51 protein-coding genes (1 of these 51 running past the window's edge) are annotated in these 57,671 nt (G+C 60.0%); 28 read left to right on the top strand and 23 right to left on the bottom strand.

Features of this window, described 5'->3' with window-relative positions:
• Positions 1-428, top strand: the end of a protein-coding gene (locus FH08_RS0125835; RefSeq protein WP_031361141.1) for an AEC family transporter. It extends 520 nt beyond the left edge of the window; the window shows 428 of its 948 coding nt (coding positions 521-948); its start codon lies off the left edge, out of view; its stop codon occupies positions 426-428.
• A 131-nt stretch (positions 429-559) separates the two neighbouring features.
• On the top strand, positions 560-2,266 hold the full coding sequence (locus FH08_RS0125830) for an NAD-dependent malic enzyme (RefSeq protein WP_031361140.1): 1,707 nt from the start codon (positions 560-562) through the stop codon (positions 2,264-2,266).
• 249 nt (positions 2,267-2,515) lie between these two features.
• Here the strand turns inward: FH08_RS0125830 and FH08_RS0125825 are convergent, their stop codons facing one another.
• Together FH08_RS0125825 and FH08_RS0125820 are read right to left on the bottom strand one after the other, a co-directional pair.
• A complete protein-coding gene (locus tag FH08_RS0125825) occupies positions 2,516-3,037 on the bottom strand; it encodes a lipocalin-like domain-containing protein (RefSeq protein WP_031361139.1) in 522 nt (173 codons plus the stop codon).
• 36 nt (positions 3,038-3,073) lie between these two features.
• Positions 3,074-4,363, bottom strand: a complete 1,290-nt coding sequence (locus tag FH08_RS0125820; protein WP_031361138.1) for an MFS transporter — start codon at positions 4,361-4,363, stop codon at positions 3,074-3,076.
• 101 nt (positions 4,364-4,464) lie between these two features.
• On the opposite strand from FH08_RS0125820, the gene FH08_RS0125815 reads away from it, so the two are divergent.
• Positions 4,465-5,367 (top strand): LysR substrate-binding domain-containing protein, encoded by a 903-nt coding sequence (locus tag FH08_RS0125815; protein WP_031361137.1) that lies wholly within the window; start codon positions 4,465-4,467, stop codon positions 5,365-5,367.
• Between the two features lie 192 nt (positions 5,368-5,559).
• Here the strand turns inward: FH08_RS0125815 and FH08_RS0125810 are convergent, their stop codons facing one another.
• From FH08_RS0125810 to FH08_RS54165, 3 genes are all read right to left on the bottom strand, one after another.
• Positions 5,560-6,624 (bottom strand): serine hydrolase domain-containing protein, encoded by a 1,065-nt coding sequence (locus FH08_RS0125810; protein WP_235210495.1) that lies wholly within the window; start codon positions 6,622-6,624, stop codon positions 5,560-5,562.
• Positions 6,625-6,809: 185 nt separating this feature from the next.
• Positions 6,810-6,992, bottom strand: a complete 183-nt coding sequence (locus FH08_RS0125805) for a hypothetical protein (RefSeq protein ID WP_031361135.1) — start codon at positions 6,990-6,992, stop codon at positions 6,810-6,812.
• A 10-nt stretch (positions 6,993-7,002) separates the two neighbouring features.
• Positions 7,003-7,518: a hypothetical protein gene (locus tag FH08_RS54165; protein WP_326928981.1), complete on the bottom strand. Its 516-nt coding sequence runs from the start codon at positions 7,516-7,518 to the stop codon at positions 7,003-7,005.
• A 6-nt stretch (positions 7,519-7,524) separates the two neighbouring features.
• On the opposite strand from FH08_RS54165, the gene FH08_RS0125795 reads away from it, so the two are divergent.
• The 9 genes from FH08_RS0125795 to tdh all read left to right on the top strand — a co-directional run bounded on the left by FH08_RS0125795 (position 7,525) and on the right by tdh (position 16,803).
• Positions 7,525-8,031 (top strand): metal-dependent hydrolase, encoded by a 507-nt coding sequence (locus FH08_RS0125795; RefSeq protein ID WP_031361133.1) that lies wholly within the window; start codon positions 7,525-7,527, stop codon positions 8,029-8,031.
• A 456-nt stretch (positions 8,032-8,487) separates the two neighbouring features.
• Positions 8,488-9,177 (top strand): ABC transporter permease, encoded by a 690-nt coding sequence (locus FH08_RS0125785; RefSeq protein WP_031361131.1) that lies wholly within the window; start codon positions 8,488-8,490, stop codon positions 9,175-9,177.
• Between the two features lie 46 nt (positions 9,178-9,223).
• Positions 9,224-9,937, top strand: a complete 714-nt coding sequence (locus FH08_RS0125780; protein WP_031361130.1) for an ABC transporter permease — start codon at positions 9,224-9,226, stop codon at positions 9,935-9,937.
• A gap of 80 nt (positions 9,938-10,017) precedes the next feature.
• A complete protein-coding gene (locus tag FH08_RS0125775) occupies positions 10,018-10,809 on the top strand; it encodes an ABC transporter ATP-binding protein (protein WP_031361129.1) in 792 nt (263 codons plus the stop codon).
• A 91-nt stretch (positions 10,810-10,900) separates the two neighbouring features.
• Entirely contained in the window at positions 10,901-11,875 is a 975-nt protein-coding gene (locus FH08_RS0125770; protein WP_035567155.1) for a GlxA family transcriptional regulator, read from the top strand.
• A gap of 128 nt (positions 11,876-12,003) precedes the next feature.
• Positions 12,004-12,801, top strand: a complete 798-nt coding sequence (locus FH08_RS0125765; protein ID WP_031361127.1) for an ABC transporter substrate-binding protein — start codon at positions 12,004-12,006, stop codon at positions 12,799-12,801.
• 316 nt (positions 12,802-13,117) lie between these two features.
• Entirely contained in the window at positions 13,118-14,389 is a 1,272-nt protein-coding gene (locus FH08_RS0125755; protein ID WP_035567153.1) for an MFS transporter, read from the top strand.
• 160 nt (positions 14,390-14,549) lie between these two features.
• Entirely contained in the window at positions 14,550-15,749 is a 1,200-nt protein-coding gene (locus FH08_RS0125750; protein WP_031361125.1) for a glycine C-acetyltransferase, read from the top strand.
• Positions 15,750-15,774: 25 nt separating this feature from the next.
• Entirely contained in the window at positions 15,775-16,803 is a 1,029-nt protein-coding gene (gene tdh, locus FH08_RS0125745; protein WP_031361124.1) for an L-threonine 3-dehydrogenase, read from the top strand.
• Positions 16,804-16,852: 49 nt separating this feature from the next.
• On the opposite strand, the gene FH08_RS0125740 is transcribed toward tdh, so the two are convergent.
• From FH08_RS0125740 to xylA, 5 genes are all read right to left on the bottom strand, one after another.
• Positions 16,853-21,727: an NAD-glutamate dehydrogenase gene (locus FH08_RS0125740; RefSeq protein ID WP_031361123.1), complete on the bottom strand. Its 4,875-nt coding sequence runs from the start codon at positions 21,725-21,727 to the stop codon at positions 16,853-16,855.
• Positions 21,728-21,834: 107 nt separating this feature from the next.
• The gene (locus FH08_RS0125735; RefSeq protein ID WP_031361122.1) at positions 21,835-23,034 is read right to left on the bottom strand and encodes a sugar ABC transporter permease; all 1,200 of its coding nucleotides are present in this window, start codon (positions 23,032-23,034) and stop codon (positions 21,835-21,837) included.
• A complete protein-coding gene (gene xylG, locus FH08_RS0125730; RefSeq protein WP_031361121.1) occupies positions 23,031-24,587 on the bottom strand; it encodes a D-xylose ABC transporter ATP-binding protein in 1,557 nt (518 codons plus the stop codon). The genes FH08_RS0125735 and xylG overlap by 4 nt, the downstream gene beginning before the upstream one ends.
• Positions 24,588-24,672: 85 nt before the next feature.
• Positions 24,673-25,701 carry a D-xylose ABC transporter substrate-binding protein gene (gene xylF, locus FH08_RS0125725; protein WP_031361120.1) on the bottom strand — a complete coding sequence of 343 codons (1,029 nt, stop codon included), beginning with the start codon at positions 25,699-25,701 and terminating at the stop codon, positions 24,673-24,675.
• Positions 25,702-25,965: 264 nt separating this feature from the next.
• Positions 25,966-27,282, bottom strand: a complete 1,317-nt coding sequence (xylA, locus tag FH08_RS0125720; RefSeq protein WP_031361119.1) for a xylose isomerase — start codon at positions 27,280-27,282, stop codon at positions 25,966-25,968.
• A 245-nt stretch (positions 27,283-27,527) separates the two neighbouring features.
• Between xylA and FH08_RS0125715 the strand changes: the two genes are divergently transcribed.
• Together FH08_RS0125715 and FH08_RS0125710 are read left to right on the top strand one after the other, a co-directional pair.
• Entirely contained in the window at positions 27,528-28,736 is a 1,209-nt protein-coding gene (locus FH08_RS0125715; RefSeq protein ID WP_031361118.1) for a XylR family transcriptional regulator, read from the top strand.
• A 12-nt stretch (positions 28,737-28,748) separates the two neighbouring features.
• Positions 28,749-29,834, top strand: a complete 1,086-nt coding sequence (locus tag FH08_RS0125710) for an aldose epimerase family protein (RefSeq protein WP_035567151.1) — start codon at positions 28,749-28,751, stop codon at positions 29,832-29,834.
• A 5-nt stretch (positions 29,835-29,839) separates the two neighbouring features.
• On the opposite strand, the gene FH08_RS0125705 is transcribed toward FH08_RS0125710, so the two are convergent.
• Positions 29,840-30,211: a cupredoxin domain-containing protein gene (locus FH08_RS0125705; RefSeq protein WP_235210494.1), complete on the bottom strand. Its 372-nt coding sequence runs from the start codon at positions 30,209-30,211 to the stop codon at positions 29,840-29,842.
• Between the two features lie 30 nt (positions 30,212-30,241).
• Entirely contained in the window at positions 30,242-31,207 is a 966-nt protein-coding gene (locus tag FH08_RS0125700; protein ID WP_035567149.1) for a metallophosphoesterase family protein, read from the bottom strand.
• A gap of 296 nt (positions 31,208-31,503) precedes the next feature.
• Here FH08_RS0125700 and FH08_RS0125695 point away from each other — a divergent pair, with 296 nt between their 5' ends.
• From FH08_RS0125695 to FH08_RS0125675, 4 genes are all read left to right on the top strand, one after another.
• Complete coding sequence (locus FH08_RS0125695) at positions 31,504-32,112, top strand: RNA polymerase sigma factor (protein ID WP_051888528.1); 609 nt, start codon at positions 31,504-31,506, stop codon at positions 32,110-32,112.
• Positions 32,102-32,824, top strand: coding sequence for an anti-sigma factor family protein (locus FH08_RS0125690; protein WP_031361113.1), 723 nt, complete (start codon positions 32,102-32,104; stop codon positions 32,822-32,824). The genes FH08_RS0125695 and FH08_RS0125690 overlap by 11 nt, the downstream gene beginning before the upstream one ends.
• Before the next feature lie 678 nt (positions 32,825-33,502).
• Positions 33,503-33,874, top strand: a complete 372-nt coding sequence (locus tag FH08_RS0125680; RefSeq protein WP_419178025.1) for a hypothetical protein — start codon at positions 33,503-33,505, stop codon at positions 33,872-33,874.
• Between the two features lie 25 nt (positions 33,875-33,899).
• The gene (locus FH08_RS0125675) at positions 33,900-34,436 is read left to right on the top strand and encodes a YMGG-like glycine zipper-containing protein (RefSeq protein ID WP_031361110.1); all 537 of its coding nucleotides are present in this window, start codon (positions 33,900-33,902) and stop codon (positions 34,434-34,436) included.
• Positions 34,437-34,510: 74 nt separating this feature from the next.
• Here the strand turns inward: FH08_RS0125675 and FH08_RS0125670 are convergent, their stop codons facing one another.
• Positions 34,511-35,302, bottom strand: coding sequence for an IclR family transcriptional regulator (locus FH08_RS0125670; RefSeq protein WP_031361109.1), 792 nt, complete (start codon positions 35,300-35,302; stop codon positions 34,511-34,513).
• Between the two features lie 208 nt (positions 35,303-35,510).
• On the opposite strand from FH08_RS0125670, the gene FH08_RS0125665 reads away from it, so the two are divergent.
• From FH08_RS0125665 to FH08_RS0125645, 5 genes are all read left to right on the top strand, one after another.
• Positions 35,511-36,278: an ABC transporter substrate-binding protein gene (locus FH08_RS0125665; protein ID WP_031361108.1), complete on the top strand. Its 768-nt coding sequence runs from the start codon at positions 35,511-35,513 to the stop codon at positions 36,276-36,278.
• Between the two features lie 31 nt (positions 36,279-36,309).
• Positions 36,310-36,966 (top strand): amino acid ABC transporter permease, encoded by a 657-nt coding sequence (locus FH08_RS0125660; RefSeq protein ID WP_031361107.1) that lies wholly within the window; start codon positions 36,310-36,312, stop codon positions 36,964-36,966.
• Positions 36,963-37,709, top strand: coding sequence for an amino acid ABC transporter ATP-binding protein (locus tag FH08_RS0125655; RefSeq protein ID WP_031361106.1), 747 nt, complete (start codon positions 36,963-36,965; stop codon positions 37,707-37,709). Before FH08_RS0125660 ends, FH08_RS0125655 begins: the two co-directional genes overlap by 4 nt.
• A 9-nt stretch (positions 37,710-37,718) precedes the next feature.
• The gene (locus tag FH08_RS0125650) at positions 37,719-39,011 is read left to right on the top strand and encodes an NAD(P)/FAD-dependent oxidoreductase (protein ID WP_031361105.1); all 1,293 of its coding nucleotides are present in this window, start codon (positions 37,719-37,721) and stop codon (positions 39,009-39,011) included.
• 165 nt (positions 39,012-39,176) lie between these two features.
• Positions 39,177-39,647 (top strand): hypothetical protein, encoded by a 471-nt coding sequence (locus FH08_RS0125645; protein WP_035567146.1) that lies wholly within the window; start codon positions 39,177-39,179, stop codon positions 39,645-39,647.
• Between the two features lie 217 nt (positions 39,648-39,864).
• Here FH08_RS0125645 and FH08_RS0125640 read toward each other — a convergent pair whose 3' ends face one another.
• A complete protein-coding gene (locus FH08_RS0125640) occupies positions 39,865-41,397 on the bottom strand; it encodes a sensor domain-containing diguanylate cyclase (RefSeq protein ID WP_081889570.1) in 1,533 nt (510 codons plus the stop codon).
• Between the two features lie 554 nt (positions 41,398-41,951).
• Entirely contained in the window at positions 41,952-42,092 is a 141-nt protein-coding gene (locus FH08_RS52990; RefSeq protein ID WP_200878786.1) for a hypothetical protein, read from the bottom strand.
• 1,084 nt (positions 42,093-43,176) lie between these two features.
• Between FH08_RS52990 and FH08_RS0125630 the strand changes: the two genes are divergently transcribed.
• On the top strand, positions 43,177-44,544 hold the full coding sequence (locus tag FH08_RS0125630) for an endo-1,3-alpha-glucanase family glycosylhydrolase (RefSeq protein WP_035567144.1): 1,368 nt from the start codon (positions 43,177-43,179) through the stop codon (positions 44,542-44,544).
• 22 nt (positions 44,545-44,566) lie between these two features.
• Here FH08_RS0125630 and FH08_RS0125625 read toward each other — a convergent pair whose 3' ends face one another.
• On the bottom strand, positions 44,567-44,962 hold the full coding sequence (locus tag FH08_RS0125625) for a VOC family protein (RefSeq protein ID WP_031361101.1): 396 nt from the start codon (positions 44,960-44,962) through the stop codon (positions 44,567-44,569).
• Positions 44,963-45,039: 77 nt separating this feature from the next.
• Entirely contained in the window at positions 45,040-45,555 is a 516-nt protein-coding gene (gene pyrE, locus FH08_RS0125620) for an orotate phosphoribosyltransferase (RefSeq protein ID WP_031361100.1), read from the bottom strand.
• 275 nt (positions 45,556-45,830) lie between these two features.
• Between pyrE and FH08_RS0125615 the strand changes: the two genes are divergently transcribed.
• Positions 45,831-46,355 carry a hypothetical protein gene (locus FH08_RS0125615; RefSeq protein ID WP_031361099.1) on the top strand — a complete coding sequence of 175 codons (525 nt, stop codon included), beginning with the start codon at positions 45,831-45,833 and terminating at the stop codon, positions 46,353-46,355.
• A gap of 127 nt (positions 46,356-46,482) precedes the next feature.
• Here the strand turns inward: FH08_RS0125615 and FH08_RS0125610 are convergent, their stop codons facing one another.
• Together FH08_RS0125610 and FH08_RS0125605 are read right to left on the bottom strand one after the other, a co-directional pair.
• Positions 46,483-48,114: an NAD-dependent malic enzyme gene (locus FH08_RS0125610; protein ID WP_031361098.1), complete on the bottom strand. Its 1,632-nt coding sequence runs from the start codon at positions 48,112-48,114 to the stop codon at positions 46,483-46,485.
• 132 nt (positions 48,115-48,246) lie between these two features.
• On the bottom strand, positions 48,247-49,413 hold the full coding sequence (locus FH08_RS0125605) for a mandelate racemase/muconate lactonizing enzyme family protein (protein WP_031361097.1): 1,167 nt from the start codon (positions 49,411-49,413) through the stop codon (positions 48,247-48,249).
• 116 nt (positions 49,414-49,529) lie between these two features.
• On the opposite strand from FH08_RS0125605, the gene FH08_RS0125600 reads away from it, so the two are divergent.
• The 3 genes from FH08_RS0125600 to FH08_RS0125590 all read left to right on the top strand — a co-directional run bounded on the left by FH08_RS0125600 (position 49,530) and on the right by FH08_RS0125590 (position 51,872).
• On the top strand, positions 49,530-50,429 hold the full coding sequence (locus FH08_RS0125600; RefSeq protein WP_031361096.1) for a LysR substrate-binding domain-containing protein: 900 nt from the start codon (positions 49,530-49,532) through the stop codon (positions 50,427-50,429).
• A gap of 30 nt (positions 50,430-50,459) precedes the next feature.
• Entirely contained in the window at positions 50,460-51,239 is a 780-nt protein-coding gene (locus FH08_RS0125595) for a carbon-nitrogen hydrolase family protein (RefSeq protein ID WP_031361095.1), read from the top strand.
• A gap of 285 nt (positions 51,240-51,524) precedes the next feature.
• On the top strand, positions 51,525-51,872 hold the full coding sequence (locus tag FH08_RS0125590) for a DUF4148 domain-containing protein (protein ID WP_235210493.1): 348 nt from the start codon (positions 51,525-51,527) through the stop codon (positions 51,870-51,872).
• Between the two features lie 165 nt (positions 51,873-52,037).
• On the opposite strand, the gene FH08_RS0125585 is transcribed toward FH08_RS0125590, so the two are convergent.
• The 4 genes from FH08_RS0125585 to frc all read right to left on the bottom strand — a co-directional run bounded on the left by FH08_RS0125585 (position 52,038) and on the right by frc (position 56,420).
• Entirely contained in the window at positions 52,038-53,285 is a 1,248-nt protein-coding gene (locus FH08_RS0125585; RefSeq protein WP_031361093.1) for a YbfB/YjiJ family MFS transporter, read from the bottom strand.
• A gap of 272 nt (positions 53,286-53,557) precedes the next feature.
• A complete protein-coding gene (locus FH08_RS49630; RefSeq protein ID WP_051888525.1) occupies positions 53,558-54,286 on the bottom strand; it encodes a hypothetical protein in 729 nt (242 codons plus the stop codon).
• Positions 54,287-54,299: 13 nt separating this feature from the next.
• Positions 54,300-55,076 carry a fumarylacetoacetate hydrolase family protein gene (locus FH08_RS0125575; RefSeq protein WP_031361091.1) on the bottom strand — a complete coding sequence of 259 codons (777 nt, stop codon included), beginning with the start codon at positions 55,074-55,076 and terminating at the stop codon, positions 54,300-54,302.
• A gap of 96 nt (positions 55,077-55,172) precedes the next feature.
• Entirely contained in the window at positions 55,173-56,420 is a 1,248-nt protein-coding gene (gene frc / locus FH08_RS0125570) for a formyl-CoA transferase (protein ID WP_031361090.1), read from the bottom strand.
• Between the last annotated feature and the right edge of the window lie 1,251 nt (positions 56,421-57,671).

The following is a 57,671-nucleotide window of genomic DNA, read 5'->3' as shown; positions in this document are numbered from 1 at the left end:
CTACCAATCCCATTGTCTTTCTGCCGATCCTCGGTGTCGTCTTGAGTTTTTGCCGCGTGACACTCCCGACACCGATACTTACATCAGTGGATTTGATCGGCAAGTCATCGGGTGGCGTCTCGCTGTTCGCCCTTGGCTTGATGCTCTACGGAGAGAAATTCCAGCTCAACCTCAATGTCTTTACCAACATTGGCATAAAGAATTTCTTTATGCCGGCTTTGATGCTGCTAGGCGTTTACCTTTTCAAGGTAACGGGAAATTCCGCCCACCAGGCCATCATCACCGGAGCGGTTCCGACCGCGACTGCAGCCGCCATGTTCGCCCTAAAGAACAAGACCTACACGGCTGACGCAACATCAACAATTTTGTTAAGCACAATTCTTGGGATCGGGACAGAAGCAATACTCATCGGTTTGTTCTCTGTCTAGCGGGAGCTGAGCTCCGGCTGATCGCCACGAAGATATCGCGAAATCTATATAGACAATCCAGCCACTTGGTATCGGCATTTCTCGCACCAGGATTTAAAGCGATCTGCTCTGACCTTATATAGGAAATCGTCATGGAAAAAATAGTTGATGTAGCCAATCCAATTGCGACGGAACTGATGAGCTACGACCTGATCAACCAGCCTGGGCTTAACAAGGGAACTGCCTTTACGGAAGAGGAACGCGATCTGTTCCACCTGCATGGACTCCTGCCGCCCCACATCGGCACACTTGAAGACCAAGCCGCGCGAAGGATGAAGATACTACGCGGCTTCGAAACCGACTTCGAACGCTACGCATTTCTCCGGGACTTGCAGGATACCAACGAGACGCTCTTCTATTCGGTGCTCGTCAACAACCTGGAAGAGCTGCTGCCGATTGTCTATACGCCGACCGTCGGCGAGGGATGCCAGCGCTTTAGCGAAATCTGGCGTAAGCCCCGCGGATTATTTCTAAGCTACGCCAATAAGCACCGCATCCGCGAAATTTTTGCCGACAAAAGCTTCGATCGAGTTCGCGCCATCGTGGTGACCGATGGCGAAAGGATTCTTGGGCTGGGTGATCAAGGTGCTGGCGGCATGGGAATCTCGATCGGCAAACTGGCCCTGTATGTTGGTTGCGCCGGCATTCATCCGGACGAGACACTGCCAATATTGCTCGATGTCGGCACCAATAATCAGGAACGTCTTAACGACCCGCTTTATGTGGGATGGCGCAACGAGCGCGTCACCGGGGCCGAGTACGACGAATTCGTCGAGGAGTTTGTCACCGCCGTGGTGGAGCGTTGGCCGGACGTGCTCCTCCAGTGGGAAGACTTTGCCGGAGGCCATGCCGGGCAGTTGCTCGAACGCTATCGCGACCGGCTCTGCACGTTCAATGACGATATTCAAAGTACCGCTTCGGTCGCGCTGGCGACCCTACTCGCTGCCATCAATGTCACGGGAATACCGCTGACCGAGCAGCGCGTCGCCCTGCTGGGCGCCGGTTCTGCTGGCTGTGGCATCGTCTCGCTCGTGCTCCGGGCCATGATCGAAGCCGGCGCCAGCGAAGCAGAGGCGCGAAGCCGCTTCTATGCGATTGATCGCGACGGGCTTCTGGTTGACGGGATGCCAGGGATCACTCCCTGGCAGAGACCGTTCGTGCAGAGCCAGGCCGCCGTTGCCAACTGGAAGACGCAGTCGCCAGGCAAGATCGGGCTGTTCGATGTGGTTGCGAATGCGCACCCGACGGTGCTGATCGGCGTGTCGGGTCAATTTGGCGCGTTCACGGAACAAGCAATCCGTTTGATGGCGCAGCATGTCGAGAAGCCGGTCATTTTCCCGCTCTCGAACCCGACATCGCGCAGCGAGGCTACGCTTGAGCAACTCGTCACCTGGACGGACGGCCGCGCGCTGGTTGGTACAGGCAGCCCGTTCAAACCCGTTGTCTGGAACGGTGTGGAAATAGCCAACAACCAGACTAACAACTCATACATCTTCCCAGGCATGGGCCTCGGTATCCTGGCCGTGGGGGCAAACCGTGTAACAGATGCCATGTTCATGGTGGCGGGCAAAGCGGTCGCTGCCATGTCGCCGACAGTAACCGACCCGAAAGGAAGGCTCTTGCCGCGAGTTAGCCAGTTACGCGATGTGGCAATTGCCGTCGCGAAGGTGGTCGCCCGACAGGCGCAACTGGATGGCGTTGCCACGATTCGCGACGAGTCGGCTATCGATGCGCGCATCGCGGACTATATGTGGGAGCCGCAGTATCGCCGCTATATCAAGCGCACCTCGGCAGGCTGATGCGGATCACACTATGCGGTTGCGCTTCGCACATGATGTGCGAAGCGCGCTAATCTGCTCCGGCAACGACGGAACTGATGGCGGAGCTCGCACGCCATTGCTGAAACTGCCGTCTCGCTCCCCTGCCCTGGGGTGGCGAAACGACACTGCCGTCGTTGCCGCTACGACGACGCGCGGCGGCGTTCATCCGATAATCAACCCGATGTTCGACAAGCCGGCCCAAGTCTCCCCTCTCGATCGAAACAACCTCTAGCGCATCCGCTTCCAGACCGAGATCGGGACGTTACCGTCCGGCCGGGCAGCCACGCGATAGCTGAGTTCATCCCCCTTCAATTCGTAACGTCGTGTCTGGCGCTCTCCTTCCCAGTTGGGAAACGAAGCCCCCTGCACAGAAAACGTAATCGTCTTTTCAGCCTGATCGACACTGACCGTACCGAAATGCGTGCTGGAGCCGAGCACTGCCGCTTCGAATTCGGCCGGTGTGCCGGTGGGCTTGTTGCCGGATGCAAAGCGCGGCCGCTCCGCCTTGAATATCTGCAGCGAGTAGCGGCCTTGACTATCGATCATCAGCGATCCGGTTGGAGCGGCGCCGTAGTCCCGGGCTCGCGAGCCATCGGGTCGGATGACGTCGGCCGCCACAAGAGACCAAGTCCCCGCCAGCATGCTGTCGCCGGTAGCTTGGTCGGCCGGTTTCGCAGGCGCGGCCAATAACGCGCCAGTCAAGCACAATGCGCCGATCAAGGCGGCTCTTAGCGTGGTGTTTGATTTCATTTTTTATAGCCTGGTTCGAACTACGAATTAAATTGATCAGGTGCTGCTGATCGCGCGCTCGCAGGCCGGCGCCTGAGTCGGTCGGCAATCTTGTGAAGGCGCCGGTTCCTCCCGTGCGAGGAACCGGTTAATCCGATATCGCCGGCTCGCAATGACAACGATCGGAATGAGGATCAGCATCGTCGCTGCCTGGCAGACGTAAAGCTGGCGATACAGATGATGTCCGGCACTGATTGCAACAACGCCATAAATCAGCAGGCCGGCAGCGCCGTTGAGCGCGTTGAAGCTCGCGGTCACACGCCCCTGATAGTGCGGATCGGTGGCGCGCTGCGCCGCGCTGAGCGCGATGACGCTGCTCTGGAAACTCACGCCCAGTCCGACATAAGCCACGAACGCAGCGAGAAATCCCCCGCATTGCGCAAAGGCGAACAGACTGGACGCGGCGACGAGAAAGCCCAGGACAAGGATGGTGCGCCGACCGAATCGGTCCGCAAGCCGAACAACAAACAGGCCGCTGATGATCGCGCCCAGCGCATAGCCCGCATCGATCTTGCCGAAAGCGTCGGCGCCAAGACGAAGCTCTTCGCGCACAAACGGCGCCAGCATGGCGTTGATGCCGAAGATCATCGTCATGTTTGCGAGCATGAGCCCGTAGAAAAATGCGATCTCCGGGCGCTCGCTTATATGGCGCATGCCCGCACGCAAATCGCTCAAATGTTTTTTGGCACCGCTCACGGCCGCGCGCGGGCCGAACTCCACCACCCGCATTCGCCGCGCAACGACAAACCCGCAGAGCGCGGCGAGCAGATACGTCGTGCTGGCGACGCAGACCGTGGCGGCCGCACCGATGGCCGCAAGCACGATACCGGACGCGGCAGCCCCCAGTATCTGCCCCGTCTGTCCCGTGACAACGGTCAACGCGTTCAGACGGAACAATTGTTCGGGCGAGGCCTCGCGAGCGACCGCGGTCCGCCACGACAGGACCTGGATTTCATTTCCTAGCGCGATAAGAAAGCTGACCGCGTAAGCGGCCGGAGCCGTCGCCCAGCCTGTGGCATACAGCAGGCCGTAGCCTACCAATACGATCCAGCGAAGAAGGTCAGCCTGACATGCTAGCCGCGCCGGCTGGCACCGGTCCAATGCCAGACCGATGATGGGGGACAGCAACAAGCCCGGAAGGACCGTCATCACAAGCGAGATCGCGGCACTCGACGGCCGGCCCGTGATGCCGATGACAAGCCAGGTGTTAATCAGGAAGAAGAAGCCCGTGCCGATTTTGGCAGTGGCGATTGACACGCCATAGAGGCGTACGGTTTGTGGTGTCACGCGGGCCGTCCCTGCAGAAATCTCGATGTGCAGACACTAAGCGCTCTAGAATAATAAGAAAATTCGATAATTCTTATTCGATACTTTCGCAAAACTGAACTATGGGTCGCGTAAATCTTGATATGGACGTGCTTCGCACGTTGGTGACCGCTCACGAATTGGGCAGCTTCAATCGGGCGGCGGATCGGCTCGGCCGCTCGCAGTCGGCCATCAGCCAGCAGATTCGCAAGATTGAAGCGCAGGTTGGCGAGCCGCTTTTCCAGAAGCAAGGCCGTGGTCTCGCGCTCACTACGGCGGGTGAATTGGTGCTTGCCTATGCCCGTCGAATTCTGGATCTCAACGACGAAGCGGTGTCAGCAGTTCGCGGGTTCGCCATCGATGGAGTCGTGCGTGTGGGTCTTCCCGCCGATTTCGCGGAGACCTGGTTGCCAGAGGTTCTTGGCCGCTTCAAACGCGCGCATCCGGCGGTCCGGATCGAGGCGGTTGTCGATCGGAACCGGCGCCTGCTGGAGAGTATCGATAAGGACGAACTGGATCTTGTCGTTGCGCTTGGCAATGAAACACGCGGCGATGCCGAGCAGGTGGGCGTGTTGCCGTTGGCCTGGATCGGACCCGTGTCCTTCGAGAGGCTGTGGACACGCGGCGAGCCCCTCTCCCTCGTGATGTACCAGACCCCGTGCTTTTTTCGTCAACGGGCGCTTGCCGCGCTGGACGCGGCCGGCCTACCTTGGCGTATCGCATTCACGAGTCCAAGCCTTCACGGGCTATGGGCTGCTGTAGAAGCTGGACTGGGCGTGACGCTGCGCACGACAGTCGGCTTGCCGAGTTGTTTAAGGACAGTTGGAGAGGCGATGGGATTGCCGGAGGTCGTGCCCCCTACATTGAGCGTCTCGCTGCATGACGGTGGACGATCATTGCAGCCGGCCGCAGCGCGGTTACGGGAAGTCATCATTGAGACGTTGACGGCAAGTCTTCGTGAAATCGCTGCGCCGATCAGCACCTGATTGTCCTTCGCCAAGGACGCAGAAGCCGCGAGTTCACTGGCAGCGGCCACGCGCATCGGCCGCCGAACGACGCACGCGGCGGGGTCACGTGAGGCGCCCGAGACGCAGCGTCTGCGCCGAAGGTCGCGACACCGCCGTGAGCAGGACTCAACGCATCGATGCTCATCGGCATGTTGTCCCGCCCTTCTAAACTTAGCCGTCGGCCCCTTCCCCAGCCGCCCCCATCGCGCCCTCCAAAAGCGCGACCAGCGCGGGCCGCCCGGCACGGTGGGTGGTAAAGCCTGCAATCGATACTCCTGCATCCGGTGAGTAATAAACCGCGGTTCCCCAGTACCCCGTGTGCGAGAAACACTCCCGTCCACCGATGCGCTTCGCCGACATACCCAGCCGATATTCTTCAGCGCCCTCATGGTCACCTTGGCGCAGCATCTCGGCGAGCGTGGCGGGATTGTCGAATACGCGGTGCTCGAAGAGGTCTTGCTGGAACGTAGCAAGATCGCGGACCGACATGACCAGCCCTCCGCCGCCATAAAGATCGAGTGTCGCGCTGACATCGGTGACATCGGTTACGGCCGCATCGTCGAGGAATTGGCGCGCGCGTGCCTGCGTCCCCGCGGGTTGAGACTCGACCATCTCCCACCATGTCGATGAGAGCCCACGTTCGTCGAAACGCAACTGATGCCTGACGCTCTGCGCCAGCGGCGCCTGCGTCACGCGCTCGACGACGTCGCCCAGCAGAACGTATCCGGTATCGGAGTAGATGTACTCTCGGCCAGGCTCGTTGGTCGGCCCGTCGTAGAGGCAGGAAAGGCCAACTTGCTCCTCGCGGGTCCAGTGATGCGTCGGGTTAGCGAGCACCGCCTTGAAATAACGCGGATCGTCGGCGTGATCGAATACGCCAGCGCTATGGCTCAGGAGATGGCGGACCGTGATCTTGTCGGTGAGGTATCCGCGGGACGTCAGCAAGCGCTCAAGCGCTGGCGTGAGCAGCGGCGCAATGGGCGCATCGAGGACGATCGCTCCCTGCTCCCACAAGCGCAGCACCGTCGCGGCTACAAAGGTCTTGGTATTGCTGGCGACCCGCAGCGGGGTATCGATGGTCAGTGGCCTGCCAGTGGACGCATCCGCCATCCCGGTCGCAATACCCCAAGGGGACGCCACGTTTTTGCCCGTGACGAACACGGCCATTGCGACGGCCATTGCGACGCTCTGCTCCTGCAACGCTGCAGTCAAGACTTCCCGTTGTAGAAAATCCAAACCCTTCTCCCGGTGATCGATGAAAATCGAGCGCTGCTCGTGTCGGCGCAGTCAGCGCAGTCAGCGCAGTCAGCGCACCTCGAAGGTTACCGGGAAACGTCCGGCAAACGGAGGCCCGTGCCGGGTGCATCGTACAGGCAATGTCAAACGAACCTCTCGGTCCTTGACCCGCAACCAGTCAGCTTTTAAAGCCTTTCGAACTGCTTGCGGGTCGTCATCGCCATGCCTAACGGAATCGCGATGCCGACCAAAATCCCCAGTATCGATCCAAACCCGTGCGCGACACTTACGGGTGTCAGCGCCGACAGGTGAATAAAGACCGGCGATAACAACGCAAGAACCGTTTCGAACGTCTGCGTCAGCATCATTGCTCCTTCTTCATGCGGGTTTGAGCACCTTCTTGTGTTTGCGTGCCGCAGGTTGCTTGAACATTGCCTTGCATTCAGGGCTGAGTTGCTGAACATGCGCCTTCATGCAGACGGTGATTTTTTGCTCGTTCGGAATCTCCGCTGCGCAGTAGCGAAGCGCGTCGCCTTTGCAGGCTGCGGTCTGCTCATCGCGGGTCGCGGCAAACGCCGCACTGTTCAGCAGAATTCCAAGTAAAGAAACGGCGGTAAGGACAAAACGGGACATGGGCTTGGTAGAAGGTGGCGATATCGTCATACAGCAAATCGCGCGCCTGCCCCCGCGCCTGCCCCGTTGTCTTGCGACCGAGCGTGGACGCGAGCGGCGAACGATAACGACTTGCCGGCGCTGCTCGCTCCGCCCTCCTTCCGGCGCGTCATCAACCCATACACGAACACTGGAGCGTGCCTGCAGCCTCCGATCAATGCGCACAATACGCAGCGATTGTGTCAACATGCGCGACTTCATTTCATTCGTCAGACGCGGCATATCTTCATGGCTTCGAGCAACGCGCATCACGCGACCGGGTGGGCAGCAGGTCTTATTGCAGCTGCGGTCGTCAGCAAAGCCGGCGCAGCCGGTCCGTATCACGTCTGGGGGATCCTGAGCTTTTGTGCGGGCGTGTTTGGCGGCACCGCGCCGGACTGGCTCGAAGTGGCGTGGTGGACGCGGGCGCGAAGGTTATGGATCACGCACCGCACGCTTACGCATTGGGGTGTTGGCTGGGTTGCACTACTCGCGGTTTCTTACCACTTCCTCGGCGTCCACCCATGGGCCGCCGTCAGTTTCGGCTTCGCCTGCGGCGGCATGATGCATCTCTTCGCCGACTGGCCCAACCCGCTCGGCGTACCCTGGCTCGTCTCGCGACACTCGCTGAACTGGTGGAACAGCGGTCGATGCGATGCGTTGATCGTCGGCGCAGCATGGATCGCGGCGGCCTTTGCTGTAGACCATGTCTGGTTTCATAGCGTGTACGGCCTCAGGCTGCTGCATGTGCTCTGAACGGAACGCTTTGATTTTTCGGCCCTTCTTCACCGGCGATGCATGGCCGAACGCACACGCGCCTTGATCCATTCGATTGAGGGACGCACCGGCGCCATCGAGCTTTCATCCGCGCACGATCGAACCAGCGGATTTTCACGCCCCAGCTCCTGCCAATGCGCTTTTCCAGTCGCTTTGTTTCTATCGGAAAAGCGACGCAAAACCTGTGGATTCCGCTCGTCGGCCGACGTCGCGCGACAGGTCATATGGAAGCCACAACGCAACCGAAGCCCATGCGCCGGGGATCATTGCTTGCAACCCGCATCGATCGGAGCGTTTGTTGCGGCGCAATAAAACACCCTCACCGCGTTTGAGCAATTAATTTTCTGCTGTGACTATCCGCGTCAGTCGTCCGGGCAACGACGCCGCCATAAGGCGCGTGTCCACACGATCCCTTCAACAGACGGAGACATGCACTTGTTCCTATACGGCTACGGTCCACTGCTGCTGGCGGGCGCGAAACAGACGATTGCACTCGCTGTCCTGTCGCTCGCGGTATCCATCCTGCTTGGGCTCGCCGGCGCAAGCGCCAAGCTATCGGGCAACCGCGTCACGCGCGGCGTCGCCACCGCCTACACCACGCTGATTCGCGCGGTGCCCGACCTGGTCCTGATGCTGCTGCTTTTCTACAGCATCCAGATCGCGGTCAACAATCTGACCGATGCGTTCGGCCTGGAGCAATTCGACATCGATCCCTTCACGGCCGGCGTGCTTACGCTCGGCTTCATCTACGGCGCTTACTTCACCGAAACTTTTCGCGGCGCGTTTCTCGCGGTGCCGCGCGGCCAGCTGGAAGCCGGCAGCGCCTATGGCATGAGCGGCGTGCGGGTGTTCGTGCGCATCCTGTTTCCGCAGATGATGCGCTTCGCGTTGCCGGGGATCGGCAACAACTGGCAAGTGATGATCAAGGCGACGGCGCTGGTGTCGATCATCGGTCTCGCCGATATCGTCAAGGCCGCGCAAGACGCCGGCAAAAGCACCTACAAGATGTTTTTCTTCATCCTGGTCGCAGCCGCGGCCTATCTCGCCATCACGACCGTCTCGAACATCGTTCTGCTGTATCTCGAACGACGCTATTCCACGGGCGTGCGGCACGCCGACCTCTGAGCTACGTCTCAGCTAGCTCTCAGCAAAAAAGGGAAAAGCGACCATCATGATCCAGATACTTGCCGATTACTGGCGCCCGTTTCTTTACTCCGATGGCATGCGCGCCTCGGGTCTTGTGGTGACCTTGTGGCTGCTGGTGAGCGCGCTTGCGCTTGGGTTTATCGCGGCGGTTCCGCTTGCCTGGGCCCGTGTGTCGAACAACCGCTGGCTCTCTACGCCAGTGCGCCTCTACACTTACGTGTTTCGCGGCACGCCGCTCTACGTGCAGTTGCTGCTGCTCTACACCGGCGTGTACGGTCTCGAGTTCGTACGCTCGCAGTCGCTGCTCGAAGCCTTCTTTCGCAGCGGGTTCAACTGCGCGATCCTGGCCTTCGCGCTTAACACCTGCGCGTACACGACCGAGATTTTCGCCGGTGCGATCCGCTCGACTCCGTATGGCGAAGTGGAAGCGGCGCGCGCGTATGGCATGAGCACCTTCACGGTGTACCGGCGCGTGATCCTGCCTTCGGCGCTGCGTCGAGCGCTGCCGCTGTACAGTAACGAAGTGATCCTCATGCTGCACGCCACCACGGTTGCGTTCACCGCAACCGTACCGGATATTCTGAAGGTCGCACGCGACGCCAACTCGGCCACTTATCAATCGTTCGAGTCGTTCGGGCTCGCGGCGCTGATTTACCTGGCGGTGTCGTTCGTGTTGATCGGCGCATTCCGGCGCGCGGAAAAACGCTGGCTTGGGTATCTGGGCACGAGCCGTCGTTGAAGGTCGTCGCTTAGAATCTGGCAGCTAGAGCATCACCCTGGTTTAAACCGCAGTTCAGTCAACCACCCCGGGAGTATGAGTTGGAGCCAACCGCCAAAGATGCCGCGACAAAACTGGTCGCGCAAGACATTCACAAGCGCTACGGCGACAATGAGGTGCTCAAGGGCGTGTCGCTTTCCGCGCGCGCGGGCGACGTCATCAGCATCATCGGCGCGAGTGGATCGGGCAAGAGCACGTTCTTGCGCTGCATCAACTTCCTCGAGCGGCCGAACGCGGGGCAGATCGAGGTGGATGGCGAGACGGTGCTCGTCAAGGCCGACCGGGCGGGTAACTACGAGGTGGCCGACCGCAAGCAGTTGCAGCGTGTGCGCACGAAGCTCGCGATGGTGTTCCAGCACTTCAACTTGTGGTCGCATATGACCGCTATCGAAAACGTGATGGAAGCGCCGCGACACGTGCTCGGTCTCTCGAAGAAAGAGGCGGAAGAGCGTGCACGGATGTACCTCGAGAAAGTGGGGCTCGCGCCTCGCATTGAGAAGCAATATCCTTCGCATATGTCTGGCGGGCAGCAGCAGCGCGTGGCCATTGCGCGCGCACTGGCGATGCATCCCGACGTGATGCTGTTCGACGAACCGACTTCGGCGCTAGACCCGGAACTGGTCGGCGAAGTGCTGAAGGTGATGCAGAAGCTTGCTGAAGAGGGCCGTACGATGATCGTGGTCACGCATGAGATGGGCTTTGCGCGCAATGTATCGAATCATGTGATGTTCCTGCATCAGGGCCGCACTGAGGAAGAAGGTGCACCGGCGGATGTGCTGACGGCACCGAAGAGTGAGCGGCTGCGCCAGTTCCTCTCCGGCAGTCTCAAGTAGGGTCGTGAGCTTAAGCATCAACCCCGGCTCAGGACCAAGCCCGGGAGCCAAACCACTCAAGGTCGCAGTCGTGGTCCTGCCACCCTGCTCCATGAGCGGCGTGGGGATGATCGTCGACAGCCTGCGTCTCGCGAACGAGATCGACGGTCACGCGCTCTACGACTGGCAAATCTGCTCATGGGACGGACGCCCCGTGACATTCCCGGGCGGCGCGCAGCTTCACGCCGACACCACGTTCGGCGACGCCGTCAGTTGCGACTGGCTGATCGTAGTCAGCGAGCGGTATCAGCAATTCGCCGATTACCGGCTGTTCCTGCAAAGCCTCGCGCGCGTGGGCAGCCGCACGCCGCGCGTGACGGGCATTCACCACGGCGTCTGGTGGCTTGCGATGGCGGGCCAGTTGAGCGCATACCGCGTAGCGGTGAACTGGGAAACCTACCAGCAGTTCGCCGAGGAGTTCGAACGTTCGATCGTCACGCAGCAGATATTCGAAATCGACCGCGACCGTTCGACCTGCACCGGCGGGCAGGCTACCGTCGACTTCATGCTTGCAATGATCGCGCGCGACCAAGGCGCGGATTTGGCGGAACGGATCGCTGATTCGCTGGGCATTGGTGTATTGCGCTCGGGTGAAGAACGCCAGCGCATTCCGTTCGTGACCGCGCCGGGCGAACGCCATCCGAAGCTTAACGACGCGCTGCAACTGATGGAAGCGAACATTGAAGACCCACTCGCCACGGATGAAATCGCCGGGCTTGTCGGCATCTCCCGACGTCAGCTCGAGCGGCTGTTTCGACAGTACCTCGGCGCAATGCCGTCGAAGTACTACGTCAACCTGCGCCTGACCAAAGCACGCACGCAATTGCAGCGCACCAGCAAGTCGGTCGTGCAGATCAGCCTCGCGTGCGGGTTTGCATCCGCGGCGCATTTCTCCAATGCCTACCGCGACCGGTTCGGCGTGACACCCCGTGAAGAACGCCGCAACTGGATTGAAAAGCATAGTGGACAAGCGCCCGATGAACCGCGTGGCGGCGCGTTGCTCGGTTCATCGCGTGAGCCTGTTTGAAGCCCTTTTTGAAGCTCTTTTATTGGCTTGCGCCTGGCCCTCATCTCGCGTTCGGCGGTACTGACCGCGCGAACGATTAAAATCATCGCCCCACTTCTGAGAGGTAAGAGTTGAAGAACGTTTATTGGATGAATCACAAAGTCGCCGCTTTCGCGGTTGCCGCCACCACGGTATTCGCCGCCTCATTCGCCGCATCAGGCGCCCATGCAGCGGATCTCAAGGAAATCCGCTTTGGCGTCGAGGCGTCGTATGCGCCGTTCGAATCGAAGTCGCCAAGCGGCGAGCTGATTGGTTTCGACATCGATGTCGGCAACGCGGTGTGCGCGAAGCTCAAGGTCAAATGCGTCTGGGTCGAGAACTCGTTCGACGGCCTGATCCCGGCGTTGCAGGCACGCAAGTTCGACGCGATCAACTCGGACATGACCATCACCGACCAGCGCAAGGCGGCCGTCGCCTTCACCAATCCGATCTACGCGATCCCGAATCAGCTTATCGCGAAGAAAGGCAGCAAGATCCTGCCAACGGTCGACGGCCTGAAGGGCGTGCACGTCGGCGTGCTGCAAGGGTCGATCCAGGAAACCTATGCGAAGGCCAAGTGGGCGACGGCCGGTATCGATGTGGTGTCGTACCAGGCCCAGGACCAGGTGTATGCAGACCTCGCAGCGGGCCGTCTGGATGCAGCCTTCCAGGATGCGGAAGCGGCGTCGAAGGGCTTTCTGAAGACACCGCAGGGTGCGGGCTTCGCCTTCGCCGGCCCTGCCGTGGCTGATCAGAAACTGCTGGGCGCGGGGGTGGGTTTCGGTGTGGCCAAGAACAACCATGCGCTGAAAGATGCCCTCGATCAGGCGCTCACGGATCTGAAGGCCGATGGCACCATCGACAAGCTGGGGTCGAAATACTTCGACGTGAAGGTGGTGGTGAAGTAAGACGGCGACTGCATCGGTCTCGCCGCGCGGGACCGATTCACCAGGCAACGCCAGGCGCCGGCATGACACCTGGCTTGAAGGGATCGGGGACATACTCCAACAATCTTTCAGTCACGTCAAAACGAATACACGGGCCGCCCCCCTTTTTTGATCGTGCACGGCGCGCTGTATCATCACGGGTTCACACCCGGCTTCGAGTTCATACCCTGATCATCGAGCGGACCGGCGCAGGCATGCCCCTGCCTCACGATCAGACCTGGCTCGAACCAGAGTGCGAATGGCAGGGCCACTGCCATTCGCACGGAGCCCATCCTTCATGCCAATCTACAAGCAAGACCGAGTCGAATCGCTCGATGTCCCGGCCCATGCCAACGCGCCTTCCGCGGTCGGCACGCACAGCCCCGTTCGCGCGTTGATCGCAGCCGTTTCAGGCTACGCGATGGACGGGTTCGACCTGCTCATCCTCGGCTTCATGCTGAATCTGATTTCCGCCGACCTGGGCCTGACGAGTTCTCAAGCCGGATCGCTGGTCACGTGGACGCTCACTGGCGGGGTCGTGGGCGGCGTGGGCTTCGGCATATTGAGCGACTACCTCGGCCGCGTTCGCGTGCTGACCTACACCATCCTGCTGTTTGCGCTCTTCACGGGCCTCTGCGCGCTTGCAACGGGTTATGCCGACCTGCTCGTCTACCGGTTTGTGGCAGGCATCGGGTTAGGCGGGGAGTTCGGTATCGGCATGGCGCTTGCCATCGAAGCATGGCCGGCAGACCAGCGCGCTCGCGTGTCGTCGTATGTCGGCATGGGCTGGCAACTGGGCGTCCTCGCGGCGGCCGTAATCACGCCGCTGCTGCTGCCGCATATCGGCTGGCGCGGCATGTTCGTGGTCGGCCTGTTCCCGGCCGTGGGGTCTTTTGTCATTCGCAAGGCTATCGGCGAATCCGAACTGTTCGTGCGCACGAACGCTACGAATGCCACGAAGAAACGCGAGTTCCCGATCAAGACCTTGTTCCGCGACAAGACCACGACCAAACACAGCATTGGCGTAATCATCCTTTGTTCGGTTCAGAACTTCGGCTACTACGGGTTGATTGTATGGATGCCCGCTTACCTTTCAAAGATGTTCGGCTACACGCTCACCAAGTCCGCCATCTGGACCGGCGCATCGATCCTCGGCATGCTCGCCGGCATCTGGATCTTCGGCCAGCTTGCGGACCGGATAGGACGCAAGCCGGCCTTCATCGGGTATCAGATCGGCGCATTGGTCATGGTGTTCGTCTACTCGACGCTCAGCACCCCGGATGCGTTGCTGATCGGCGGCATCTTCATGGGCTTGTTCGTGAACGGGATGATGGGCGGCTACGGCGCGCTGATGGCCGAGCTCTATCCAACGCATGCTAGAAGCACCGCACAAAACGTGTTGTGGAGCATCGGGCGCGCGGTGGGCGGTTTCGGTCCGCTCGTGATCGGGGCGCTTGCCACGCATTATTCGTTCGGCACGGCAATCGCCTTGCTGGCGTCGATTTATATCCTCGATCTGCTGGCAACACTCTTTCTGATTCCGGAGTTGCGCGGGGTCGCGCTGGAGTGATTGCCGTGGGCGGTTGTGTGGGCATCGAATATCCAGGCGAACGTTCGCGCGAATGGCATTTTCCTTCATACTGGCAACTGCGGCATCGAAACGGCATCGCCGTGCGCTCACACGTTGCGGTCGCCGTCTGCTGTCTTCGTATTACTTAGGAGCATGATCCATGCATGATTCTTATCTTGCGCATGTGCGCAGCACCCTCGATCAGATTCGCGCCGACGGTTTTTACAAGACCGAGCGCGTGATTTCGAGTCCGCAATCGGCCGACATCCAGCTCGCGGGCGGCGGCGACATGCTCAACTTCTGCGCGAACAATTACCTCGGTCTTGCCAACGACGCGCGCCTGATCGAAGCCGCGAAAACGGGCCTCGACCGCGATGGCTTCGGCATGGCGTCAGTGCGGTTTATCTGCGGCACGCAGACCGTCCACAAGGAACTCGAGCAAGCGCTCGCCACTTTCCTTCAAACCGACGACTGCATCCTGTACTCGAGTTGCTTCGATGCAAACGGCGGCCTGTTCGAAACCTTGCTCGACGAATCCGACGCCATCATCAGCGACGAACTCAATCACGCGAGCATTATCGACGGCGTGCGTCTGTCGAAGGCGAAACGTTATCGCTACAAGAACAATGATCTCGCGGACCTTGAAACGAAGGTGCGCGAAGCAGATGCCGCCGGCGCGCGCTTCAAGCTGATCGCCACCGACGGCGTGTTTTCGATGGACGGCATCATCGCGAATCTCGCGGGCATCTGCGACCTCGCCGATCGATACGGTGCGCTCGTCATGGTCGACGACTCGCACGCAGTCGGCTTTATCGGCGAGCATGGTCGCGGCACCCCGGAGCATTGCGGCGTGCTCTCTCGCATCGACATCATCACCGGCACATTGGGCAAGGCGCTGGGCGGCGCATCCGGTGGTTACGTGGCCGCGAGTCGCGAGGTCATCGAGTTGTTGCGGCAGCGCTCGCGCCCGTATCTGTTCTCGAATTCGCTCGCGCCCAGCATTGCCGCCGCCACGCTCAAGGTGCTCGAACTGCTCGCAAGCGACGAAGGCGCCCAACTGCGCGCCAGCGTGCGTGCCAACGGCGCCCATTTCCGCGACGCCATGAGCAAGCTCGGTTTCACGCTCGTGCCCGGCGAACATCCGATCATTCCCGTGATGCTCGGCGACGCACAAGTGGCATCGCGCATGGCGGATGCGTTGCTGCATGAAGGCGTCTACGTGATCGGCTTTTCCTTCCCCGTGGTGCCGAAAGGCCGCGCCCGTATCCGCACGCAGATGAGCGCCGCGCATACGCCGGCGCAGATCGATCGCGCGGTCGATGCGTTTGCGCGCGTCGGCCGTTCACTGGGCATCATCTGAAGCATCGGGACAAATCGGAACCATCATGAAAGCACTGGCAAAACTGGAACGCGGTCCTGGGCTGACGCTGACGCGCGTCAAGAAGCCTGAGGTCGGTCATAACGATGTGATGATCCGCATCACGCGTACGGCCATTTGTGGCACCGACATCCATATCTGGAAATGGGACGAGTGGGCGCAGAAGACGATTCCCGTGCCCATGCATGTGGGGCACGAATACGTGGGCGAGATTGTCGAGATGGGGCAGGAAGTGCGTGGGTTTGCGATCGGTGACCGCGTGTCGGGTGAAGGTCATATCACCTGCGGGTTCTGCAGGAACTGTCGTGCGGGACGCCGGCATCTCTGCCGCAATACAGTGGGCGTGGGGGTCAATCGTCCGGGTGCATTCGCCGAATTCCTCGTGATTCCGGCCTTCAACGCATTCAAGATCCCGCCGGAAATCTCTGACGATCTCGCCGCTATCTTCGATCCGTTCGGTAACGCAACGCATACGGCGCTGTCGTTCAATCTGGTCGGCGAGGATGTTTTGATCACGGGTGCCGGGCCCATCGGAATCATGGCCGTGGCAATCGCCAGGCACGTGGGCGCGCGCAATGTGGTGATTACCGACGTGAACGACTATCGGCTGGACCTTGCCCGCAAGATGGGCGCGACGCGTGCGGTGAATGTATCGGAGACGTCATTGCGCGACGTGATGGACGAACTGCACATGACGGAAGGCTTCGACGTGGGGCTGGAAATGTCCGGCGTGCCGAGCGCGTTCACGGGCTTGCTGGAAGCGATGAATCATGGCGGCAAGGTGGCGTTGCTCGGCATCCCGCCCGCACACATGGCGATCGACTGGACCCAGGTGATCTTTAAAGGACTGGAGATCAAGGGCATCTATGGCCGCGAGATGTTCGAGACCTGGTACAAGATGGTCGCCATGCTGCAAAGCGGACTCGATCTCTCTCCCATCCTCACGCACAGCTTCGCCGTGGACGACTATGAAGAAGCCTTTGCGACCATGTTGTCAGGCCAGAGCGGCAAGGTGATTCTGGACTGGACGGTTTGATTTTGATCGCCGGGCTGGAGTCATGTCTAAATGACTCCAGCCCATACAACTACGCACGTTCCAGCGTCGCTATCTCGCGGACCACAACGAGCAGCATCGAAAGACTCGCACCCGTTGTCGCACGCAATTCCGCCAGCAAACGCCCATAACGCTCGACCGCGGCTTCCCTTCTGCAGCGCCAGTTTTCAACGATCACTTCAGGCGTATCAGCATCGCGTGTTTGCTCCAGCGCACTGATCGTCAACGCACGCTTGAGCCGCGCCAGTTCTTCCAAAGCAGCCGCCCGCGCCAGCAGGTCCCAGTGAGTGGAAGCAGGCAACGCCATCGCGCGCTCGGCGATCCAGCTGTAGTTCAACAACGTGCCTATGGCGAAGTAAACGCTCGCGACCGTCTCAAGGCTACGATCGCAACTTGCTGCAACTTCAGCGCTATCCAGCACCGCAGTCGATAACTCGCCGCTCGCCACCAGCGCCGCCAGCGGACCTTCAACCCCCGCCTCCTCCAGCACGCGACGCCGTTCGGTCCATCCATCGAGTTCGTCGGCAGGCAGCAGGCGCGGCAACTGCGGCGCGAGCCTTTGCGCCGCTTCCCGACAACGCGCGACACGTTCGGCCGCAAGACTGGCGTCCTCCGTCGATACCTTCAAATGGCGCAGGAACCAGAGCGTCGCGCCCTCCAGCAAACGCACGACATCGACGAACATCCGGGCTTGCACTTCGTCCGCCACGCGATTGTCGAGCGCGTCGATATTGCGCCAGACCTCGTTCAGATCGAACACATCGCGCGCCATGATGCAGGCACGCACGATCTCGCTCGGACACGCGTCGGTTTCCTCCATCAAGCGATGCACGAAGGTGCTGCCGACCCGGTTGATCAACGCGTTCGTCAGGTGCGTGGCCAGGACTTCGCGCCTGAGCGGATGGCGCTGCATCGGTTCGCTGTAGCGCGCCTGCAGGGGCAGCGGGAAATAGTCCGGCAGCATGCCTGCAACAAGCACGTCCTCGGGAACATTGGAGGCGAGCAGTTCGTCGTAGAGCCACATCTTGCTGTAAGCCAGCAGCACCGCGCGCTCGGGTGACGTGAGCCCCTGTTTGGCCGCCTGACGCTCGGCTATGTCTTCATCCGATGGCAGGAATTCGATCTTGCGTTTCAACCGCCCTGCGCGTTCGAGCCAGCGCATGAGCCGCGCCTCACCGTCGAGCATCTCGGCCACGTAGCGGTTCGCAATCGATAACGCCTGCGTCTGCGCGTAGTTATCCTTCAGCACGAGCAGGCCGACTTCATCGGTCATCTCGGCAAGCAGCGCGTTGCGCTGCTTTTCGGTCATCTCGCCGTCAGCCACCACCAGGCCCAGCAGGATCTTGATGTTCACCTCATGGTCAGAACAGTCGACGCCTGCGGAGTTGTCGATGGCGTCAGTGTTGATGCGCCCGCCATGCTGTGCGTATTCGATCCGGCCGAGCTGCGTCACGCCAAGATTGCCGCCTTCGGCTAATACCTTGCAGCGCAGTTCGGAACCGTTGACGCGCACGGCGTCGTTGGTTTTGTCGCCGACCTGCGCTGGCGTCTCGCGCGTCGACTTGACGTACGTACCCACGCCGCCGTTGTAGAGCAGATGCACATCCGCCAGCAAGATCGCGCGGATCAGCTCGTTCGGTGCAAGCGTCGCGGCTGCCACGCCGAGCGCGGCCTGGACCTGCGCCGACAACGCGATCGTTTTCGCCGTGCGCGGGAAGATTCCGCCTCCGGCTGAAATCAGCGTGGCGTCGTAGTCCGCCCAGCTTGATCGCGGCAGCGCGAACAGCCGCTCACGTTCGTTGAAACTGGCGGCAGTGTCAGGATGTGGATCAAGGAAGATATGGCGATGATCGAACGCCGCGATCAGCCGGATATGACGCGACAAAAGCATGCCGTTGCCGAACACATCACCCGACATGTCGCCGATACCGACCACGGTGAAGTCCATCGTCTGCGTATCCACGCCCATCTCGCGCGAATGGCGCTTGACCGATTCCCACGCGCCGCGAGCGGTGATCGCCATCCTCTTGTGGTCGTAGCCCACCGAACCGCCTGAAGCGAACGCGTCGTCTAGCCAGAAGCCGTATTCGTGCGCAATGGCGTTGGCATAGTCCGAGAACGTGGCCGTGCCTTTGTCGGCGGCGACCACGAGATAAGGATCATCGGGGTCATGACGCACGGTATCCGGCGGCGGCACGATGACGCCGGCCACGCGGTTGTCGGTCACGTCGAGCAGACCGCGCAGGAACATCTGGTAGCACGCCACGCCCTCACGCGCGAACGCCTCGCGGTCCGTGATTGGCGGCGGGTGCTTCACCACGAAGCCGCCCTTCGATCCAACCGGCACAATGACGGTGTTTTTCACCATCTGCGCCTTCATCAGGCCGAGCACTTCAGTGCGAAAATCTTCGCGGCGGTCCGACCAGCGCAAGCCACCGCGCGCCACCTTTCCGCCTCGCAGATGCACGCCTTCCACACGCGGCGCATAGACCCAGATCTCGAACATCGGCTTGGGTTCGGGCAAGCCCGGCACCATCGACGGATCGAGTTTGAACGAGAGATAACATTTGGACTTACCTTCGTCATCCTTACGAAAGTGATTGGTTCGTACAGTCGCGTTGATCACGCCCAGAAATTGCCGCAGGATCCGGTCTTCGTCGAGGTTGGGTACGTTGTCGAGTGCGGTTTCTATTTCGGCCAGCACATGCTGGGTGCGGGTGTCGCGAAGCTCATGACTTTGAGGATTTTCGCCGGCCGCCCCGGGAAGCGCGGGGTTGAAGCGCACCAGGAACAGTTCAAGCAATTTGCGCGCGATCGCCGGATTGCCGGTCAGCGCGCGTTCAATATAGGCATCGCTGAAGGTGGATCCGACCTGCCGCAGGTACTTGGCATAGGCGCGCAGGATCGTGACGTCGCGGGCGCCGAGTTGCGCGCGCAGGACCAGCCGGTTGAAGCCATCGTTCTCGACTTCGCCGGTCCAGACGCTTGCAAACGCGTTCTCGAACAATTCCTTGACGCGATCGATGTCAAATTCCACGTCGTCGGCAAGCTCCAGGCCGAAGTCGTGTATCCACGCCTGCGGCGCACCGAGCGGTTCAATGCGATAAGGCCGTTCTTCATCCACACGCACGCCAAGATGCTCCAGCATCGGCAGGCTATGCGACAGCGCGATCGGGTCACCCACTCTGTACACCTTGAAGCGAAACGCGCGCCGTCCGGCTTCAATCGGCCTGTAAAGGCTCATCGCGAGACCGCCCGCCCTCACCTGCGTCTGCTCGATCAATTCGATATCGCGCACCGCGGTCCGCGCCGGATAATCTTCGCGATAACCCGCCGGGAACGAATCCGCGTAGCGATTCAAAAGCCGGTTGCCCTGCTCTTCGCCGAAGCTGTCGACCAGCGCATCCGCCAGATCGTCCTGCCAGCGGCGCGCGACCTGCACGATCCGTTGCTCGAGTTCGCGCGTATCGGCTTCGGGTATCGTGCCTTTGTCCGAGCGCACCGTGATAGCGATGCGCGCGAGCGGAGACTCGGACAACAGCGGCGTGAACTCGATGCTCTTGCCGTTGAACGCCTCCATGAGGACCTTCGCGATGCGCTTGCGCAGGTCCGTATTGAACTTGTCGCGCGGCACGAACACGAGGCATGAGACAAAGCGGTCGAACCGGTCGCGCCGCACAAACAGCCGTGTGCGCTGATGCTCCTGCAAACGCAGCACCCCGAGCGCGATCTCGAACAGGTCGTCCTCATCGGCTTCGAAGAGTTCTTCGCGCGGATATTGTTCAAGCACGGTCACGAGCGACTTATGCAGATGCCCCTTCGCGAGAAAGCCGGCACGCCTGATGATGTTCGCGCATTTGCGCCGCACGATCGGGATCTCGGATGTGGGAACCAGATACGCGGTGGACGTGTACAGGCCAATAAACCGCCGCTCCCCGATCACCTTGCCATCCGCGCCGACGCGCTTTACGCCAACGTAGTCCAGATAACCCGGCCTGTGCACGGTCGCCCGTGAATTGGCCTTGGTGAGGAAAATCGGCGCTGATCCATTGATGATGGCCGCCGCGGCCGGGGGCAATGGCGTGATGTTATCGGCTGAGGCCGGACGCAGGCTTTCACGCAACAGTCCTGCGCCGGAGCCCGGCACGCCGCGAAGCGCAAAGCCGCTATCTTGCGTAATCAGTTCGTAGTCGCGGTGCCCGAGGAAGGTGAAATGATCCGCCACCATCCACTCCAGGAACGCGCGTGCTTCTACTCCATCCGCGCTGGTCTCGCGCGCTTTCATTTCAGCTATGGTCGCCCGCGCAACCTCAACGATCTTCGGCCAGTCTTCCACCGAAGCGCGTACGTCGCCGAGCACGCGAGCAATGTCGCTGCGGAGCTCGTCGAGCTTTGCTGCTTCGCCGCAGCGGTCCACTTCAAAATGAATATACGATTCGAGGCGCGATTGCGGATCGCCGCCATCGACGTGACCCAGCGCGATGCGCGTAATCGCCCCGCTTGCGTCGCGGGAAACCCGGAACACCGGATGTATCGCGGAATGCATCGCGAGACCCAGGCGGTTGACCGCCATGGTGACCGAGTCGACGAGGAACGGCATGTCGTCATTGACGATCTCGACCACCGTGTGATCGGAATGCCAGCCGTGTTGTTCAAGGTTGGGGTTGTATACCCGCAGGACCTCGCGGCCCGTGGTGAATTTTTGCGCCGTCTGCCAGTGCGCCATGGCCGCGCCGTAGAGATCGGCTATATCGCGGCTCTGGACGTCTTCGGGGTCTGCAAGCTCGTAGTAGTGACTTAGAAGTGGTTCAACGACATTGAACGCGGGCTCTGGAAGCCGTCCCCGTGCAAAGTCGACTACATCGGTGAGAAGGTGCGCAACGCGTTCTTCGCTCTTGGTCAGCATGTCGTCTCCCGGATCTTTCGCGTTCGGTGCTCGGATTATGCGCCTAGTTTTATGACACTAGAGCGCCCGAAGCACCGTCCGAGGAAACCCTGACCCTGACACTAACACTAACGCTGATTAGAGCCCGACACGACATCGATCCATACCGCGAGCACAAGAATGCCGCCCTTTACGATCATCTGCCAATACGAATCGACATCGAGCATCGACATGCCGTTGTCCAGGCTCGCCATCACCAGCGCCCCGATCAATGCGCCATAGACGGTCCCCGAACCACCGCGCATGGACGTCCCGCCAATGAAGCACGCGGCAATGGCATCAAGCTCGCCCATCGTTCCCGCCGATGGAGAACCCGCTGCCAGCCGCGCCGTGTTGACCAGTCCGGCAAGCGCGCACATCAGGCCCATCAACGCGAAGATCATCAGCTTCACGCGGTTCGTATTCACGCCCGACAAACGCGTTGCTTCGAGGTTTGAACCAACCGCATAAATGCGCCGGCCGAACACAGTCTGAGTTGCGATATAGGTGAAAATACCGAGCAACGCCAGCAGCAGCAATACAGGTACGGGAATACCGCCGTACTGATTCAGCGTCATCACGAACGCCACCAGCACCAACCCCGCCGCCACGATCTTCACGCCGTCCTGCCATAGCGGCACGACAGGCAAGTTGTAACGCAGATGGTTCTGCCGCTGACGCACGGTCAGCATGACCAGCAACGCAAACAGTACGACTGCAAGCGCATTACCCGCCATGCGTGGCAAATATCCCTGGCCGATGAACACCAGGTTGCTGGAGACAGGCGCGATGGTCGAACCGCCGGTCACGCCCAGCAGTACACCCCGATACGCGAGCATGCCGCCAAGCCCGACGATGAACGACGGCACCCTCAGATAAGTCGACCACCAGCCATTGAACATGCCGATCGCGATGCCGAGCAGCATCACCGCCGGCACGGTGAACTGGATCGGCCAGTGATGCGAGACGTCCAGAATAGCGGCCACGCCGCCGAGCAATCCGAGCAACGATCCAACCGACAAATCGATCTCGCCCGAGATGATTACAAACACCATGCCGCACGCGAGCATGCCGGTGATCGACATCTGCCGCAGCAGGTTCGACAGATTGCGTGGCGTGACGAACGCGCCATCGGTGAGGAAGGAAAAGAAGATCCAGATAACGGTGACCGCCAGCAGCAGCGCGAGCAGCTTGTATCGCGTGAAAAGCTGCTTGAAGCGCTGGCCGGAGGTGGTGCTCGCGCCGCCGGCGGCGCTGCGTTTGGGCGACGAGGTGACGTCAGGTGTCATGCGACGCTCGCTTGAAAAGAGTTTGTCTGTGGGGTCGCGCGGATGGCCGCCGCCAGGATATGTTCTTGCGTGAGCCCTTCGTTGATAAAGTCGCCACGCAGCTGGCCCTCACCTATGACCAGCACGCGGTCGCTCACGCCAAGCACTTCGTTGAGCTCCGACGACACCACGATGATCGACACGCCGCGCCGGGCCAGCGCGAACATGAGCTTGTAGATCTCGAACTTGGCGCCTACATCAACGCCGCGCGTGGGTTCATCGAGAATAAGGATTGCCGGGTCGGTCAGCAGCATCTTGGTTAGCACGGCCTTCTGCTGATTGCCGCCGGAGAGACTGGCGATGGACAACATCGGCGTGGCGGCGCGCACGGAAAGCCGCTTCATCTCGGTATGGATCGTGTCGAGTTCAGCAGCGGAATCAATCCGGCCGCCCTTCGCAAAACGATTCAGCACAGCGAGCGTGATGTTATGCCCGACGCCGAGTTGCGGCACGATGCCGTGACGCTTGCGGTCTTCAGGCACCATGCCAATACCGGCGTCGATTGCATTGGCCGGTGTCTTGATCTTGAGGCGCTTGCCGTTCAGATAAACCTCCGCCTCACTGACGCCTGGGTACGCGCCGAAGATCGCCTGCATCAGCTCGGTTCGCCCAGCGCCGACCAGGCCGGCCACGCCGAGAATCTCGCCCTTGCGCAGCGAAAACGAGACGTCGTCCACGCGCTTGCGCCGCGAGTTGGTCACATCGAAACAGGTAACGTGGCGCGCCTCGAAGATCACTTCGCCAATGTCATGCGGCTCGCGCGGGAACAGGTTCTTGATCTCCCGGCCGACCATCATCGAAATGATGCTGTCGGTGCTCAGATCCTTCATGGGCTGCGTGGCAACATGCTTGCCGTCCCGGATCACGGTGATGGTGTCGCAGACGGCTTCCACCTCGTCGAGCTTGTGCGAGATGTACACGCACGCCACCCCGCGCTTCTTCAGGTCGCGCACGATGTCCAGCAAGATCCGGATTTCGCTTGCGGTCAGTGACGACGAAGGTTCATCGAGGATCAGCAACTTCGCGCGCTTGTTCAACGCCTTGGCAATCTCGATCAATTGCTGATGGCCGCCGCCGTAATTCATCACCGGCTGAGCGACATTGATGCCGCTAATGTTCAGTTCGCGCAGCAGTTCATCGGCGCGCTGATACATTGCCGCGTAGTTCATCCGGCCGCCGCTCAGCGTGATCTCGTTGCCGAGGAAGATGTTCTCCGCCACCGATAACTGCGGCACCAGCATCAGTTCCTGATGGATGATGACAATGCCGGCATCCTCCGTTTCTCGGATTGTCGATGCCTGTAAAGGCTTGCCTTCCCAGAGAATTTCCCCTTCCCACGTGCCGTGCGGATACACGCCGGACAGCACCTTCATCAGCGTCGATTTGCCTGCGCCATTCTCGCCGCACAAACCCACGCATTCCCCGGGCGAGACCACGAGGTCGATTCCATCGAGCGCCTTCACACCGCCAAACGTCTTGACGATACCGTGCATTTCCAGCAGCGCGTTTGCCATGCGGTTTTTATCCTGGACAGTGAATCAGCGTGAAGGCCCCTGAACCCCTGCGGCCCTCACGCCCGGCATGACGCCGGCAGAGTGGTTAATTCCCTGCCAACTGGGCCTGCGTATAGAAGCCGTCCTTCACCACGGTATCGACATTGCTCTTGGTCAGGAGCGTCGGCTGCAGCAACACGGTGTTGACCTGCTTCATGCCGTTGTCGTATTTCGCGTTATAGGCCGGTTGCTGCCCTTTCGCCAGGTCCACCGCCAGTTTGGCCGCTTCGCCCGCAATCAGCTTCAGCGGTTTATAGACGGTCATGGTCTGCGTGCCATCCATCACCCGCTTGACCGCTGCAAGGTCAGCGTCCTGGCCGGAGATAGGCACCTTGCCCGCGAGGTGTTGCGCGGCCAGCGCCTGGATGGCGCCACCGGCCGTGCCGTCATTGGACGCCACAATGGCGTCGATCTTGTTGTTGTTCGCGGTCAGCGCGTCTTCGGTGATGCGCAGCGCGGTTGCAGCGCTCCATTCCGGCACCCATTGCTGACCGACAATCTTGATGTCGCCGCGATCGATGGCCGGTTTCAGGATCTTCAATTGCCCTTCACGCAGCATCTTCGCGTTGTTGTCGGTCGGTGAGCCGCCGAGCATGAAGTAGTTACCCTTGGGCTGCGCATTGAACACGCCTTGCGCCTGCATTTCACCGACCTTTTCGTTATCGAAGGAGATGTAGGCGTCCACATCGGCATCGAGGATCAGGCGGTCGTACGACACCACCTTGATGCCCGCCTTCTTCGCTTCGGCGACTACATTGCCGAGGGTTTTCGAATTGAACGGCACGATCACGATGACATCGACGCCCCGCGAGATCAGGTTTTCAATCTGCGATATCTGCCGTTCTTCGCTGGCGTCAGCGGATTGCACGGACACCTTGGCGCCCAGCTTTGTGGCGGCAGCGACGAAATAATCCCGGTCGCGCGACCAGCGCTCGACCCGGAGGTCGTCAATACAGAAGCCAATTTCAGGCTTGTCCTTGCTCGCATGAGCCAGCGTAGGAAGCACGGTCAAACTGGCGAACATCGCTCCACAGACTAGCGATCCCAGTACGGCACGGCGTTTTGCAAACTTCATGTCTCACTCCTCTTTATGGTTGACTAGCCGATGCGTCTCCCTGCGCGGCCGGTCGAGGCAACGCATAGGCGAGAGAGGAGACGTCGGCGGAATCTACTGCTTGCGCCGCGAATCGATGTTCGCGGTCGTCGGTTTTGCGGTTGGCGGTCTCTCAGGTTTTTCGTTAGCTTGAGCCCTTATTCGTCTTGCACGCAATTGCGAAATCAGCCGGGCCGCTTAATGATTTTCGATGCGGTTTCCTGATCATTTTGCCAAGCCCGCGCATCACTTATAAATCGCCCTGTTCACGATATTTTCGAGCTGCTCTTGTTGTCCGCTCACATGCTGCGGGTTAACGCGACGTCCAAGCGCATCGATAGCGAGCGACTCCAGAGAGTAACCGCCCGAGAGGATCTTGCGGCCAAATTCCGTGTCCCAGCCCGCGTAACGCTGGGTCTTGAACTCGGCGAGCTTGTCATTCTCGACCAGCGTGGCTGCCCGTTCAAGCGCGATGGCTATCACGTCGATTGCGCCTATATGCCCGAAGAACAGGTCCTCGGGCGCCACGCTCTGACGGCGCACTTTCGCATCGAAGTTCATGCCGCCGGTGCTGAAGCCGCCATGTCGCAGGATTTCATACAGCGCCAGCGTCAGCTCTTCAACGCTGTTCGGAAACTGGTCGGTGTCCCAGCCGTTTTGCGGATCGCCGCGATTCGCATCGACGCTACCGAAGATGCCAAGCGCGTACGCCGTCGCAATCTCGTGGTGGAATGAATGTCCCGCGAGCGTTGCATGATTCGCCTCAATGTTCACGCGGATTTCATTTTGCAAACCGAACTGCGCGAGAAAACCATGGACCGTCGCCACGTCGTAGTCGTACTGGTGCTTGGTCGGCTCCTGCGGTTTCGGCTCGATCAGCAACGCGCCTTTGAAACCCGTCTTGTGCTTGTGCTCCACCACCATATTGAGGAAGCGCCCAAGCTGATCGCGTTCGCGCTTGAGATCGGTGTTCAGCAGCGTGTCATAACCCTCGCGGCCGCCCCACAACACATAGTTTTCACCACCAAGCCGATGCGTGGCTTCAAGTGCCTGGAACACCTGCGTAGCCGCGAACGCAAACACTTCCGGGTTCGGATTGGTCGCGGCTCCCGCTGCGTAACGCGGGTGCGAGAACAGGTTGGCCGTGCCCCACAGCAGCTTGATACCCGTTTGTTCCTGCTTGGCCGCCAGATAGTCCGTGACGCCTTTGAAGTTGTTGACGTAATGCTTGATGCTGTCGCCTTCAGGTGACACGTCGGTGTCATGGAAGGTGTAATACGGCGCGCCCAGTTTCGAGAAGAATTCGAACGCCGAGTCGGCTTTCACGTGGGCGCGTTCTATTGCGTCGCCGGGTTGCTGCCACGGCCGGTGGAAAGTGCCCTGCCCGAACATGTCGACGCCGGGCCATACGAAGGTATGCCAGTAACAGACGGCGAGGCGCAAGTGATCTTCCATGCGCTTGCCGAGGACCAGCTTGTCGCGATCGTAATGACGGAAAGCAAAAGGATTGTCTGACTCCGGGCCTTCATAACGCACGGCCGGCAAATGTTCGAAATATGACATGGCGTCTCCTTCCTTTTAATGTGACACCATGCTGCCAGCTTCGTTGCGCAACGAGCAATTGCGAAATCCGCCAGCGCTCATGGTGTTTCTTCAGGTAGGTCATAATCGGGCTAGCGGTGGCTTCACGCGCGGGCCTAGAATCAGCAAACGCTAAAAAGACGCGTGAAAAAAACAGGCGCATATTGCGCTGCAACGGAGACGATGGGCATGTCGCGGCACTGCGGCATGCATCCGTCCGGAGTTCGATGACTCGACCACAGACAGCACAGGCTTCGCACCGGATCGCGCTGCTGTTCAACGCGAACAAGGTGTATGACCGCGGGGTCATTACCGGCATAGGCAATTATTTGCTGTCCACGCGCGTCGCATGGGACCTCTTCCTGGAGGAAGATTTCCGCTGCCGGCTCAACGGCATCGAACGCTTCGAAGGCGACGGCATCATCGCGGATTTCGACGATCCGGAGATGGCCGAAGCACTCGGCGATTCGCAACTGCCCGTGGTCGCGGTGGGTTCGTCTTATGCGGACCCGGCGTGTTACCCAGCCAAGCTGCCTTATATCGCAACCGACAATGCGAAGCTGATATCGCTCGCGTACACGCATCTGATCGGCGCGGGCTTGCAGCGTTTTGCGCTTTACAGCCTCCCTGAATCGCCCGAAAACCGTTGGGCGCAAGAACGTGAACTGGCCTTCAAGGCGCTGCTCGCAGCCGATGGACTGGAAGCAGATATTCATCGCGGCCTGCCGACCAGTGCACCGGTCTGGAGCCAGGCAAGCGCACAACTGACCTCATGGCTCGAGAGCTTGCCGAAGCCCGTGGGCGTGATCGCCGTGACCGATGCCCGCGCGCGGCATCTGCTGCAGGCGTGCCTGATCTCGGGTATTGCCGTGCCTGAGCAAGTGGCCATCATCGGCATAGACAACGATCCGCTGACACGCTCGCTCACCCGCATTCCGCTGTCTTCCGTGATCCAGGGAACCGAGGAAATGGGCCGAACAGCCGCGCATCTGCTGCACCAGATGCTGGGCGGCGCGCGCTTTCACGGCAGGCGCATCCTCGTGCCGCCGGTAGGCATCAACGTGCTTGAATCCACGCGTCATCAACCGGTGTCGAGTCCCTATGTCATGCGTGCGCGCCACTACATCCGGCAATACGGGTGCCAGGGCATCAAGACCGAACAAGTGGCCGACTACGTGGGTGTGTCGCGCTCGTCGCTGGAGGATCACTTCCGCCGCGAACTCGGTTGCACCGTGCATCAGGAGATCCTGAATCACAAACTCGATATCGCCAAGCAACTCCTCGCGCGTCACGATTTATCCAGCGCCGAAGTCGCTATCCGCTGCGGCTTCACATCGCTGCAATACATGTACGCCGTGTTCCGCCGCGAGCTGGACTGTACGCCGCGCGAATACCAGGAGCGCCTGCCGGTCGCGTCCTGCGAACAACCAGGCTGATCCACGCTCTTGATGAACCTCGCCGATATGCCCACCCCTCTCCGCCCAGGCTCCGTGCGCGTCAGTGTCGAACGCTGGGGTGAGTTGCCCGGCGGCGACGTGGCGCGCCTATTCACGCTGCGTAATGTGCACGGCATGCGCGTCGCCATCAGCGATCTCGGTGCAACGCTGGTCTCGTGGAATACCGCCGATCGCACGGGACGCGTGGCCGATGTCCTGCTGGGTCACGATACGCCCGCTGAATATTTCGCCGGCCATGCTTATCTGGGCGGCGTGATCGGACGCTGGGCAAACCGCATCGAGAACGCGCGCTTTGCGCTCGACAATGTCGCGTATTCGCTTGACCGTAACGAGGGCGACAACCTGCTTCACGGCGGTACGGCAGGCTTTCATCGCGCACTATGGGACGCGCAGGAAGTGGACGGCGGACTGGTCCTCACGCATGAGTCGCCGGAGGGCGACGCGGGGTTCCCCGGTAATGTGTCGACCACATTGCGCTACACGCTCGACGACGACGGCACGCTGACGCTCGCGTACGAAGCTGTAACGGATGCGCCTACGCCGCTCAACCTGACAAACCACGCGTGCTTCAACCTGTCCGGCGACGAAACCGCCGATATCCGCGGCCACGTGATTTCCATCGATGCCGACACGTTCTTCGAAGTCGATGCTGCGCTGATCCCCGAAGGCCGCGCGCAGGTCGCGGGCCATGCGTTCGACTTCCGCGCAAGCGCTCCGCTGGGTGCGCGGCTCGACTGGCCGCACGATCAGCTCGCGCGTGCCGGCGGCTTCGATCATTGTTATGTCGTGGGTGAAAACGGTAAGACGCTCAAACCCGTCGTGCGGCTTTACGACCCCGGCAGCGGCCGCGAATTGACGATGGGAACCAACGCGCCCGGCGTGCAGTTCTATACCGGCAATCATCTGGATGGCATCGTGGGACGGCATGGACGGCGTTACGGCAAACACGCCGGCCTGTGTCTCCAGGCCGGCGCGTTTCCTAACCAGGTCAACATGGCGGACGCGGGCAGCGTGATCGTGCGCCCCGGTGAACCGTACCGGCAGGTGACGTGGTATCGGCTCGGCTTGCAGCAATAAGCGCTTTATTTCACGACGATCGTGCCCGTCATGTGCGGATGGATCGAACAGAAATACTTGTACGTGCCGGGTTTCGAAAACGTCTGTGAAAAGTTCTCCCCGGAATCGAGCGGCGCCGATTTGAATTCGCGCGGCGTTGCATCGTTGACGATGGTATGGGGCATATCGTCATGGTTTTCCCACGTCACGGTCGACCCTGCTGCAACGGATAACTGAGCAGGACTAAACGAAAAATTGTCGATCACTACGGTGGTCGCCGGCGTAGCCTGGGCCGCGAAGGCTGGCGGGGCCGCCAGCGTCGTTGCGAGGCAAAGTGCAGCCATTGTTTTAGAGAGCGTCTTGGCCAGCCGTGCACGCCGATAGTCAAGTATTGCCATCATCATTCTCCGCTTGGTTCAAGTTGGCGCTCATGCGCTGAGCCGTGAATCGACAACGGCCAGCTCGGTCTTGCCCGGGATATAGTTGACCGAACGCACACCCAGCATCTTGCGCAGCGTATCGGCAGGAACTTTCATCGGACCGGGACCTGCCGCGGTGCCCGGCGCGGGTTGCGGAAATGCGGTCGACAACGCGGAGTAAAAGCTGATCTCGCCTTCAACTTTTTGCGCGACCTGATGCACATGGCCGTTAAGCACCGTGACCGAACCGAAGCGCTTCATCATGCTCAGCGCCTGCGCGCTGTCGTCCGTTCCCCAGCCCCATTGCGGATACAAAGACCAGAGGGGGATATGCGCGAACACGACAATCGGCGTGCTGCTCGTGCGTGCCTGCAGGTCTTTCTTCAGCCACGCCAGTTGCTCATCGCCGAGAAACCCCAGGCCGCCGCCACGCAGATCCAGCACATTGGTCAAGCCGATAAAATGCACCCCGTTCTGGTCGAAGCTGTACCACTTCGGGGCCGAGGGTTTGGCGAAGCGCTCGAAATACGAACCGCCGTCGTCGACGAGCACGTCGTGTTCGCCCGGTACGTAGTGCACGTCGAGCCCGGCGCTCCCGATGATCTGCGTGGCGGTGTCGAATTCGTCAGGCTTGGACAGGTGGCTGATGTCGCCGGTATGGATGATGAACTTCGGCTTCTCCGAGCTCGTGCGGATCTTGTCGACGGCTTCCTTCAAGGTGCTCGCCGGGTCGAGGTTCGGGTCCTTGCTGAAGCCGATGTGACTGTCGCTGATCTGCACGAAGCTGAACGCATGACGGTTGACTTCGGCTGCCTCCGCGGTGCCGCCGATCAGCTTGGAGCCAGGCACGCCGCCGTTCATTGTCCACAGCATGCCGGCGCCGGCCCATGCCATGCACGTCAGTGCTGTGCGGCGTCTGGCGCCGTGTTCCGTGAGGGATTCTGGTAATAGGATTTTTCGGTCGAGGTCTGACATGATCGGCTCCTGTGGGTGGGTATGCAAAACAGCGATGCAAGGTGGGGAAGCATTTCCCCATGCCCACCAAACTCAGAGGCCCATGGCTTTATTCCCGGTAAATTTTTTCGATAACCTCGCATAATCGGGAATAAATCAGGAAGCCGGCGAGTAAGTACAGTTGAGAGCCGGCGTCTTGTAGTGCGGTAGTGCAATATCGCGGTATTGCACACCCACCGGCGGTCCGTCATGCGCGTTGGCGCGTGGCGCACGTTCAGCACGTTCCACGGCAACACCGGTTGCCAGGGAGAGTACCAATGGCGAAGCACTCGCCGAATCGCTTCGACGCGGTGATGCTGCCGCATCTTGACGCGGCGTATAACCTTGCGCGCTGGTTGAGCGGCAGTCCCGCGGACGCCGACGACGTCGTGCAGGAAGCCTTCCTGAGAGCCTTTCGTTTCTTCGATGGCTATGAGGGCGACAATCCGCGCGCCTGGCTGCTGGCGATCGTGCGCAACACGTGGTTCACCGAATGGCGCAGGCAACATAACCGCGCGGATGCCACGCCCTACGACGACTCGCTCAATGTCGACGACCAGCTTCCCGGCTGGGCCGATGAAAGCGGCGAAGATCCGGAGAAGCTGGCCGTGCGTCAGGACGAGACCGAACTCGTGCATCGGGCGTTGGCTACGTTGCCGGTTGAATATCGTGAAGTGATCGTGTTGCGTGAGCTGGAAGACATGAGCTACAAGGATGTGGCCGCGGTGGCGGGGATACCGATGGGGACGGTGATGTCGCGGCTTTCGCGGGCGCGGCGCATGTTATGCACAGCAGTCAAGGCGGCCCAGGGTGGGTCGGACCAGCAGGCAATCCGTCTGGTCAAAGCGCCACCCGCAGGTCCCGAGGAGTCCAGGCGTGGAAACTAGATCTAATTCATCTCTTGCTGAAAAGCTGCGTGACGGCTCGCTTTACGAACGGGCACCGCAATCCCTGCGTGCGCAGGTGCAGGCGCGGTTAAACGCCGAAGCCGCCAAGGAAGCTAAGGAAGCTAAGGAAGCGCAGCAAAAGCCATCGTTCTGGAACGGGTCATGGCGCATGGCGGGCCTGCCGTTCATCGGCGGCGGAGTCGCGGGAATCGGCTTGTGCTCGCTGGTCTTCATGACGCTGCTCTGGACCCAGCAGCCGCCCCGTGGCGCGGATGTGCAACAGGAGATCGTCGCAAGCCATGTACGGGCGCTGATGTCGGAGCGCACGATGGATGTGCTGTCGAGCGACCAGCATACGGTCAAGCCCTGGTTCAACGGGCGTATTGACTATGCGCCGCCCGTGGTCGATCCCCAGGCGCAAGGCTTTCCGCTGGTCGGCGGGCGGCTGGACTATGTGGATCATCGCCCCGTTGCCGTGATGATCTACCGGTATCTGAAGCATCCGATCGACTTGTACGTCTTCCCCGATGATCACGGCAAAGGCGATGGCAAAAGCGCGTCGTCGTCCACGCCCCTGGTCACGCAATCCGACGATGGTTATTCACTGGTCGAGTGGCGTCAGGACGGCATGGTGTATTGGGCAATCAGCGATGCATCGGCGGTCTACATCAAACGTTTCGCCGAAGCGATCAGAGCGGGAACGCGGCAATAAGCGGGATTGTGCGGCTTGACACCGGTGGTCCGCGTTTCACCTGTTCGCGGACCACGGGACAGGCGTCAAGGTCCGCATCATGGCGCGGCCGGAACCGCTGCCGCACCACAGCTTTATCCGGCTTCGCTGCTCCCGTTGCCGGCCACCGTTGCGTACTTCACCACCACGAAGCGCCGCGCTTTTGCTTCCTCCACCGCTGCGTCAGTCCGTTCTCTTCTCTTCGATCCAACCGCCCTTCGCGCCGACCGTTGCGCGCGCACACGTTCGCGGGCGGCCGCTCTTGTGCCTGATGACGATTCGGCGTCTCATGTGAACAACACGGCGCGCCTGGAATTTTCGGGCGAGCTGATCGTTTTCAATCTTAAGAACCATACAGCGTGATAAATGGGCGAATGCTTGTATCCGCTTGCAAGCGCGCAAAATGACAGACGATTTCACGATCGGTTTTCAAAGAAAATATTACTGAACGCTGTCAATCATCTTGCGAATAGGGGCGTTAAATGCCGTTTTGTAACGATCGGAAAAATGGCGCGTAACGTCTGTAATGGCACTTCGTGGTCAACTGAATTAGCGTTCAGTTGTGCTCCTTTAATGCAGCGGATGGCGGGACGGTCCGATATCTGCTTGCGATAAAGGAATCGGGGGAGCGTGTCGTCAAACCAGGTTGGGAGAAATGTCGTGAAACGCCTGAATTCTTGCTTGCCGCTGGCGGCGGTGGCTGTCGCCGCAGCCTGTATCTGCGTGCCGGCAGATGCTGCACGTGTTTTTGTGGGTGTGGGGGTGGGATTGCCTTATTACTATCCAGTTGCGCCCGTTCCGTATTACTACCCTTATGCGCCCGTTTACCCGCCGGTCATGGCTGTGCCGGCGCCGCCGGTGAACTACGTCGAACAGGGACCCGCGCAGGGTCCGGGGCCATCGGCCGATGCCTCTGGACAACAAGGCGGGTCCTGGTACTACTGCGAGGCATCGAAAGCGTATTACCCGTATGTGAAGGAATGCCCGGCCGGCTGGCGTCCCGTGGCGCCGCAGCCAGGCAACTCTCAGTAATCCTTGAACGGAAGATCAAAGCGTCATGAAGTATCCAAGACTTGCATTACTCGTTTCGATGGGGGTGTCGCTGGGCATTCTTGGCGGTTGCGCCGTAGTGCCTCAGGGACCGAGCGTAATGGCCCTTCCCGGCACGAACAAGACTTTCGACCAGTTCCGCGCAGATGACGGTTCGTGTCGCCAGTTCGCGTATCAGCAGGTTGGCGGTGACTCGACCAATCAGGCCGTCAGCAACAGCGCGGTGGGCAGTGCGGTGGTCGGTACCGCGTTGGGCGCAGCGGCAGGTGCGGCGTTCGGCGGCGGTTCGGGTGCAGCTATTGGCGCCGGCGCCGGCTTGCTGGCCGGCAGTATGTTTGGTGCGAGCAACACCCAAGGTTCGGCCTACGACGTTCAGCGGCGCTATGACTATGCTTACCTGCAGTGCATGTATGCGAACGGTAATCGGGTGCCAATGCGCGGGCGCATGATGAGCGCAGCGCCGCCGCAAGGCGTTTATTCGACGCAACCCCCTCCTCCGCCACCGCCGCCCGGAATGCCGCCGCCTCCGCCGCCGGGGTATTGACGGGGTATTGAAGCAGGCACATTTTCGTTCGCACCCGTCCAAGGGGTTCAGCTGGAGGAGTGCGAACGAAAAACCTATCCCAGCGTACGGATCGAATTGCTGATTCCGCGCGCGCAATCAATCACCGCAGGCGCCAAGCGCTGCTCTGCTTCGGCGAGCGACCAGCGGCTCGTGGGCGCCACGACATGCACCGACGCCACCGGTCGCCGCTCCCCGTCGACCACGGCCGCTGCAATGGTCATATCGCCGATAAACAACTCCTCCCTGTTCGACGCATACCCGCTAAGCCGCCCCTGCACCAGCCGAGAATCAATCTCGCCGAGATCCGTCACCGTGTACTGCGTATGCACCACACGCTCACTCCCCTCCAGCAGCACGCGTGACTCATCCTCCGGCAACGCCGCCAGATAGGCCCTCCCTGACGCTGTGCAATACATGGGGATGCGACTGCCAATAGGCATGTGAATTGGCAAGAATTTCGTACACACAAAGCGCGCGACATAAACCATCTCGACCCCATCCGGCTCGGTCAGGTTGGTCGTCTCCCCCGTTACATTCGTCAGCTCGGACAGGAACGGATTGGCGACATCGATCAACGTATCCGCGGACAGGTAGTTAAAGCCAATCTGCATCGCCTTCACCGCAAGCTGGTAACGCTTGGTGCGCGGATGTTTCTTCACATATCCGAGCTTTTCCAGCGTGTAGATCATGCGCTGCGCCGAACTCTTCGTGATCGACGTTGCCTCCGCGACCTCCGGTAGCGTCATCGTTCGCCGCTGCGCGCTGAACGCTCGCAAAACCGCAATGCCCTTCTCCAGCGACTGATTAAACAGCGCATCCGGTGCATCTGGCGCATCAACAGCCATTGCAGGCACGTCCGCTTGAAGGTCCGGTCTGGTTCGGTTCATGGATTTACCCAATTGTTTGGCTCACGGTTCGAGATCATTATGCAACACTACCATATCGAATATCGATACGTATATTTCGATTGACGATTTTTTTGTCTCGAATAAGATACGTCAAACATCATTTACCGATTTTTTGACCGATCCTTCCCAATCAGTGGAGAGCCTCATGTTCCAGTTCGTCAAACGCTTCGCCTGTGTCTTTGCAACGGGATTGCTGCTCGCGGGCGCGCCGGCCCTGTCGGTGGCCGCTGCCGCCACTTATACGGTCGGGGCGACGGCGACGGGCGTGCCGTTCACGTTCCTCGACGTCAAGTCCAACTCGATCCAGGGCTTGCTGGTCGATGCCATCACGGCGACCGGAAAGGCGTCAGGCTTTGACGTCAGTATTGAACAAACAACGTTCTCCTCACTAATTCCGTCGCTGACCACGAAGAAGATCGACATTATTTCTGCCGCCATGCTGAAGACGCCGGCGCGCCAGCAAGTCGTCGACTTCTCGGACACGGTGTATTCGTATGGCGAAGGCCTCATCGTGCGCGCTGACGACACCGGCAAATACCCGTCAATGGACTCGCTCAAAGGCGAAGTGGTGGGCGCTCAGGTTGGCACGGCGTTTGTCGACGCGCTTAACAAGAAAGGTATTTTCAAGGAAGTGCGCACCTACGATTCCGTCGCCGACATCATGCGCGACGTCGCGCTTGGACGCATCAAGGCCGGCTTCGGCGACCATCCGATCATTGCTTACCAGCTTCAGCACAACCCGAATCCGCAATTGCGTCTGGTCAACGAGTATCAGCCGGAAGTGGTGGGTCAGGTCTGCTTCGTCGTACGCAAGGGGGACACAGCGACGCTCGACCAGTTGAACGCAGGCATCAAGAAGATCAAGGCGGACGGCACCCTGATGCAGATCATCAAGAAGTGGCAGGTGGAATAAACACATCCTCAGCACAGAGAGGATTGAAGCCATGTTCTTCCAGAACGCCATCGAGTTCCTGCCGATCCTGCTGAAAGGCGCGGTCGTCACGATCGAGATCACCTTCTGCTCGTTCATCCTGAGCACGCTGCTCGGACTCCTGCTGGCGCTGATGCGCGTGTCGTCGAACAAGGTCGCCTCGCACGCGGCCTCGACGTTCATCAACGTGATCCGCGGTCTGCCGATCATCGTCCAGCTCTTTTATATCTACTTCGTCCTGCCCGATCTCGGCGTGAGTTTGTCAGCGTTCCAGGCTGGTTTTATCGGGCTGGGCATCGCCTATTCCGTCTATCAGGCGGAGAATTTTCGCGCGGGTATCCAGGCGATCGATCACGGTCAGATAGAAGCGGCGCAATCCATCGGCATGCGCGGCGGACTGATCATGCGCCGCGTGGTGTTGCCGCAAGCGTTCAAGATCGCACTGCCGTCCTACGGCAACACGCTCGTGATGATGTTGAAGGACTCGTCGCTTGCATCCACCATCACGGTCGCTGAAATGACGCGTGCCGGGCAGCTGATTGCATCGTCGACCTTCCAGAACATGACGGTATTCACGCTGGTCGCGTTGCTCTATCTCGCGCTCAGCCTGCCGCTCGTCTATGGCTTGCGCCGCCTCGAACGCCGTCTCGGCCTCAAGGGGAAACGATGATCAAGGTCGAATCGATTCATAAACGCTTCCACGATCAGGAAGTGCTCAAGGGCGTCAGCCTCAACGTGGAAGCGGGTCAGGTGGTCTGCCTGATCGGCCCGTCGGGGTCGGGTAAATCAACGCTCCTGCGTTGCATCAACGGCCTGGAAACGCATGACGCCGGCACGATCACCGTGGATGGCAGAGCAGTCGATGCCCGCTCGCATCACATTCACGAATTGCGCATGCAAGTGGGCATGGTGTTCCAGCGCTTCAACCTGTGGCCGCACCGTACCGCGCTGGAGAACGTCTGCGAGGGTCCGGTGTTCGTGAAAAAAGAAGGCCGTGTGCAGGCCCGGGACAAGGCGCGCCATCTGCTCGACAAGGTCGGGCTCGGGCATCGTATGGACGCTTATCCGTCGGAATTGTCAGGCGGCCAGCAGCAACGCGTGGCGATCGCCCGCGCGCTCGCCATGGAGCCCAAGGCCATCCTGTTCGACGAACCTACCTCCGCGCTTGATCCGGAGCTGGTCGGTGAGGTCCTGAGCGTCATGCGCCAGCTTGCCTATGACGGCATGACGATGATTGTCGTCACGCACGAAATGAGCTTTGCGCGCGAAGTGGCGGACAGGGTGTGCTTTCTCTACGACGGCACCATCTGCGAGGAAGGCGCCGCAGCCGATCTTCTCGAACGTCCGCAACATCCTCGCACGCGCGATTTCCTGCGCCGGGTGCTCACCTCCTCCGACGCGCCTTCGACCTGAATATCCAACATGAGCCTTGTTGAAGTTGCACGACCGTTGCCGCCCTCTCTCTGGGCCGCGACTGCGGAACCGGCCGTCGATACCCCGCCGCTCGATACCTCCGTCAAGACCGATGTGCTGATCGTCGGGGCGGGTTATACGGGTCTGTCGAGCGCCTTGCATCTTGCCGGGCACGGCTTGAAAGTCTGCGTGATCGATGCGAATGAACCGGGCTGGGGCGCGTCCGGCCGCAACGGCGGCCAGGTGATCCCGGGGCTTAAATACGACCCCGACGAACTCATCCGCCGATATGGATCACGCGATGGCGAAGCACTCGCGCAGATTGCAGGCGGCGCCGCGGACACGGTCTTCGACCTGATCGAACGCCACCATATCCAATGCGACGCCACGCGCAATGGCTGGATTCAACCTACGCATTCGGACAAGCTGCTCAGCACGCTGCACGCCCGCGCGCGGCAGTGGGAAGCTCGCGGTGCGCCTATTGAACTACTCGACCGCTCTCAGGTTGCTAAGCGGCTGGGCACCGAAACGTTCGTGGGCGGCTGGATCGACAAACGCGCCGGCAGCGTGCAGCCCCTGAGTTACGCGCGTGGACTGGCGCGCGCGGCGATGGCAGCGGGTGTCGCTATTCACGGCGCCACCCGCGCCGTCGCGCTTGAACGAAGCTCTGAAGGATGGCGCGTACGCTGTGCGGGCGGTGTTGTCATCGATGCGAAACAGGTGCTGCTCGCGACCAACGGTTATACCGATGCGCTTTGGCCCGGTCTCGCACAATCGGTGATCGCGGCGAACAGTTTCATTGTCGCAACCCGGCCTCTTCCCGACGATATCGCAGCGACTGTGCTGCCTGGACGCGAAGTCGCGTCGGACTCGCGGCGGCTCTTGCTGTATTTCCGCAAGGACGCCGCCGGCCGCTTGCTGATGGGCGGCCGCGGTCCCTTCCGCGATCCGCGTACTGCCGCCGATTGGGCGCACCTTGAACGCGCGGCGCGGTTGATGTATCCGCAACTCGAAGGCATCGAATATGAATATCGATGGGCGGGACGCATTGCCATTACACGGGACTTTCTGCCGCATGTTCACACGCCTGCCGAAGGCTTGACGATTGCGCTGGGCTACAACGGACGCGGCATCGCCATGGCGACAACCCTGGGCAAACACCTGGCCGCGTTCATGAGCGGTGCGGCACAGGGGTTGCCTCTGCCGCCCACATCGATCAAACCGATCCCCTTTCATGCATTGCAGCGCGTCTATATCAGCGCGGGCGTGGCGTGGTATGGCCTGCTGGATGCACTTTCCTGACAACTGTCCGATGGCGGCGCACGTGTGACGCTTGCGAAAAAAAACCTTGGCGAACCGAAGAAGCGTAAATTCATTGGATAGGTTCCGGCCGGTTGCGTGGCGGTTGCATGGCTCACGCAACGGGTCCAACGTCGAAGTCGGACACGCTGTACAGGAGGAGCAACCATGAACACAAAACAAAGTAAAAAGGGACATCTCGAAGCCGCAGCGTCGCATCACGAGCAGGCCGCGCGATTTCACCGCGAGGCGTCACATCATTTCGGAGCGGGCAAGGACTACGACCACGCCGCCCACCAGGCAATCATGGCGCACGGTTACGCGCTTCACGCCATAGATGAAGCCAACAGTGTCGTCAAACATAACGCGGGTGCGTCGACGGTATTGCCAGCGCCGACAGGCTCCGCCGAAAACACGACCGCAGCGCAGCATCACGCAACGGCGGCGGAACTCCATGGGCAGGCGGCGCAGCATTTGCGACACGCAGCCAAACTCTTCGACGATGACCGCAGCGCTGTCGCTCACGACACCCAGCTAGCGTTTTCCCTAGCCGTGCGCGCGCTAGCTCATGCCAACGAGGCGGCCCGGCAGCATGTTACGTTGATGCGTGATAAGGCGCCGGTCACCGGCGCGGCCTGAGAGCGCTGTTGAAAGAATGTTGCCGCGAGCAACATGAGGGACACCGTCAACGCCCTGGCCTCTTCGTTCAAAACCAGCCAAACGAACGCCAGGGCGCGTGCTCGTCACTATCTGCCTAAGGATCAGCCTAAGGTCGCGCATTGCGTATTACGCTTTAGCAATGGCTCACACCTGATGTGTGTGGCCTTGCATGAAGCTGCGGGTACTTAAATCCGACCTAGGTCGTAACGGCCGCTCCGCCGAATGGCTCGGCCATGCTGGTCTGGTTTCTGCCTGACGCCTTCGCCCGATACACGGCTTGGTCTGCCGCTTTGATCAGCGCGAGCGCGTCGGACACTTCTTCGGTGTCGGTACACGCTACGCCGATGCTCACCGTGATGACCCCATGTTCGCTCCCGTTGTGTTCGATAGCCAGTCCACGCACAGCCGCGTGGATAGCGGCTGCAACCACAGCCGCCGCCGCACCGTCCGTTTCCGGCAGCACCACGACGAACTCCTCGCCCCCAAAACGTGCGGCGATATCGCCCGGCCGCTGGCTGTTACGCGCGATCGCCTGCGCCACGGCGGTCAACGCGTCGTCACCGGCTTGGTGGCCGTACGTGTCGTTGTAGCTTTTAAACCGGTCGATATCCACGAACAAAAGCGCCAGGGGTTTTTTCGAGCGTTTCGAACGGTGCCATTCGAGCATGAGACGATCGTCCAAACTGCGGCGGTTACTCAGACCCGTCAGCCCGTCGATACGGGTCATGTCGCGCAACTGCTGCTCCACGACCAGCCTGTGCCTGAATTCCACGGAGAGAAGCTGCGCGGCAAATAACAGCCCAACGATCAGCAGCGCAGTGACAATACCGATGTACCAGGCCCGGCTGGTCCAGTCCGCGAAGACGTAACGGGTCGCGGGCGCAATGATCACGATCATCTTCAGCTTGTCGAACTTGCGGAAGTTATAGAGCCGCTCCTCACCATCGTTTCCAGACGTGCTGATGAACGACGTCTCATGCGTCTGCTTGAATCGCTCGAAGTTTTTTCTTCCGCTAAAGTTCCCGTCGACCTGGATGCCATCATTCGGATAACGTAGGATCACATGGCCGTCATCCTGCAAGAGCGTGATGTTCCCACCGGGCCCGAGCTTGACGCCCGACAGCAAGTTCTGGAAATAGTCGAGCCGAAACGCCGCTACCACCACACCGGCGAACGACCCATCAGGATGGTTCACCCGCCGGCTGAACATGAGATCGACTTCGCCTGGATTGAGGCGCGACTGCAATGGACGGCTGACGAACAGCCCCAGGTTCGGATTGTCGCGATGAACGGTGAACCATGTGCGATCGGCCAGATCCACGCTGCGCGGAACCGCGCTTGTGGAATCCACAATGATCCTGCCCCGCGAATCAAGACACAACAACGAGCCTATGTACTGGCTGGCGCTAGCGGATCTGTCGAAGAGAAGCTCCCGTCTCAGGTGGTCCGGCAGCCGCATGACGTCCGCGTCTTGTGCACCGTCCACGGCCGCTCGAATAGAGAGGTCCATGAGTTGGGAGGTGTAGGTGATGTCATGTTCAATGACGCGCGCGAGGTTGTCCGCATTCTCGACAGCGCGAGCGGTCGCGTCCTGGCGCGCCTGCACCAGAACAGCCAGGGCGAACCCGAGCACGATCACTGAGAAAGCGATGCTGCCTAGACCTATTGCATTCGGATGGCGCGCTAAAGCCGCTCTTAGCCGAAAGAAAATAGTGGGTCTTTTTAACATTCGAAGGCTTCCAACGCTAAGGCCTTATTGTCTGGCTGTCTGGCGCTTATCGGACCCGAGCCGACCCGCGTCTGTTCGCAATTCGCCGATCGACCCGCCCGCTTGGGCGGAAGCGGTTCCCCTAAAGCCGCAATTACCCACGCAATCCGTCATTGCCTTGCATGCGCGTCCCAACTTTCGATTGCCTCATCACTCCCGGTCTGTTCCCGGTCCTTGCCGAGCATTAGCACTTATTCGTCGTGCGATTATTCTATGCGCTCCGGGGTTGCTCGCGACGATCTTTCTTCTGTTGTTTGTTCTCTTGTATGCCTTTGTCCGTCAAAGCAGTCATTGCAATACGACAGCATCAAGGTACCCGTCGCGCAGTGAAACGCTGGATGCGAAAAAGCCGTTCCGGCGAAATGCGGAACGGCTTTTTCAAAAACTGCTTAATCGTGGTTAATCGTGCTTAATCGTCATGCCGGAGATCGTGAAGATCTCGCTGCTGATGTTGCGAATTTAACCGGCTATCGATGCCGTGCCGACACATCGAGCAACCGGAAAGCTTCCCGTAATCAATGGCAGCGATTTTCCCAATGGTGATGCACCTTCACTTTGTGGCATTCGCGATGATGGTGATACTCCTCGGCGGAGGCCGAAGCGACGACGCCGAATGATGCTGCTGCGAGAGCGAGGGCAATAACGATTTTCTTCATGGTGTTTTCCATAAGTGTGAGGCGGGTAATAAGTGAAGTGGCTTCACAAAGCGGGTTATTCAGGCACAGGTAATACAGACGCCGACATCGGCGGACGAGTTCATCAACACGCATCAACCGGCACTGAAGTTGATGATGTCGTCAATCACGCGTCCCAGGAGGTTTCCGCCGGTCGATGGTTGTTCACCTATTCCCCTTGTTAACGGCCCGAAAGCGAAATGGATAACAACTTTCTGTAATTTTTTGCGCTAAAAGTCACTGGGGTTTACGTGAATCAAACGCAGTTCAGGACGCGAATTGAAACATGGGATAAGTGTGGCCAATACTTCAGTCGATAGGTATGTAATGTCGGCATTTCGTAATCTATCCGAACGCTGCACGCTCATCGATTCGGCTGCATGGGCTGCGGCATGCAGTGCATCCATGTATACGCAAGGCTTGTTCCTCCCATTTTTCAAAGACCGCTTGTCATGCGGTGTAACGCATGTAAGCAGTCTTGCAACGCATGAGACGCAAGCACGACATACACTTATTACGCGTCTTCTCCCAAGACGCGGTTGTGAGTGATGCAAGTGACTGCAGCTTGGCCCGCCCTCTTGGGTGGGCCGTTTTTTTATTCACAAACAAACGAGTCACTAATGAACCGTATCCCGTTCGCACCGGCCGTCGCTTGCCTCCTCTTCATTTCTTCAATTTCCTCCACTTACGCGCAGTCGAGCCCGGACGTAGCCAACTCGGCAATTGCGCAGAATTTCCAGTACATCAATCATCCGCCTGCGCCGCCGGTTCAAGCCAGCGCTCCGGCCGCAACCGGACGTGGTCGGGGGCATCGGCACCAGCAAAGCTCAACTGACGCCGACCAGACTCAATAGCAACAAGACCTGCGGTTGTACGGCTAACAGCAAAACGTTTAACGATCCTCTGGATTGCTAACGCCGACGCATCAGGGTGAACCGAGATTCAGTGCACTCGCATTCATAATCTCGCGGCTGGTTTCGGCCACGTTGTCCGCGTGCATAACTTCCCCATGCAGTCCTCACGATCTGGCTAGTATTGGAGCAGACACTCTTCGAGCCTGCCCGCCATGCCATCACGTCCCATCCCGGGCCGCCGTCGCTTCATGCTTGCCTGCTTGTCGCTGCCCTGCACTGTCCCTCTTGGCGCTCACGCCGCCGTACCGCCACCTGCAGCGCAGAGTCTTCGCAAACGCGTCTTCGCTCACTACATGGTCGCGTGGCCGCGTGGCGGCCCGCACGCAACCGTTGCCTCTTATGAATCGGAATGCCGTGACGCGCACGCGCGCGGCATCGACGGCTTCGCACTCAATTGCGGCGGGTGGGATCGCAGCGAGCCGCACTATAAACAACGCGTGCTGCGCCTGTACGATGCAGCCGCGCGTCTGAACTTCGACTTCAAACTGTTCGTCTCCGCCGACGGCCGGGCGCAGGACGAAATCGAGGACATAGTCGCCACTACGCGCGGTCTCAAGGCGCAATTGTTCGTTGATAACAAACCCGTGCTGTCTGCCTATGCCGCGGGAGGCAAGGATTTCACTAATGGCGCCGCGCTCATGCGCGAAGCCCGCCGGCTGGGCGCATTCTTCGTGCCGCACTTTTTCCCGTCGTCGGGCGAGCGGCAGATATCCGCACGTGAAGCCTCTGAAATTGTGGAACACCTTGGTACTGCTGATGGATATTTCTACTTCGGCGCAGCGGGTTCGCCAAACCTGATCGCGAGGTCCACTGAGGCGCTCAATGCGGAACTCAAGAGCCGGGGCAAGGTCTTCATGGCGCCGGTCACGCCGTATTATCGCGGGCTGCGTGCGGGCACCAACTATCGTGCGTTCGAAACCAGCGGCTTTTCTGGCATGGCGACCGAATGGGAAGCGGCGATCGCGTCCGGTGCGACGTGGGTGCAGATCGTGACCTGGAATGACTGGGCCGAATCCACGTATGTGGCGCCCATCGGCGGCACCGGTCGCGCTCATGTCTACGACGATCGCTTCGGCGATCTGCTCTCGCATACCGGTTATCTCGATGCGAGCCGGTACTACATCGAATGGTTCAAATCGGGGAGCAAACCTGCCATCACGCAGGATCAACTGTTCTATTTTTATCGGCTGAATCCGCTTGGGCAGGATCATCAGCATTCGCCGGACGCACACGATGCCAGCACGCCACCGCGCAGCCGCGAACCACTGTCGTCGCAGATTCACGTGTCAGTGTTCCTGACGGCGCCGGCGGTGCTTGTGGTGTCGGTGCAGGGCTCTATCACGCGCTTGGATGTGCCCGCAGGGGTCACACATATCAGCGCGGATGCCCGAGCCGGCACGCCACGTTTCGTACTGCAGCGAGAAGGCAAAATCATTATCGACAAGACCGGCGAACAAGCCATTACCACCGATGACTTCTCCGGCGCCTACAACTATTTTTCGGGTAGCGCGAAAGCTTAGCGAGGCGTGGGCAAACCAGGCTTCAGGCGACGAGATGGCACACCGCTTCAACACGATTACCCGCCGGATCATGGAGGAACGCAGCGTAATAGCCTGGATGATAGTCAGAGCGTAGCCCTGGAGGACCGTCCGAGCGCCCCCCCGCCGCAAGGCCGGCCGCGTGGAACGCGTCGACCTGCGCACGGGACGCGGCCTTGAAACACCAGTGCCGCTTGTTTTCGCCAATCGCGCCCGGATCCAGGTACACCGCGAGATAGGTCGACGCAGCGTCCTGTGGGGTGCATCGCTCGCCATATCCCAGCGCGTCGGGAAGGTCGTATACCTTCGCGGCACCGAGCGTGCTCATGATCGCGTCGTAGAAACGCCGGGCGATGTCGAGATCGGGAACACCGATGGAAACATGATCGAGAAGCTGCATGCTCGGCCGCTCAGGAATGGAAGCTCAGGGTGAAGGTTCAGCAGAAATTAGGCTTAATGGCCCGCTCATTGGCTCACTTACTGCCCTGCTTCTATCTGCGAGAAGGTATAGAGGGATTTCAATTCGATCCCGATTCCTTCGAGCATTTCCTTACCGCCGCTTTCACGGTCGATCACGCACAGCGTCAGCGAGACCGGCACGCCGTCGGCGCGCAGTTTGGCTACCGCGTCGGAGATCGCGCCGCCGCTCGACACAATGTCCTCGACCAGCACGAGCTTGCGTCCGGCCAGCTCGGCGCCTTCCGCATACTTGCAGGTGCCGTACTCTTTCGCTTCCTTGCGGATATACGCGGCCGGCAAGCCGGTCACCTGGCTGAGCATGGTCACGATAGGTATGCCGCCCATCTCGAGACCGCCCAATACTTCGGTGCCTGGGGGGATCAGGGGCACCATCGCTTCCGCAATTGCTTTCAGCAACACGGGATCGGACTCGAAGCGATATTTGTCGAAGTAGGTGTTGCTGCGCTTGCCTGAACGCAGCAGGAAATCGCCGCTCAACTTGGACACTTCGCGGATTCGCCGGGCAATGGTCATGAATGGTTTCCTCTTACTTTTCCGGGTAACAATTGTTTCGCGGTCGCAAATCTACGCGAAAACTTGCGTTCGAGGAAGCAATTATCCCAAGCTTGGTGATCCGATATGACCCAATCACTGGCTCTGAGCGGGATTTATCCAGCGGCACAACCCTCAATAAGGCCCCGCGCCCATGCCCGCTAAGGGCAAAGGGATACCGCCCCGCAACAGCCGCGCGGCGATAGACTTGGGCCCGCACCCATCTCTACCTCGTCAGCAGAGTCACTGAACCGCCCATGATCACCCTGCAAAAATCCATCGAAACCTATATTCGGGCGAAGGACGGCAACCGTCCATTTTTGATCGCCGATGCATTTACCGCCGATGCCGAACTCACGATGCAAGTGAACACCTCGGAAATCTCGTTCCCGGCTACGGTCAAAGGCGCGGCAGCTATTTCGACCGTTCTGGTGAGCGAGTTTGGGCAGCGCTATGAGAACGTCTACACCTTCTGCATCGGCGAGCCGCCCATCTCAGGACCAGCGTTCAGTTGCGACTGGCTTGTGTGTATGTCGGAGAAAGGCACCGGCCTGGCGCGCGCCGGTTTCGGCCGATACGACTGGCTCGCGGCGGAGAATTCCGGACAGGTCCGGCAACTCCGGATCACGATAGAAGAGATGACGACGCTACCGCAGGACACGGTCGAACCGATCCTGCGATGGGCCGATGCGCTACCGTACCCGTGGTGCCCTCGTGAACGGCTTGGTGAGGAAGCGCCGAAGATCACAGCGATCGACCGGATCCGGGCCGCGCTCGCATAGCGCCCCTGCGCAATGAAAGCAGAGTGAAACCAATCGGGCCCGGCTCTCCACACAAGAGCCCCGGCCCGATCTGACAGAAAGCGTTCGACATGTTCCGGCTTGCGGAAAAATCAAACGCCCGCCCGACTTAGAGTGGGGCGTAAGCCGGTTTGTAAGCGCAGTCGCGGATCAGCGCGGTGATGTCGTCCGGTCTTGGCACGCGCGCGAGTTGATTATCGAAAATACACTCGGCCACGCGCACGGCCACATGGAGCGAGGCTTCGAAAATCTTGCTCTGCGGCGGATAGATCAAGCCGGTTGCGAGACTGGCTTCGGAGACCTGCTCGGCCACTGCCTTGGCCGCGACAATGAACATTTCGTCCGTGACCCGGGTCGCCTGCGTGGCGAACACGGCCATGCCCAGCGCGGGGAAAATATAGACGTTGTTGCCTTGCCCGGGCACAAACGTGCGCCCTTCAATTTCCACTGGCGGGAACGGACTGCCGCTCGCGAAAATAGCGCGCCCCGAGGACCACCGGTACGCTTCCTCGGCCGTGCACTCGGAGCGTGAGGTCGGGTTGGAATACGGGAAGATGATCGGACGCTCGTTGATCTCCGCCATCGCCTCGATCACCTGCCGGTTGAACAGCTTCGGCACGGTACTGACACCAATGATGCCCGTCGGTTTCAGCGCCTTCACCGCGTCGGCAAATGTATTCACGGGTGCATGATCCAGGGCGAAAGGCTTCTGGAAATCGGCCAGGTCCTGGCGCGTTTTCACCATCAGTCCGTTCACGTCGAACAGCGCGCTGCGCGAGCGTGCTTCGTCGATACTCAAGCCTTCCAGCACCATCGCCTGGCTGATCAGCTCGGCAATGCCGGTTCCCGCCGAGCCGCCGCCCAGGAACAGGAAGCGCTGGTCGACGAGCTTTTGCTTCGAGATGTGGAGCGCCGCGAAAATCCCCGCCAGCGCGACGGCGGCGGTGCCCTGGATGTCGTCGTTATAGGTGCAGATCTTATCCTTGTATCGTGCGAGCAGCGGCACGGCATTGAAGTTGGCGAAGTCTTCCCACTGGATGCAGCATTTCGGATGCAGTTCCAGCGCTGCTTCGACGAACTCGTTCACGAATGCATGGTATTCGTCGCCGCGTACACGTTCCTGACGCAGACCCAGATACAAGGGATCGTCGAGCAGGTCGCGGTTATTGGTGCCCACGTCCAGCGTCACCGGCAAGCAATGTTGAGGGGGTACACCTGCACAGGCCGTATAAAGCGAGAGCTTGCCGATAGGAATGCCCATCCCACCGACACCCAGGTCGCCCAGTCCGAGAATGCGTTCGCCGTCCGTCACCACGATGAAGCGAACATCCTCTTCCGGCCAGTTTTGCAGCAGCTCTTTCACCCTTCCCCGTGCCGAGATGGGCAGATACATGCCCCGTGTCGCGCGGAAGATATGGTTGAATTTCTGGCACGCCTCGCCGACTGTCGGTGTGTACACGACCGGCATGAACGTCGCCGGATCGGACATGATGGTGGCGTAGAACAAGGTCTCGTTGCGCGCCTGGAGATCGGACAGCAGGAGATATTTTTGCAGGTCGTTATCGAGAGCGGCCAGCTCCGTATGGGTACGCGCAACCTGCAATTCCAGTGAACTGCTGCCCGGCGGGAGCAGCCCTTCGAGATGGTATTGGCGGCGTTCGTCTTCTGTGAAGGCGGAACCTTTGTTAAGACGGGGATCGCGAAGGAGATCGCGGCCGGTAAGCTCGCAAGGTTTTTGCATTGCAACACTCCTGTCAGCCGGCGCGCAGGGACTGCGCCGAATAGCGGATAAATACGTCGGGCGCCGCCTTAGTAACCGCTAAACAACCGCTAGAAAACGGCTAAGCCACGCGACGACGAAAAGAAGAAAGCCTTACGACGACAAAGCCTGCATGTGGATATACAAATCGCTCTTGCCTTCAAAGCCGATGCCCGGAAGATCCGGCAATCTCACGTAGCCGTTTTGCACTGTCACGCCGTCCGGAAAGCCGCCGAACGGCTGGAACAGATCCGGATACGATTCGTTGCCGCCGAGGCCTAAACCCGCTGCAATGTTCAATGACATCTGGTGGCCGCCATGCGGAATGCACCGTGAACGTGACCAGCCGTGCTGATGCAGCATGTCCAGCGTACGCAAATATTCGACCAGCCCATAGCTCAGCGCGCAATCGAATTGCAGATAGTCGCGGTCGGCCCGCATGCCGCCATAGCGGATCAGGTTACGCGCATCCTGCATCGAGAACAAATTTTCGCCGGTTGCCATTGGCTTGTCGTAGTAATTTCTCAGCGTGGCTTGCAGTTCGAAATCGAGTGGATCGCCCGCCTCTTCGTACCAGAACAGGTCGTATTGCGAGAGGGCTTTTGCGTATTTGATGGCCGTGTCCAGATCGAAGCGGCCGTTTGCATCGACGGCAAGCTTTTGACCGTCTTGCAGCACGGACAGCACCGCGTCGATCCGGCGGAGGTCGTCGTCGAGAGAACCGCCGCCTATCTTCTTCTTGACCACCGTATAACCGCGGTCAATGTAGCTGCGCATCTCGTCCTTGAGCTTGCCGAAATCCTGCCCGGGATAGTAGTAACCGCCAGCGGCATAAACAAAGATATCGCGGTTCGGTGTGCCGTTGCCGTACCGATCCGCTAGTAACTGGAACAGCGGCTTGCCTTCAATCTTGGCTACCGCGTCCCATACCGCCATGTCGATCGTGCCTATCGCCACCGAGCGCTCGCCGTGGCCCCCGGGCTTTTCATTCGTGAACATCGCGGCCCAGATCTTGTGCGGATCGAGGTTGTTACCTGACGCATCCAGCAGCGAATCCGGATCGGCTTCCAGCACGCGCGGAATAAAACGTTCGCGCATCAGCTTGCCCTGGCCGTATCGTCCGTTCGAATTGAAGCCGTAGCCTACGACTGGCTTGCCGTCACGGATCACGTCGGTGATGACGGCTACCAGACTGAGCGTCATCTTGCTGAAATCGATATACGCATTCCGAATGGATGAACTGATCGGAATGGTCTGCTCGCGGATTTCCACGATTTTCATGTGACTGTCTCCTGAGTGCCGCGCAATGCGTTTAGGAACGCTTAAGCGGATAACGAAGCTTACGCGCGTGCAGCCGCGTTACACTTCACCGCTACACATATGATTATTCAGTTTAAGTGAAGAACGACGTCACCTCCGATCTCGAGTTTTTTGTCCAACTGGCGCGCCTCGGCAGCTTGTCGGCGGCCGCCCGTGCGCTCGATCTGACGCCGCCGGCTGCCACCCGCCGGCTCGCGCTGATGGAACAGCGGCTGGGCGTAAGGCTCGTCAACCGCACCACGCGCAGCGCAAGCCTCACTGACGAAGGCGACACGTATCTGCGGCACGCTACGCGTATTCTTGCCGCCGTGAGCGAGATGGAAGACGCCGTGTCGCGCAGCCGTGAAGCACCGCGCGGCATCTTGCGCGTGAATGCCTCGCTCGGCTTCGGCCGCACGACTATCGCGCCGCTCGTGTCAGCTTTCGTGCAGCGCTATCCGCAAGTCGAGGTTCAACTGGATGTGACGGACCGGCCGGTGGATATTGTCGAGCAGGGTTTCGATCTCGCCATCCGCTTCGGCGCATTACCCGATACGCGGCTCAACGCGCGCCGCATCATGTCGAACAGGCGCTTCCTGTGTGCATCGCCGGCGTATTTGCTGCGGCACGGCAATCCCACCGCGCTTGCAGATCTCGCGCGCCACCGGACTATCCTTCACCGGCAGAATGACGACGCCTACGGCGTATGGCGTTTTACGCGCGAAGGCGAGACGGTGTCGGTCAAAGTGAACGGCGGCCTCTCGAGTAATGACGGCGACATAGTGCTCGGATGGGCGCTCGATGGACACGGCATCTCGATCCGCTCAGAATGGGACCTCGCGAAATACCTCGAAAGCGGCCGGCTGAAAGTCGTGCTCCCGGACTTCCTGCTGCCGCCGGCGGACTTGTTTGTCTACTATCCAAGCCGCCGCAATCAACCCGCGCGCATTCGTGCGTTCATCGACTTCCTGGTCGAGCACTTTCGCGCGTCCCAGTAACCCCGCCTCGGTGATATCGACCGCTTCGTCATGACAACTGCCCGCATTGCGTATGTACAGTGGCCCGAAGGATTGCAACCGGCCGGTCCGGCATGGGATGAGATTCGCCGCTCCATTGAAACTGCCCGCCCCGACATTCTCGTCACTAACGAAATGCCGTTCGGCCCTTGGCTCGCGGAGCATGCAAGTTTTGATGCGCAAGCCGCGCAACGTAGCATCGCGCTGCATGAGCATGCCCTCGATGCGTTGCGCAGCCTTGGCGCGGCGGCGGTGATTTCATCGCGTCCCGTTGCCTTCGACGGCCGTCTCGCCAATGAAGCGTTCGTGCTGGAATCGAATGCGTATCGCCTGATTCATCACAAAAAGTACTTCCCGCAGGAGCCAGGTTTCTTTGAGGAAGCGTGGTACGTGCGTGGCGCGGGCGGATTCGACTGCGTGCAAGTCGGACAGGTGAAGGTGGGCGTGTTGCTCTGCACTGAGTTGTTCTTCAACGACCGCGCACGAGCGTACGGTCGCGAAGGCGCCGACCTCATCGTGACACCGCGCGCTTCGGGAACTTCGTTGTCACGATGGAAAACGGCAGGCACGATGGCGGCCATCGTGTCTGGTGCGTGGTTCGTCAGTTCGAACCGGCATGGTCCCGGCGCACTCGGACAACAGTTTGGAGGCGCTGGATTTGTCGTGTCGCCTGAGGGTGTTCTGCTCGAGGAAACTAGCGAAGCAGCGCCGCTTCGCGTTGTCACCATCGACCTTGATGCAGCTCGCGCACAGAAGGCGCAATACCCGTGTTATGTGAAAGAGCTGCCTTGACTTGAACGAGTCGAGTCGCAGCAAGTTCATGCTTGTTGGCATTTATTGCTGATTTCTTAAGCGGCCATCTAATTCGATGGTTTATTACCGAATAGGGTCAACATGACTGCACCAGCCTAGGGAACTGGGCTTATTGTTGCCGTAACAGCAAATATCTTTCGACTAAACTATCGTTTAAAACCGACAATAGGCGGCCTAGACTTGTTTTCATCAGAAGCGAATGCAGACAGCGTCACTCAGTCTCGACGTCTTCCGAAATCGAAAACAAACTCTGGAGATTCCATCATGGCCAAGTCAACCAAGTCGGTTATGTCACTGTTCCAGGCATTGCTTATTGCTTCTGCGCTCGCCGCTCCTTCATTGGCGTTTGCTCAGGACAACAACGGATCCGTGACGCGTGCGGAAGTCCGCGCCCAGTTGACCCAGTTGGAAAAGGCCGGCTATAACCCGGCGACGAATGACAACACCTATCCCCAAGCGCTGCAGGAAGCTCAGCAACGCGTTGATGCATCGAACGGGGTAGCGGAAGAAGGCTACGGCCCATCGACGAGCGGTACATCAGCTTCAGGACTGCACGTTCCCGTCGCGCCCGCTTCCGGCGACGCTCAGCATTCGATCTACTTTGGTCACTAAGATTTGATCGGGAGTTGGTCGACTAGACGGCGGATTGATCGCTTAGAAATCGCAACCAAAAAAGTCGCTCATTGCTCAAATGCTCTGAGCGATTTTTTATGCCCGGCAGATAACTAAGCTTTCCTCAGTATTCGTTAGGTCAGATTTTTCGCCAAAAGATCACCCTCAATGCCGTAACGGCTTCTGAAACATCGCGAGAACGGCGCCTGCGGCAAGCAGGATCGAAGAATATACAAGCCCGCGAGCCAGGCCAGCACCATCTGAGATCCAGCCAATGACTATCGGCCCGACAATCTGCCCCACAGCGAACACGATCGTAAATGCGCCAATCCCGCGGGTCCATTGCGTGGCTGGAAGATTGTGCCGGACGAACGCGGTGGTCGACGCCACCGCCGATAAAAACGTTGCGCCGAATAACGCGCCAGAGACGAATGCCACCGCCGGTTGCGTGAACGCCGCGGGCATCAGGGTTGCAAACGCGAGGACCGCATTGAACACCGCCAACGCCTGCCCGCCGCTCATGCGGTTGAGCAGTCCCGACCAGAGCCGGGCCGAGACAATGGTTGCCAGACCGAGCAGCACGTAGAAAGCGGTCACCACCGCCGCGCTCATGCCGGCTGCACGAAGCAACGCGATAAGAAAGGTCATGTAGCCGATATATCCCACGCCGAAAAGCGCGTAACCGCCCAGCATGAAACCAATACGTCGCCAGGGCAAAGGGTTTGGACGGTGTGGCGAAGCAGCGTGTAGTGCAGCGGGAACCGCCGGCGCAGGTTCGCCGTGCTCAATGCTGCGAGCGGCGGCAATCGCGGCGATGGACGCCAACGCGCAAGCAGCGGCCAAAGCGAACCAGGCCCATTGCCAGCCATGCGGACCGCTGAATGTGGTCACGGGCACCAGCAGCGCCGCGACAACAATCCCGCTACCCGCACCGCCGTAATAGAGCCCTAGCACCAGGCCTGCATCGCGGGGATGGGCCGATGCAAGACGCGCGGCCAACACTCCGCCGCCGACGAAGATCAACGCACTACTCATACCGGTGACAACCCGTTGAGCGAGCAACGCATGGGTATCGGAAACCAGGCCGCCGATGGTCATCAACGCCGCCGTCAAGACACATCCAACGATGAAACAGAGACCCACGGGCCATCGACGCGATACAAGCGGAAATGCGAGCGCGCCAAGCAAATAACCAAGCGCGTTGGCGGTGTTCATCGCGCCGGCTTGCGCGAAGCTCCAGCCGAGATCGGCCTTCATTGCCGGCAACAGCAGTGCGTAGGAGAAACGCGTAAGGCCAAGCGCGATCGCGGTGCCGAATGACAAACCTGCGGCCAGCACTAGCGTGTGCTGGCGAGAGCGTGATGCATGAACAGGGGCTGCGTGTGCCGCGGTGCTGCTTGTGTCGTCGATCATCGGCTAAGGCGGCTTGTGGGCTGACGGGCTAAAGAGACTCGGGCACTATCGTTACCGGGACGCGGCCACGGTAACTGGCGATGTGTCGCTATGGTAACGCGCCTTAGCCTCATGGCGGCACGCTCGCGGCCTTCCTGGCCCTCGCGGCCTTCGCTCCTTACTAATGCCTCGATGTCGGGTCCGCCCTGCTGCTTAACAAAAACTCAGCTTCAAAACGCGGATAGCGTGCCGAAGCACGCTATCCCGTCATCTCGTGGCACAGACTTGCAGCCCTACTTCTCTCTGCGCGCACCCGATGGCGTGACGCTCGTACACGTCGCCACACATCCCAGCACGAGCGCTACCCCAGTCACCACCAGCGCACCGTTTGCCAGTCCGACGCCTGCCGCAACAACCGAACACGCCGCATACCCATTCAACGCGGCGATAAAAACCGGATATGCGCGATCGGCCATCGCCATGGCCAGGTAAGCGCCGATCAACGCGACCATTGCACCGATGATCACCACCGCCACCGCGCCGCCTTCGAACCCCGCCGTGTACGCAATCACCGTGCACAACGCGGCGCAGGCGAAGTGCATCGCGCTCATCAGTTTTGCATTCGATACCCCGAAGCGCACGCGGCTCAGTACGAACACCGTCGCAATCGCCGCGATTCCGCCGAGCGCCGTCAGCTCGAGGGAAGCACCCGCGTCGAAGCCAAGCACACGGTCTGCTGATGCCGACGCAAGCGCGGCCAGCGCCAGCGCACTTTGCAGCGACGCGGGCGTAGTCCTGCCGAACCGGGGCGTCAGCATCGCGAACGCCGCGATGGTCCCGATCGCGAGCGCAACGAGCGTCGAGTCGAAACCCGTCGCCATGCCGTAAGCCACGATCACCGCCGCACCCATACCGGTTGCATCGCGCAATGCTTGCCGCCGCGTGGGCGAGACGGCGCCGGGGGCCTTCAGGCTCTGCATCGACGCCATCACTGCAAACGCACACAACGCACCGTCAAGCATTGATGTCTCCGCGTCAGAGCAAGCGATTGACCAGGGTCCCGATACCCTCGATCGAGACACACACCTCGGCGCCGTCCTTGATCGAGCCGATACCCAGCGACGTGCCGCAGGCGATGACATCGCCGGGTTCGAGCGTCATGTCGTGCGAGATCAGGCTGACCTGTTCGGCGGGCGTGAAGATCATGTCGTCGATCGGATAGTTTTGCCGCTCGACGCCGTCGAGCGTGGTAATCACGCGCGCTGCACGCCAATCGAATCCGGTTGCGATCGTGGGTCCGAGGCACCCGAATGTATCGAATCCCTTCGCGCGGCACCATTGCGGAAAGTTCGGATCTTCCTGCAGGAGTTCGCCCGCCGTGACGTCGTTGACGCACGTGTAGCCGAAGATCGCGGCCTCGGCCTCTTCCACCGAGACCGACGAGCAGCGCCGACCGATCACGATGCCCAGCTCGCCTTCGTAAGCGATCTTGCCGTCGTAGCTGACGGGCCGGCGTATAGGCTCATGCGTGCCGATTACGGAGCGTGCGGGCTTGATCAGGAACAGAGGATGTTTGGGGGGGGCTTTATCGAGCTTCTTCGATAGCGCGTAGAAGTTGTTCCAGAGCGCGACGATCTTGCCTGGTTGGCAAGGTGCCAGCAGCTTTACCTCCTCTATGCCTAGTTCTTTGCCCGTCGGCTCCGTGTGATCAAAGGGAGAACCTTCGTATAGCATCACGCGCCGGCCATCTTCTGACAGCGTGCCGAAGCCCACCACGCCATCGGCGCGGGAAAAACGAATCCAGTTAGCCACGTTGAAAGCCCTGAAGAAGTAGTGCTGCCGTCTTTGAGGAACGGCAGTCGTAACCAGCAGCGATGTCAAGCCGCTGGTCTCGCCATACGAGAGACCCTAGATCGCCCCGAGGCTTCGCAGCGTCGCGACCTGATCCGGCGAGTACCCCAGTTCGGCCATCACTTCATCGGTATGTTCGCCCAGGAGGGGTGAGCGCACGACGTCGGTGGGGCTATCGGAGAGCTTGATCGGGTTGCCTACGGTCAGGTATTTGCCGCGCACCGGATGGTCCACTTCGACGATCGTGCCGGTCTTGCGCAGCGATGGGTCCTCGGCAATTTCCTTCATCGAGAGGATCGGGCCGCACGGAATATCGTGCTGGTTCAGGATCTCCATGGCTTCGAATTTGGTCTTGGTCATCGTCCACAGTTCGATCTCGGCGAAGATGTCCTTGAGGTGTGGAAGCCGTGCGGCTGGCGTGCGAAAGTCGGGATGATCAATCCATTCTTCCTTGCCGATCACCTTGCAGATCTCGCCCCAGACCGGCGCTTGCGTGATGAAGTAGATGTACGCGTTCGGATCGGTTTCCCAGCCCTTGCACTTCAGGATCCAGCCCGGTTGGCCGCCGCCCGATGCGTTGCCGGCGCGCGGCACGGCCTCGCCGAACGTGCCGTTCGGGTACTGCGGATATTCCTTCATCGTGCCGGTGCGTTCAAGCCGTTGCTGGTCGCGCAGCTTCACGCGGCAGAGGTTGAGCACGCCGTCCTGCATGGCGGCGAGCACCTTCTGGCCGCGGCCGGTGGCGTTGCGTTGATAGAGCGCCGTGACAATGCCGAGCGCGAGATGCAGGCCCGTGCCTGAGTCGCCGATTTGCGCGCCGCTGACGACCGGCGGGCCGTCGTCGAAACCTGTCGTCGATGCCGCCCCGCCCGCGCACTGCGCGACGTTCTCATAGACCTTGCAGTCTTCGTAGGGGCCGGGGCCGAAGCCTTTCACCGATGCCACGATCATCCTCGGGTTCAGTTCCTGGATGCGTTCCCACGTGAAGCCCATGCGGTCGAGTGCGCCGGGGGCGAAGTTCTCGACCAGCACGTCGCATTTTTTCACGAGCGACTCGAGGACTTTCTTGCCGTCCGGGTTCTTCGTATCGATGGTGATCGAACGTTTGTTGTGGTTGAGCATGGTGAAGTAGAGGCTGTCGGCATCGGGGATATCGCGCAGTTGTTCGCGCGTGATGTCGCCTGCGCCGGCGCGCTCGACCTTGATGACATCGGCGCCGAACCATGCAAGCAATTGCGTGCAGGTCGGGCCTGATTGAACGTGCGTGAAATCGAGGATACGCACCCCGTCGAGGGCTTTGCTCATGCCTGTCTCCTAACCTTTAGCAGGTTTTATATCGTGGTACTTGTGGTGCGCTTGGGTATGGCCGGGTTTCGGTTGTTGCTGTTGCTGTTGCTGTTGCTGTTGCTGTTGCTGTTGCTGTTGCTCTGGACATGATGGGCTGTTTTTCTCCGCTTCTGTAGATGGGGAGGGCCCTCATGGCGCCGGGATAAAGCGCTATCACTGTGATATACAATATTCTATACACAGTATTAGTCAAGTGGTTTTGCGTAGGACGTGGTGGGTTGTGCGGTGCGGTACGCTGGAGATGCCGGCTAGATGGCGAATGTTGGTGGTTTTTTGCTGCAGTGCGCGAGGGTGGTTTTGACGGAAGCGGCAGGGTGGGACGCTGGCGCTAGATGTCGGACTGATGCTGGGAGTGTCAGGTTGCTGCGTTAGCGGTTGGGGTCAGTGCCGGGGTGCCAGGTTTCAGGGTTAGCGGTCGGAGTCAGTGCCGGCGTGCCAGGTTCCTGCGTTAGCGGTCGGATTTATTGCCGGGTTGTTGCTTTCTGAGTTAGTGGTCTGCTTAGGTTTGCTAATTTCTTTATCACTGTTAGCCACTGTGCGTGGCGGCACGTCATTTCTTTGTCCAAAGCGACAAAGAAACGAAGCAAAGAAAACGCTTTCAGAACGAGGGCTCGTAAGTTGACCTAGCGTGCAGTTCCTACGTTTTTGGCACCCCAAAAGCACGGTGCTCGCCAGAACCACCGATGTGTGAACCCCTCCTTCTCGCGAATTCTTACACGCACACGCTTCGCCCCGTACGCTCTCGGGCAAGCACGAGTGCCAAGGAAACCCGCACGGCATCACGCGCTCTTAGTGCTTCATCGGTTGGTCGGTTGATTGCTTGATCTGCGCCGCTAGTTTTGCGGGTACGGCCTCACCCATCGTGAGGCCGCGTTTCGAGGCGGGTTGGCGACGTGGTTCGGCATGCGTACTAATTCGGAGGATGGTTTTTCGCGGATAGCGCGGGGTGCACCTTGGGCAGGTTCAGTCACTGGTGGCGAAGCGTGTGGGTATCCGTGTTCGGAGAAAGAGGGGTTCACACATCCGTCGCTCTTGCGAGCACCGTGCTTTTGGGGTGCCAAAAACTTGGAAACTGCACGCTGGGTCAACTTACGAGCCCTCGTTCTGAAAGCGTTTTCTTTGCTTCGTTTCTTTGTCGCTTTGGACAAAGAAATGACGTGCCGCCACGCACAGTGGCTAATAGTGATAAAGAGAAAAGCCAACTCAAGC

The sequence above is a fragment of the Caballeronia sordidicola genome, from assembly GCF_000729995.1.
GTDB classification, from domain to species: Bacteria; Pseudomonadota; Gammaproteobacteria; order Burkholderiales; family Burkholderiaceae; genus Caballeronia; species Caballeronia sordidicola_A.
Note: the sequence above shows the minus strand (reverse complement) of the source record. Positions and strands in the feature narration are given on the sequence as shown.

Bases quoted from the DNA above. Each gene is read 5' to 3' on its own strand.
- FH08_RS0125590 (WP_235210493.1), top strand. From the start codon at position 51,525: ATGGCCAAGTCAACCAAGTCGGTTATGTCACTGTTCCAGGCATTGCTT.
- FH08_RS0125695 (WP_051888528.1), top strand. From the start codon at position 31,504: ATGGCGAAGCACTCGCCGAATCGCTTCGACGCGGTGATGCTGCCGCAT.
- FH08_RS0125715 (WP_031361118.1), top strand. From the start codon at position 27,528: ATGACTCGACCACAGACAGCACAGGCTTCGCACCGGATCGCGCTGCTG.
- pyrE (WP_031361100.1), bottom strand. From the start codon at position 45,555: ATGACCATTGCCCGGCGAATCCGCGAAGTGTCCAAGTTGAGCGGCGAT.
- FH08_RS0125750 (WP_031361125.1), top strand. From the start codon at position 14,550: ATGCATGATTCTTATCTTGCGCATGTGCGCAGCACCCTCGATCAGATT.
- FH08_RS0125765 (WP_031361127.1), top strand. From the start codon at position 12,004: ATGAATCACAAAGTCGCCGCTTTCGCGGTTGCCGCCACCACGGTATTC.
- FH08_RS0125630 (WP_035567144.1), top strand. From the start codon at position 43,177: ATGCCATCACGTCCCATCCCGGGCCGCCGTCGCTTCATGCTTGCCTGC.
- tdh (WP_031361124.1), top strand. From the start codon at position 15,775: ATGAAAGCACTGGCAAAACTGGAACGCGGTCCTGGGCTGACGCTGACG.
- FH08_RS0125830 (WP_031361140.1), top strand. From the start codon at position 560: ATGGAAAAAATAGTTGATGTAGCCAATCCAATTGCGACGGAACTGATG.
- FH08_RS49630 (WP_051888525.1), bottom strand. From the start codon at position 54,286: ATGCTTGACGGTGCGTTGTGTGCGTTTGCAGTGATGGCGTCGATGCAG.
- FH08_RS0125665 (WP_031361108.1), top strand. From the start codon at position 35,511: ATGTTCCAGTTCGTCAAACGCTTCGCCTGTGTCTTTGCAACGGGATTG.
- FH08_RS0125740 (WP_031361123.1), bottom strand. From the start codon at position 21,727: ATGCTGACCAAGAGCGAAGAACGCGTTGCGCACCTTCTCACCGATGTA.
- FH08_RS0125735 (WP_031361122.1), bottom strand. From the start codon at position 23,034: ATGACACCTGACGTCACCTCGTCGCCCAAACGCAGCGCCGCCGGCGGC.
- FH08_RS0125615 (WP_031361099.1), top strand. From the start codon at position 45,831: ATGATCACCCTGCAAAAATCCATCGAAACCTATATTCGGGCGAAGGAC.
- FH08_RS0125795 (WP_031361133.1), top strand. From the start codon at position 7,525: ATGGCTTCGAGCAACGCGCATCACGCGACCGGGTGGGCAGCAGGTCTT.
- FH08_RS54165 (WP_326928981.1), bottom strand. From the start codon at position 7,518: ATGCCGCGTCTGACGAATGAAATGAAGTCGCGCATGTTGACACAATCG.
- FH08_RS0125815 (WP_031361137.1), top strand. From the start codon at position 4,465: ATGGGTCGCGTAAATCTTGATATGGACGTGCTTCGCACGTTGGTGACC.
- FH08_RS0125755 (WP_035567153.1), top strand. From the start codon at position 13,118: ATGCCAATCTACAAGCAAGACCGAGTCGAATCGCTCGATGTCCCGGCC.
- FH08_RS0125650 (WP_031361105.1), top strand. From the start codon at position 37,719: ATGAGCCTTGTTGAAGTTGCACGACCGTTGCCGCCCTCTCTCTGGGCC.
- FH08_RS0125825 (WP_031361139.1), bottom strand. From the start codon at position 3,037: ATGAAATCAAACACCACGCTAAGAGCCGCCTTGATCGGCGCATTGTGC.
- xylF (WP_031361120.1), bottom strand. From the start codon at position 25,701: ATGAAGTTTGCAAAACGCCGTGCCGTACTGGGATCGCTAGTCTGTGGA.
- FH08_RS0125705 (WP_235210494.1), bottom strand. From the start codon at position 30,211: ATGGCAATACTTGACTATCGGCGTGCACGGCTGGCCAAGACGCTCTCT.
- FH08_RS0125660 (WP_031361107.1), top strand. From the start codon at position 36,310: ATGTTCTTCCAGAACGCCATCGAGTTCCTGCCGATCCTGCTGAAAGGC.
- FH08_RS0125610 (WP_031361098.1), bottom strand. From the start codon at position 48,114: ATGCAAAAACCTTGCGAGCTTACCGGCCGCGATCTCCTTCGCGATCCC.
- FH08_RS0125655 (WP_031361106.1), top strand. From the start codon at position 36,963: ATGATCAAGGTCGAATCGATTCATAAACGCTTCCACGATCAGGAAGTG.
- FH08_RS0125625 (WP_031361101.1), bottom strand. From the start codon at position 44,962: ATGCAGCTTCTCGATCATGTTTCCATCGGTGTTCCCGATCTCGACATC.
- FH08_RS0125640 (WP_081889570.1), bottom strand. From the start codon at position 41,397: ATGTTAAAAAGACCCACTATTTTCTTTCGGCTAAGAGCGGCTTTAGCG.
- xylA (WP_031361119.1), bottom strand. From the start codon at position 27,282: ATGTCATATTTCGAACATTTGCCGGCCGTGCGTTATGAAGGCCCGGAG.
- FH08_RS0125805 (WP_031361135.1), bottom strand. From the start codon at position 6,992: ATGATGCTGACGCAGACGTTCGAAACGGTTCTTGCGTTGTTATCGCCG.
- FH08_RS0125710 (WP_035567151.1), top strand. From the start codon at position 28,749: ATGAACCTCGCCGATATGCCCACCCCTCTCCGCCCAGGCTCCGTGCGC.
- frc (WP_031361090.1), bottom strand. From the start codon at position 56,420: ATGAGCAAAGCCCTCGACGGGGTGCGTATCCTCGATTTCACGCACGTT.
- FH08_RS0125670 (WP_031361109.1), bottom strand. From the start codon at position 35,302: ATGGCTGTTGATGCGCCAGATGCACCGGATGCGCTGTTTAATCAGTCG.
- FH08_RS52990 (WP_200878786.1), bottom strand. From the start codon at position 42,092: ATGAAGAAAATCGTTATTGCCCTCGCTCTCGCAGCAGCATCATTCGGC.
- xylG (WP_031361121.1), bottom strand. From the start codon at position 24,587: ATGGCAAACGCGCTGCTGGAAATGCACGGTATCGTCAAGACGTTTGGC.
- FH08_RS0125770 (WP_035567155.1), top strand. From the start codon at position 10,901: ATGAGCGGCGTGGGGATGATCGTCGACAGCCTGCGTCTCGCGAACGAG.
- FH08_RS0125645 (WP_035567146.1), top strand. From the start codon at position 39,177: ATGAACACAAAACAAAGTAAAAAGGGACATCTCGAAGCCGCAGCGTCG.
- FH08_RS0125595 (WP_031361095.1), top strand. From the start codon at position 50,460: ATGACAACTGCCCGCATTGCGTATGTACAGTGGCCCGAAGGATTGCAA.
- FH08_RS0125780 (WP_031361130.1), top strand. From the start codon at position 9,224: ATGATCCAGATACTTGCCGATTACTGGCGCCCGTTTCTTTACTCCGAT.
- FH08_RS0125605 (WP_031361097.1), bottom strand. From the start codon at position 49,413: ATGAAAATCGTGGAAATCCGCGAGCAGACCATTCCGATCAGTTCATCC.
- FH08_RS0125700 (WP_035567149.1), bottom strand. From the start codon at position 31,207: ATGTCAGACCTCGACCGAAAAATCCTATTACCAGAATCCCTCACGGAA.
- FH08_RS0125585 (WP_031361093.1), bottom strand. From the start codon at position 53,285: ATGATCGACGACACAAGCAGCACCGCGGCACACGCAGCCCCTGTTCAT.
- FH08_RS0125675 (WP_031361110.1), top strand. From the start codon at position 33,900: ATGAAGTATCCAAGACTTGCATTACTCGTTTCGATGGGGGTGTCGCTG.